The organism is Corynebacterium sp. 045007 (genome assembly GCF_040743205.1).
Lineage (GTDB): Bacteria > Actinomycetota > Actinomycetes > Mycobacteriales > Mycobacteriaceae > Corynebacterium > Corynebacterium jeikeium_D.
The window spans coordinates 1-57,671 of sequence record NZ_JBFLKW010000009.1 but is presented as its reverse complement, the minus strand read 5'-3'; the positions used below and the strand labels follow the sequence as shown (position 1 = coordinate 57,671).

Annotated in this window: 50 protein-coding genes and 1 tRNA gene (1 of these 51 running past the window's edge); 29 read left to right on the top strand and 22 right to left on the bottom strand. The window is 59.3% G+C overall.

What is annotated here, in order from left to right; translation table 11 throughout:
* The 4 genes from AB1Z34_RS06235 to AB1Z34_RS06220 all read right to left on the bottom strand — a co-directional run.
* Positions 1–865, bottom strand: the 5' portion of a protein-coding gene (locus tag AB1Z34_RS06235) for an MFS transporter (RefSeq protein WP_367158074.1). Its footprint begins 275 nt before the window's first position; only the first 865 of its 1,140 coding nucleotides appear in the window; its start codon is at positions 863–865; the stop codon falls past the left edge of the window.
* A gap of 153 nt (positions 866–1,018) precedes the next feature.
* A complete protein-coding gene (locus AB1Z34_RS06230) occupies positions 1,019–1,543 on the bottom strand; it encodes a CBS domain-containing protein (RefSeq protein ID WP_069359254.1) in 525 nt (174 codons plus the stop codon).
* Between the two features lie 296 nt (positions 1,544–1,839).
* On the bottom strand, positions 1,840–2,712 hold the full coding sequence (locus AB1Z34_RS06225; RefSeq protein ID WP_367158072.1) for a patatin family protein: 873 nt from the start codon (positions 2,710–2,712) through the stop codon (positions 1,840–1,842).
* Between the two features lie 98 nt (positions 2,713–2,810).
* Positions 2,811–4,061, bottom strand: a complete 1,251-nt coding sequence (locus AB1Z34_RS06220; RefSeq protein WP_049189376.1) for a glutaminase — start codon at positions 4,059–4,061, stop codon at positions 2,811–2,813.
* 152 nt (positions 4,062–4,213) lie between these two features.
* Here AB1Z34_RS06220 and AB1Z34_RS06215 point away from each other — a divergent pair, with 152 nt between their 5' ends.
* Positions 4,214–5,647, top strand: coding sequence for a GuaB1 family IMP dehydrogenase-related protein (locus AB1Z34_RS06215; RefSeq protein WP_005510682.1), 1,434 nt, complete (start codon positions 4,214–4,216; stop codon positions 5,645–5,647).
* Positions 5,648–5,727: 80 nt separating this feature from the next.
* Positions 5,728–6,264 carry a YchJ family metal-binding protein gene (locus AB1Z34_RS06210; protein WP_172954619.1) on the top strand — a complete coding sequence of 179 codons (537 nt, stop codon included), beginning with the start codon at positions 5,728–5,730 and terminating at the stop codon, positions 6,262–6,264.
* On the opposite strand, the gene AB1Z34_RS06205 is transcribed toward AB1Z34_RS06210, so the two are convergent.
* Positions 6,261–7,214 carry a DUF808 domain-containing protein gene (locus AB1Z34_RS06205; RefSeq protein ID WP_367158071.1) on the bottom strand — a complete coding sequence of 318 codons (954 nt, stop codon included), beginning with the start codon at positions 7,212–7,214 and terminating at the stop codon, positions 6,261–6,263. The genes AB1Z34_RS06210 and AB1Z34_RS06205 overlap by 4 nt on opposite strands.
* Before the next feature lie 171 nt (positions 7,215–7,385).
* On the opposite strand from AB1Z34_RS06205, the gene AB1Z34_RS06200 reads away from it, so the two are divergent.
* Positions 7,386–8,093 carry an isochorismatase family protein gene (locus AB1Z34_RS06200; RefSeq protein WP_016423140.1) on the top strand — a complete coding sequence of 236 codons (708 nt, stop codon included), beginning with the start codon at positions 7,386–7,388 and terminating at the stop codon, positions 8,091–8,093.
* Between the two features lie 62 nt (positions 8,094–8,155).
* Here AB1Z34_RS06200 and AB1Z34_RS06195 read toward each other — a convergent pair whose 3' ends face one another.
* Entirely contained in the window at positions 8,156–8,710 is a 555-nt protein-coding gene (locus AB1Z34_RS06195) for a gamma carbonic anhydrase family protein (protein WP_005510604.1), read from the bottom strand.
* A gap of 106 nt (positions 8,711–8,816) precedes the next feature.
* On the opposite strand from AB1Z34_RS06195, the gene AB1Z34_RS06190 reads away from it, so the two are divergent.
* The 4 genes from AB1Z34_RS06190 (at position 8,817) to AB1Z34_RS06175 (ending at position 12,451) form a co-directional block, all read left to right on the top strand.
* The gene (locus AB1Z34_RS06190; RefSeq protein WP_038629105.1) at positions 8,817–9,140 is read left to right on the top strand and encodes a putative quinol monooxygenase; all 324 of its coding nucleotides are present in this window, start codon (positions 8,817–8,819) and stop codon (positions 9,138–9,140) included.
* Positions 9,140–9,757 carry a hypothetical protein gene (locus tag AB1Z34_RS06185; protein ID WP_048732750.1) on the top strand — a complete coding sequence of 206 codons (618 nt, stop codon included), beginning with the start codon at positions 9,140–9,142 and terminating at the stop codon, positions 9,755–9,757. The genes AB1Z34_RS06190 and AB1Z34_RS06185 overlap by 1 nt, the downstream gene beginning before the upstream one ends.
* Positions 9,758–9,945: 188 nt before the next feature.
* Positions 9,946–10,812 carry a 3-hydroxybutyryl-CoA dehydrogenase gene (locus AB1Z34_RS06180; RefSeq protein ID WP_005510660.1) on the top strand — a complete coding sequence of 289 codons (867 nt, stop codon included), beginning with the start codon at positions 9,946–9,948 and terminating at the stop codon, positions 10,810–10,812.
* 280 nt (positions 10,813–11,092) lie between these two features.
* A complete protein-coding gene (locus AB1Z34_RS06175; RefSeq protein ID WP_367158070.1) occupies positions 11,093–12,451 on the top strand; it encodes a phosphatase PAP2 family protein in 1,359 nt (452 codons plus the stop codon).
* Between the two features lie 8 nt (positions 12,452–12,459).
* On the opposite strand, the gene AB1Z34_RS06170 is transcribed toward AB1Z34_RS06175, so the two are convergent.
* From AB1Z34_RS06170 to AB1Z34_RS06160, 3 genes are all read right to left on the bottom strand, one after another.
* On the bottom strand, positions 12,460–13,611 hold the full coding sequence (locus tag AB1Z34_RS06170; protein ID WP_126108122.1) for an aminotransferase class I/II-fold pyridoxal phosphate-dependent enzyme: 1,152 nt from the start codon (positions 13,609–13,611) through the stop codon (positions 12,460–12,462).
* 96 nt (positions 13,612–13,707) lie between these two features.
* Positions 13,708–15,291 (bottom strand): glycerol-3-phosphate dehydrogenase/oxidase, encoded by a 1,584-nt coding sequence (locus AB1Z34_RS06165; protein ID WP_049189384.1) that lies wholly within the window; start codon positions 15,289–15,291, stop codon positions 13,708–13,710.
* A 622-nt stretch (positions 15,292–15,913) separates the two neighbouring features.
* Positions 15,914–17,608: an FAD-binding oxidoreductase gene (locus AB1Z34_RS06160; protein WP_367158069.1), complete on the bottom strand. Its 1,695-nt coding sequence runs from the start codon at positions 17,606–17,608 to the stop codon at positions 15,914–15,916.
* A 224-nt stretch (positions 17,609–17,832) separates the two neighbouring features.
* Between AB1Z34_RS06160 and AB1Z34_RS06155 the strand changes: the two genes are divergently transcribed.
* Positions 17,833–18,792: a diacylglycerol kinase gene (locus tag AB1Z34_RS06155; RefSeq protein ID WP_367158068.1), complete on the top strand. Its 960-nt coding sequence runs from the start codon at positions 17,833–17,835 to the stop codon at positions 18,790–18,792.
* A gap of 55 nt (positions 18,793–18,847) precedes the next feature.
* Here AB1Z34_RS06155 and AB1Z34_RS06150 read toward each other — a convergent pair whose 3' ends face one another.
* The 6 genes from AB1Z34_RS06150 to AB1Z34_RS06125 form a co-directional block, all read right to left on the bottom strand.
* Positions 18,848–20,764 (bottom strand): ABC transporter ATP-binding protein, encoded by a 1,917-nt coding sequence (locus AB1Z34_RS06150; RefSeq protein ID WP_367158067.1) that lies wholly within the window; start codon positions 20,762–20,764, stop codon positions 18,848–18,850.
* 59 nt (positions 20,765–20,823) lie between these two features.
* A complete protein-coding gene (locus AB1Z34_RS06145; RefSeq protein ID WP_367158066.1) occupies positions 20,824–22,176 on the bottom strand; it encodes a hypothetical protein in 1,353 nt (450 codons plus the stop codon).
* A 32-nt stretch (positions 22,177–22,208) separates the two neighbouring features.
* Positions 22,209–24,020: a maltose alpha-D-glucosyltransferase gene (gene treS, locus AB1Z34_RS06140; RefSeq protein ID WP_367158065.1), complete on the bottom strand. Its 1,812-nt coding sequence runs from the start codon at positions 24,018–24,020 to the stop codon at positions 22,209–22,211.
* A 108-nt stretch (positions 24,021–24,128) separates the two neighbouring features.
* Complete coding sequence (locus AB1Z34_RS06135) at positions 24,129–25,448, bottom strand: PH domain-containing protein (protein WP_069359244.1); 1,320 nt, start codon at positions 25,446–25,448, stop codon at positions 24,129–24,131.
* A gap of 60 nt (positions 25,449–25,508) precedes the next feature.
* Positions 25,509–25,997: a PH domain-containing protein gene (locus AB1Z34_RS06130; RefSeq protein ID WP_048732721.1), complete on the bottom strand. Its 489-nt coding sequence runs from the start codon at positions 25,995–25,997 to the stop codon at positions 25,509–25,511.
* A 231-nt stretch (positions 25,998–26,228) separates the two neighbouring features.
* Positions 26,229–27,503, bottom strand: coding sequence for a carboxylesterase family protein (locus AB1Z34_RS06125; protein ID WP_367158064.1), 1,275 nt, complete (start codon positions 27,501–27,503; stop codon positions 26,229–26,231).
* Positions 27,504–27,611: 108 nt separating this feature from the next.
* Between AB1Z34_RS06125 and AB1Z34_RS06120 the strand changes: the two genes are divergently transcribed.
* Positions 27,612–29,666 carry a M3 family metallopeptidase gene (locus AB1Z34_RS06120; protein WP_367158063.1) on the top strand — a complete coding sequence of 685 codons (2,055 nt, stop codon included), beginning with the start codon at positions 27,612–27,614 and terminating at the stop codon, positions 29,664–29,666.
* Positions 29,667–29,741: 75 nt separating this feature from the next.
* Positions 29,742–29,957 (top strand): hypothetical protein, encoded by a 216-nt coding sequence (locus AB1Z34_RS06115; protein WP_367158062.1) that lies wholly within the window; start codon positions 29,742–29,744, stop codon positions 29,955–29,957.
* A 348-nt stretch (positions 29,958–30,305) separates the two neighbouring features.
* Here the strand turns inward: AB1Z34_RS06115 and malQ are convergent, their stop codons facing one another.
* Positions 30,306–32,537: a 4-alpha-glucanotransferase gene (gene malQ / locus AB1Z34_RS06110; RefSeq protein ID WP_367158061.1), complete on the bottom strand. Its 2,232-nt coding sequence runs from the start codon at positions 32,535–32,537 to the stop codon at positions 30,306–30,308.
* Positions 32,538–32,691: 154 nt separating this feature from the next.
* Between malQ and AB1Z34_RS06105 the strand changes: the two genes are divergently transcribed.
* The 12 genes from AB1Z34_RS06105 (at position 32,692) to AB1Z34_RS06050 (ending at position 44,946) form a co-directional block, all read left to right on the top strand.
* Positions 32,692–34,524, top strand: coding sequence for a long-chain fatty acid--CoA ligase (locus AB1Z34_RS06105; RefSeq protein WP_016423122.1), 1,833 nt, complete (start codon positions 32,692–32,694; stop codon positions 34,522–34,524).
* Between the two features lie 118 nt (positions 34,525–34,642).
* A complete protein-coding gene (locus AB1Z34_RS06100; protein ID WP_224783736.1) occupies positions 34,643–35,416 on the top strand; it encodes a hypothetical protein in 774 nt (257 codons plus the stop codon).
* Positions 35,413–36,576, top strand: a complete 1,164-nt coding sequence (gene hemW, locus AB1Z34_RS06095; RefSeq protein WP_016423120.1) for a radical SAM family heme chaperone HemW — start codon at positions 35,413–35,415, stop codon at positions 36,574–36,576. Before AB1Z34_RS06100 ends, hemW begins: the two co-directional genes overlap by 4 nt.
* A 9-nt stretch (positions 36,577–36,585) precedes the next feature.
* Complete coding sequence (gene hrcA / locus AB1Z34_RS06090; protein ID WP_016423119.1) at positions 36,586–37,623, top strand: heat-inducible transcriptional repressor HrcA; 1,038 nt, start codon at positions 36,586–36,588, stop codon at positions 37,621–37,623.
* A gap of 2 nt (positions 37,624–37,625) precedes the next feature.
* The gene (gene dnaJ / locus AB1Z34_RS06085) at positions 37,626–38,756 is read left to right on the top strand and encodes a molecular chaperone DnaJ (protein ID WP_070429161.1); all 1,131 of its coding nucleotides are present in this window, start codon (positions 37,626–37,628) and stop codon (positions 38,754–38,756) included.
* Positions 38,757–38,799: 43 nt separating this feature from the next.
* Positions 38,800–39,579 carry a 16S rRNA (uracil(1498)-N(3))-methyltransferase gene (locus AB1Z34_RS06080; protein ID WP_367158060.1) on the top strand — a complete coding sequence of 260 codons (780 nt, stop codon included), beginning with the start codon at positions 38,800–38,802 and terminating at the stop codon, positions 39,577–39,579.
* Between the two features lie 12 nt (positions 39,580–39,591).
* On the top strand, positions 39,592–40,620 hold the full coding sequence (locus tag AB1Z34_RS06075; RefSeq protein ID WP_367158059.1) for a PhoH family protein: 1,029 nt from the start codon (positions 39,592–39,594) through the stop codon (positions 40,618–40,620).
* A 16-nt stretch (positions 40,621–40,636) separates the two neighbouring features.
* Positions 40,637–41,170, top strand: a complete 534-nt coding sequence (ybeY, locus tag AB1Z34_RS06070; protein WP_005511056.1) for an rRNA maturation RNase YbeY — start codon at positions 40,637–40,639, stop codon at positions 41,168–41,170.
* The gene (locus AB1Z34_RS06065) at positions 41,167–42,495 is read left to right on the top strand and encodes a hemolysin family protein (protein ID WP_016423115.1); all 1,329 of its coding nucleotides are present in this window, start codon (positions 41,167–41,169) and stop codon (positions 42,493–42,495) included. Before ybeY ends, AB1Z34_RS06065 begins: the two co-directional genes overlap by 4 nt.
* A gap of 4 nt (positions 42,496–42,499) precedes the next feature.
* Positions 42,500–43,441 (top strand): GTPase Era, encoded by a 942-nt coding sequence (era, locus tag AB1Z34_RS06060; RefSeq protein WP_367158086.1) that lies wholly within the window; start codon positions 42,500–42,502, stop codon positions 43,439–43,441.
* A 4-nt stretch (positions 43,442–43,445) separates the two neighbouring features.
* Positions 43,446–44,195 carry a DNA repair protein RecO gene (recO, locus tag AB1Z34_RS06055; protein WP_367158058.1) on the top strand — a complete coding sequence of 250 codons (750 nt, stop codon included), beginning with the start codon at positions 43,446–43,448 and terminating at the stop codon, positions 44,193–44,195.
* A complete protein-coding gene (locus AB1Z34_RS06050) occupies positions 44,179–44,946 on the top strand; it encodes an isoprenyl transferase (protein ID WP_367158084.1) in 768 nt (255 codons plus the stop codon). Before recO ends, AB1Z34_RS06050 begins: the two co-directional genes overlap by 17 nt.
* A gap of 36 nt (positions 44,947–44,982) precedes the next feature.
* On the opposite strand, the gene AB1Z34_RS06045 is transcribed toward AB1Z34_RS06050, so the two are convergent.
* Positions 44,983–45,477, bottom strand: a complete 495-nt coding sequence (locus AB1Z34_RS06045; RefSeq protein ID WP_016423111.1) for a Fur family transcriptional regulator — start codon at positions 45,475–45,477, stop codon at positions 44,983–44,985.
* Positions 45,478–45,667: 190 nt separating this feature from the next.
* Here AB1Z34_RS06045 and AB1Z34_RS06040 point away from each other — a divergent pair, with 190 nt between their 5' ends.
* Genes AB1Z34_RS06040 through AB1Z34_RS06030 form a run of 3 tightly spaced genes read left to right on the top strand, consistent with a single transcriptional unit; the run spans position 45,668 to position 48,026 of the window.
* Positions 45,668–47,053: a glycine--tRNA ligase gene (locus tag AB1Z34_RS06040; protein ID WP_367158057.1), complete on the top strand. Its 1,386-nt coding sequence runs from the start codon at positions 45,668–45,670 to the stop codon at positions 47,051–47,053.
* The gene (locus tag AB1Z34_RS06035; protein WP_016423109.1) at positions 47,053–47,622 is read left to right on the top strand and encodes a hypothetical protein; all 570 of its coding nucleotides are present in this window, start codon (positions 47,053–47,055) and stop codon (positions 47,620–47,622) included. The genes AB1Z34_RS06040 and AB1Z34_RS06035 overlap by 1 nt, the downstream gene beginning before the upstream one ends.
* Positions 47,610–48,026 (top strand): hypothetical protein, encoded by a 417-nt coding sequence (locus AB1Z34_RS06030; protein ID WP_016423108.1) that lies wholly within the window; start codon positions 47,610–47,612, stop codon positions 48,024–48,026. Before AB1Z34_RS06035 ends, AB1Z34_RS06030 begins: the two co-directional genes overlap by 13 nt.
* Positions 48,027–48,034: 8 nt before the next feature.
* Here the strand turns inward: AB1Z34_RS06030 and AB1Z34_RS06025 are convergent, their stop codons facing one another.
* Positions 48,035–50,068 carry a TPM domain-containing protein gene (locus AB1Z34_RS06025; protein WP_367158056.1) on the bottom strand — a complete coding sequence of 678 codons (2,034 nt, stop codon included), beginning with the start codon at positions 50,066–50,068 and terminating at the stop codon, positions 48,035–48,037.
* A 28-nt stretch (positions 50,069–50,096) separates the two neighbouring features.
* Here AB1Z34_RS06025 and AB1Z34_RS06020 point away from each other — a divergent pair, with 28 nt between their 5' ends.
* A complete protein-coding gene (locus tag AB1Z34_RS06020; protein ID WP_016423106.1) occupies positions 50,097–51,389 on the top strand; it encodes a deoxyguanosinetriphosphate triphosphohydrolase in 1,293 nt (430 codons plus the stop codon).
* 15 nt (positions 51,390–51,404) lie between these two features.
* Here AB1Z34_RS06020 and AB1Z34_RS06015 read toward each other — a convergent pair whose 3' ends face one another.
* A complete protein-coding gene (locus AB1Z34_RS06015) occupies positions 51,405–51,980 on the bottom strand; it encodes a TetR/AcrR family transcriptional regulator (protein WP_048732681.1) in 576 nt (191 codons plus the stop codon).
* An 84-nt stretch (positions 51,981–52,064) separates the two neighbouring features.
* On the opposite strand from AB1Z34_RS06015, the gene AB1Z34_RS06010 reads away from it, so the two are divergent.
* Entirely contained in the window at positions 52,065–52,760 is a 696-nt protein-coding gene (locus AB1Z34_RS06010) for a GAP family protein (RefSeq protein ID WP_083327215.1), read from the top strand.
* A gap of 26 nt (positions 52,761–52,786) precedes the next feature.
* On the opposite strand, the gene AB1Z34_RS06005 is transcribed toward AB1Z34_RS06010, so the two are convergent.
* Complete coding sequence (locus AB1Z34_RS06005; protein WP_367158055.1) at positions 52,787–53,305, bottom strand: ribonuclease domain-containing protein; 519 nt, start codon at positions 53,303–53,305, stop codon at positions 52,787–52,789.
* 119 nt (positions 53,306–53,424) lie between these two features.
* Here AB1Z34_RS06005 and dnaG point away from each other — a divergent pair, with 119 nt between their 5' ends.
* On the top strand, positions 53,425–55,356 hold the full coding sequence (dnaG, locus tag AB1Z34_RS06000) for a DNA primase (RefSeq protein ID WP_367158054.1): 1,932 nt from the start codon (positions 53,425–53,427) through the stop codon (positions 55,354–55,356).
* A 14-nt stretch (positions 55,357–55,370) separates the two neighbouring features.
* On the opposite strand, the gene AB1Z34_RS05995 is transcribed toward dnaG, so the two are convergent.
* Together AB1Z34_RS05995 and AB1Z34_RS05990 are read right to left on the bottom strand one after the other, a co-directional pair.
* Positions 55,371–56,003, bottom strand: a complete 633-nt coding sequence (locus AB1Z34_RS05995; protein WP_070642011.1) for an MBL fold metallo-hydrolase — start codon at positions 56,001–56,003, stop codon at positions 55,371–55,373.
* Positions 56,000–57,157 carry an S-(hydroxymethyl)mycothiol dehydrogenase gene (locus AB1Z34_RS05990; RefSeq protein WP_070853989.1) on the bottom strand — a complete coding sequence of 386 codons (1,158 nt, stop codon included), beginning with the start codon at positions 57,155–57,157 and terminating at the stop codon, positions 56,000–56,002. Before AB1Z34_RS05990 ends, AB1Z34_RS05995 begins: the two co-directional genes overlap by 4 nt.
* A 276-nt stretch (positions 57,158–57,433) precedes the next feature.
* Between AB1Z34_RS05990 and AB1Z34_RS05985 the strand changes: the two genes are divergently transcribed.
* Positions 57,434–57,505 (top strand) — tRNA-Asn (locus AB1Z34_RS05985).
* The last annotated feature ends 166 nt before the right edge of the window (positions 57,506–57,671 follow it).

Below are 57,671 nucleotides of genomic sequence, written 5' to 3'. Positions count from 1 at the left end.
CGGGGAAAACGCTCCACACATTCTGGGTGAGTGCGACGATAAGGCTGAGCAGCATTCCGACCGTCGTTAAGCCAAGACCGAAAATAGCTGGCGGGATAAAGCTGCTGGAACTGATGCGAGTGACCAGTGGTTGCACCAGAACACCGGTGCCCATCGTAAGGCAGGCGATGAGTCCTGCGAAGGCGATGGGGTAGCGGGATTCGGCGATTGTCGGCAGGACGACGAAGGATGTGCATGCAGCGCCGAAGACCCACGGTGCCCAAGCGGCGACTGCCCACAGGAACCTCGGGCTTAGAGTGGCGGAGGAGAAGAACCGTTGCGGAGAGTCGCTGTGCCCTGCCGCCGGTAATCCGCCGGAGGCGTTCCATGTCAGTGGTGTGATGCTAAGCAACAGTGCGAGATGAACAAGATAGGGGATGACATCAGGGCGCGGAGTGAATTCTGCGACCAACCCTGAAGCCAGGGGGCCGAGGGAGAATCCGGCGGAGAGTGCAACGGTTGCGCGCCGGGCAGAAATTTGAGGTGCGACGGGTACAATTTCTTTGATCCACGAGGCACCGGCGGCCATTACCATGCCCGTCGAAATGCCGATGATAAGACGTCCTACCAGAAGTGATGGGAAGTGGAACCAGATGCCGGTGAGTAGGACGGCTGAGCCAACGGCAGAGGTTATGAGTGCAGGCCGGATGATGGCGCGACGGCCGAGCCGGTCGGAAAGTGGGCCGCAGATGAGTAGTGCGGGGATGAGTCCTGCGACGTAGATGGCGAAGAGAAAGGTGACCTGGGACTGGTTGAGAGCATCGGTTATTCGATACGCGGGCAGGAGTGGTGCGAAGAGGTTGGCTCCAAACGCAACCGCGAACATGCCCAGGGCTACCCGAATCCAGTCTCGTATCACGGTTGCCTCCTGAGGGCTCTCATCTGTGGGGATAGAACAGTGTGGTAACAACAATAGGCCAGCTAACAAACGCTAGCTGGCCTATTGAGTCACTCGGGTTGCTTACCCAAGTTAGTCGCCCTAGTTATTGGCGGCGCCGAAAAACGCGGTAATCGGCGAGAAGAATCCCTTGGACTTCTTTGACTTCTTAGCTGCCTTAGTCCTGCCAAGAATACGCTCAGAGATGCGGTCGGTAAGAACCCCTACCAGCTTGCCGCTGCTGACGACGGGCAACTCGCTGCGACGCCCGTCGATAAGCTGGCGAGCCCTGATGGCAGCTGGATCCTCGGGCTTGACGAAGACCTTCACAGGAGCGCCGACGGTGTTCATATAGGCATCGCGGTCGGCGTATTCGCGGAGTTCCTTCAGCGTAATGTCGCTGGTCAGGTAGCCTTCATCGTCGACGAGGAAGACACAGGTATCGTCATCGAGACGAGCAAATTCAGCTGCGTAGGTGCTCAGTGCCTCACCGACAGTGATGTCCTCCGGCAGCGCAATGTAAGAATCCGTCATGTGCATGCTTACGGTGTCAGGCAGGAGGCTGTACGGGCTGATTGAAGATTTCGGCTTGAAGAAGTTGGCGATGGTGTTCTGTGTCTGTGTCATTGTGGATCCTTTTCCAGGTATCCCAGCTCCTTTGCTAGGAGGGAATTTCTGTTGATTGAAAAATTATGGCTCCTTCGCCTAAGAGTGTTGGCAATGTAATACCGTAACTAAAGGTGGCCACTTCAGATGGACCCTTGCCTCGGGAGTCGTTCGAAACTCTCGATAAAGTGGAGGGCAGCGGCCTATGTAGATATAGGAGCCTTACCTAACGAGGTTGTTCGCTACGCAAAGGTTAACACAAGGTTACGTACGCAGTAAAGAGGAATGAACGAAAAGCTTCCTAAAGGTGGCGGAAGCTACAAGCCCATGAACTCTAGAATTGCTGGCCATTCGGCATCGGCTTGCGCCCGGCCGAGCTCGTAGTTGTGTATCAGCTTCGACCGCTTCCGCTCCGCCTTTGTGATGCTCATATTATTTGCGTAGAAAACATATGCTTGGCCTTTTCGTTCAAGCTCAGCAGCCCAATCGAGGGAGGCGTTGTAGCGCTCGTGCCTGGTGATAAGTAGCTCAGCCACCACCGGGTTACTGCGGAAAATCTGCCGCAGCAGCTGTGGGCGCTTAGGGGCGGTGCGGCGGAATCCCTTCGGACGGGTCAGAACGATGAGGAACTTCTTAAAGCCGTCGGCTTCTGCGGCATCGATTGGGATACCGCCTGATGATCCCAGTGCACCGTCGACGAAGGGAACGCCATCAATATAGGGCATACGCATGACGCCCGGAATCGTCGAACTGGCGCGAGTGTACTTCATCAGCGTGGGTAGATCTGGGATATTGTCCGGCCCCCAGTTGATGGTCTCGCCCGTATCCGCTCGGACAGCAGAAATCCGGTAGGGAGTTGGATTGTTCTTAAAAGTCTCGTAATCCAGGGGCATGGCGCCGTCGGGAAGTCCCGCGTCTTCATAGATGTACTCGGCATCGAAATAGCCGCGCCCGCGCAACATTGGGCGCCAGCCACTGCTGTCCGGCTGCGCGATGAAGTCAGTGAAGCTATTTATAGAGCGCTGGATATCCCGGGAAAGGTAATTGACCACGTGAGAGGCGCCGGCGCTTACGCCACCGACCCAGCCGACATCGATGCTCTCGCGAAGTAGCCGCTCGACGAAAGGTGCCGTGTAACTATTGCGAGTCCCTCCGCCCTCGAAGACTAATGCCACATCGCTGACCTGCATTTACATCCCTCCGGTTGTTCTCGCGCTGCTGCCTTTCGGGCGTTACGATCGTTCAAGACTACCCGAACGTCACCATATTGGATTTCGGTTAGCGCAGTTTACGGCGCATCCTGGAGGATGACTGGCAGCAGCCCCTCGCCCATATCTGGGTTCGGCAGTACGCCCTCCGGGTCGTAGAACAAGATCTCCTTGCCGTCATGGCTCAGACGTCGCATCGCTTCCAGAATCAACGTGCGTCCCACCGGGTTGACAATGCCAACGCGGCTGACGTCGAAGACAACTTCGCTTTCCGACGGTGTGGAAGTCGCCAACCTGTTGAGAATGATCTCGGCCGCAGTGAAGTTGACTGGGCCCTGAATCTCGATGATCGAGCGGCCATTGCTGACGCGCGTACCGCGCAGCGCACGCGAACCAATCGCATCGGCATCCATGAGATGAAGACCCAAATCTTCGGAGAGCTTCCGGAAGATGGCAATGCTGCGGACGCTGTTGCCGTGGTCGTTCAATCGCGGCGAAAAGGCTGCAAGACCCGCCTGTCCAGGCAGCGCTCCCAGCAAGCCGCCGGCGACACCGCTCTTGGCGGGAATCCCGACCTCGGTAAACCATTCACCGGCCTCGTCATACATGCCGGCAATAGCCATCACGGACAAGACTCTGCGAACAACCGAGCGGCCGAGCACAGTCTGATTGGTGACCGGGTTAACGCCACCGTTGGCCAACACTGCGGTCATCATGGCGACATCGCGAGTGTTGACCAGCACGGAGCACTGTGCGGTGTAGCCGCGGACAGCATCGTGGGGCGTGGTTTCGATGAAACCGTAAGCTGCCAGCATATGTGCGATGGACATGTTTCGATGGGCAGTGTCCATTTCGCATTCATAGGCATCGTAGTCAACGCGGAGCTTACGGCCAGCCAAAGTTGAGAGAAGCTCCACCATGTGCTTGGTGCGAGTCTTCCAGTTGGCACCTGGCTGGCATACGAACTGGTTGATGGTCAGTGCACCGACATTAATCATCGGATTCTTTGGTCGGTGCGTGCCCTGCTCCAGCGACAGCTCGTTGAAGGCCTCACCGGAAGGTTCGGTGCCCACAATGCTGTCGATTTTGTCTGTGCCGTGCTCGGTGATGGCTGCGGCATAAGCGAAGGGCTTGGACATCGACTGAATGGTGAATTCAGTATCGGTGTCGCCCGTGGCGTAGGTGCGACCTGACACGGTGGTCATAGCAAGTGCCAGGCGGTCGGGATTAGCTTGGGCAAGGGTGGGAATATAGTCCGCTACCTCGCCAGACTCATCGGGGCGGACGGATTCGACGATTTCGGACAAGTAATCTTTGATCGGCGTTTTCATCAGATTCTGCTAAGCATCTTTCCTGGGCTGAAAAATCCCGGTTGAGTCAATGGAGTCCCGTTCGAACCTACACCAGGCGAGGCCGGTCACTGATGCTCACCTCTGTGCACTCTCACCGTGCGTGCAGGAAAAATCGGCTTATCCTGGGGTGTGTGAAATTCCTCAACAATCAGTCCGCGCCCTACGAGTTGACCTACAGCGATGTCTTCATGGTGCCGTCGAAGTCATCCGTCGGCTCTCGTATGGGCGTCGATTTGTCCACCAATGATGGCACCGGCACAACCATTCCGATTGTGGTCTCCAATATGACGGCCATTTCCGGGCGCCGGATGGCCGAAACCACAGCTCGCCGAGGCGGAATTGCCATCCTGCCGCAGGACGTCCCAGCTGACATTGCCGCTGAGACCATCCGCAAGGTCAAGTCCGCTGGGCTGGTTTTCGACACTCCGATCGTCGTCAAGCCTCACCACACCGCGGGGTATGCGCGCCATCTTCTGCCGAAGCGCGCGCACGGTGCGGCAGTGGTGGTGGAAGACAACAAACCGGTTGGGCTGATTACCGGCCGTGATCTGGCGGGCGTTGACAACTTTGCGCAGGTGGGGACGCTCATGTCCACTTCGCTATTTACGCTTCCGGCCGATATTGAGCCCCGTGACGCTTTCGACCAGCTCACTGCTTCCGGGCGCAAACTCGCTCCAGTGGTGGACGCCGATGGCGCGCTGGTGGGTATTCTCACGCGTAAGGGCGCGCTGCGTGCGACGCTTTACAAGCCCGCTGTCGACGCTGAGGGCAAGCTGCGCGTCGGTGCGGCGCTTGGCATCAACGGTGATGTTGAAGGGCGCGCGAAGACACTGCTCGACGCAGGTGCCGACGTGCTCGTTGTCGATACCGCCCACGGTCATCAGGAATCGATGCTCCGTGCTTTACGACGAGTCCGCGCGCTCAACCCACCTGTGCCAATTGCCGCTGGCAATGTCGTGACCGCCAATGGTGTTCGCGACCTAGCGGAGGCGGGAGCCGACATTATTAAGGTCGGCGTCGGTCCGGGTGCGATGTGCACAACCCGAATGCAGACCGGAGTTGGGCGTCCACAGTTTTCTGCCGTGCTCGAATGCGCTGCAGCTGCCCGTGAATGCGGCGTGCATGTCTGGGCTGATGGTGGAGTGAAGGACCCTCGCGATGTTGCGCTTGCGTTGGCTGCGGGTGCGTCCAACGTGATGATTGGTTCGTGGTTTGCCGGTACCTTCGAGTCCCCAGGTGATGTCCAAAAGGACGTCGACGGGCGCATGTTCAAGGAGTCGTTTGGCATGGCTTCACACCGTGCGGTGGAGAGCCGAAATGCACAGGTAGAGGCCTTTGAGAAGGCCCGGCGCGAGATGTTCGAAGAGGGCATCTCGACTGCGAAAATCTACCTGGAGCCAGGCCGCGAAGGCGTGGAGGACCAGATCGATCGCATTATCTCGGGCGTACGTTCTTCGTTCACATACGCGGGTTCGGCCACCATCGAGCAGTTCGCTGAGCGGGCAGTGGTGGGAATTCAATCCGCTGCGGGCTTTGCGGAAGGAATGCCGAGGGCGACGCGGTAGCCGTCGTCAAGCCTCTCGGGGCTAAGCCGACTAGCGGTGCTGCGGGCCAATTGGTAGGTATGTAAAGACGTTGTTAGGACGTGTTTAGTACCACGTGCAAGATTGGGGAGGGGCTGGCGATTATGGGTCGGCAGGTAAGAGAAAACAGTGCTGTAACGGAGTCTGGATTGGTAGCAGGAAACGGTGCTAGAGCAGGAAGCGGGAACGCATTTTTCGCCCGCGCCCGCGTTACTGATTCCGATTTGTGCCCGTGTGGTGGGGGACTCTACGGGCAGTGCTGTGGCCCGCTGCACCGCGGTGAGCGGGAGGCAGTGACCGCAGCTGAGCTGATGGCAGCGAGGTACAGCGCTTACGCTGCCCACGAGGCGGACTACATCTGGCGGACGTGGCATCCGCGCTACCGCCCGGAAGTTATCAATGTCGATGACGGTGTGGAATGGGAAGGACTCACCATCATCAACGCTGTCGATGGCGGCGAGGATGACCGCGAAGGCATCGTGGAATTTGAAGCGGCCTTTCATGACCATGACGGTGTCGGCACGATGCACGAGCGTTCCCGTTTTGTTCGTCGTGCGCGACGTTGGGTCTACGTCGACGGCGAGGTCACGTACTCCTAAGCGTCAGACTTGTTGTGCTTGCCGTGGCCGAATGGCAGCACGGCGACAATCGCCACAATGATTGCGCCCCAGATGGCGCCGAAAATCAGTGAGCCGGTGGTGTTGGCCAACCAGCCGAGGAAGCCGCCGGTAAACAGCTGCTCAAGGTTGTGGACCAGCTGGTAGGGGAGATGCCAGCCCAGCTCGTCGAGGCCGACCACCATGATGTGGCCACCGACCCACAACATGGCAAACGTGCCGATAATGCCGATTGTGTTCAGAACGATTGGCATGGCTTTGACCAGTGTCGTACCAAACTTGCTGATACCGGCTGACTTCTTGGACTGCAGGTGCAGGCCAATGTCATCAATCTTGACCAAGAAGCCCACTACGCCGTAGACCGCAAGCGTGATGATGAGTGCCACCACAATAAGAATCAGCGCGCGATTGAGTAGTGGCTGATTAGCGACCTCATTGAGAGAAATCACCATGATTTCCGCAGAGAGAATCAAGTCTGTGAAAATTGCAGACTTCACCAGGGAATCTTCATTCTGTGGTGTGCGGTTGGTCGCCGCCTCCATCCGCTCCTGCTCAGTCTGATCGGGAGAGATTCGGTGCTTAATCTTCTCCCAGACCTTTTCCATGCCCTCAAAGCACAGGTAGGAGCCACCGAGCATCAAAATCGGCGTCAGCGCCCAGGGCAGAAACTGACTTAGCAGCAATGCAATCGGCAGAATAATGACAATTTTATTGACCAAGGAGCCCTTGGCGATACGCCAAATAATCGGCAGCTCGCGTTTCGGCGAGACACCCTCGACGAATTTAGGTGTCACCGCAGCGTCGTCAACCACAACACCGGCGGCTTTAGCGCTAGCTTTGCCGGCCGCAGCCGCAATATCGTCTGTTGTTGCCGCTGCAGCGCGTGCAATCGTGGCAACGTCGTCAAGCAGCGCGACAAGTCCGCCTGCCATAAAAACCTCCCGTATTGGAGGACGCGACCAGGAGCCGTCGTCGTATCAAAGAATTACCGGAGCAATTTTAACCGCTTTCCCGGATTGACTCTGTGTTGTCGGTAGGGCGTCGATGTCCGGTCGATAGTTCACGTGCTCCTCTGAACGTGGGCACGTGGCAAGATATAGGCCATGAACGCTTCCTTCTCCGAAATCTACCGACAGGTCAATGCGGACAACTCGGATAACGCTGGCACCGAGGCAGACACCAGCAATGACGCCCACTCCGAGGAACAGCAGCGCCCGGCGCGTCCCCGCATGGCACTGGTAGTCGTCGACGCTCAGAATGATTTTTCCGCGGGTGGCGCACTTGCCGTCGACGGTGCTGAGGCAGCGTACACCGCTACATATCTGCATGTTGCGGGCACAGCTAACAAGTACTCGGTTCTTGCGACCACCCGTGACAATCACATCGACCCAGGCACGCACTTCTCTGAAACCCCGGATTTCGTCGATACCTGGCCGAAACACTGTGTTGCAGGTACCCCGGGCGCAGAGATTCACCCCGGCATGCAGCGCGCCATCGCGTTTTTTGAGCAGCTCAACCCCGCTGCTGTGCGTATCGATGTCACAAAAGGGGAGTACGCCGCCGCCTACTCCGGTTTCGAGGGAACAACGGAGGCTGGCGTTTCGCTTGCCGACGCTCTCCGCGCCTCTGACATCGAAGAAATCGATGTGGTGGGAGTTGCGACTGACCACTGCGTCCGCGCCACAGTGCTCGATGGCCTCAAGGAGGGCTTTTCCGTTCGTGTTCTGAGCAATCAGGTCGCGGCGGTGGACCCGGAGCGCGGCAAGGCTGCACTAGCGGAATTGGCCGCGGCGGGCGCGACAGTGGTGTAGTGCTGCGACGCTGACCGTCAAACAATCCGCCTAGCCGCTTAGCTAGGCGCCTCGGCAGCCGCCTAGTTAAAAGTCACCATATCCAGGTCGACCTCGCGGAGGTGGCGGTGGTTGGACGCTGTTTCCACATAACGCCCTGCATGGGCGATGAAGCCCTCTGCTTCCTCGGCGGAGAGTTCACGACGCACCTTGGCGGGAACGCCTGCAGCCAGCGACCTGGGGTCGATAATCTGATCTTCCAACACCACGGCACCTGCAGCAATGAGGCTGCCAGCGCCGATACGGGAACGCGAAAGCAGGGTGGACTTCATGCCGATGAGGCAACCATTTTCAACCGTGGTGCCGTGGACCAAGGCCATGTGTCCGACGGTGACATCATCGCCGAGAATTGTGGGCACACCTCGGTCGACATGGACTGTGGAGTTGTCCTGAATATTGGTGCGCTGGCCGATGCGGATCGGTGCGACGTCTCCTCGGAGAACAGAACCGTAGAACACGGAGCTATCCGCACCGATTTCGACATCACCGATAATGACCGCGCCGGGCGCAATCCAGGCGCTGGAATGAATGCGTGGGGTCTTATCTTGGTAGGTGAGAATGAGCGGAGTGTTCATCATACAAACCAATATAACTGTCACCTGAGGTCAGCGTAAGAAAAATTCTCAGCGAAACTCTATTCGTCGAAGGGTGCAATTCTGCTTGGACGCGCCTACAGTGGGCGACATGATTTTTATCGTTGTGAATTACCAAGTTAAGCCGGAATTTGCCGACGAATGGATGGACCACGTCGCTGAGTTCACCGCTGCCACCCGCGCAGAGGCTGGCAACAAGTGGTTTGAATGGTCCCGCAGCGTAGAAGACCCCAACCAGTACATCCTCGTCGAGGCATTCGATGATGACGCTGGTGAAGCCCACGTCAATTCCGAGCACTTCGCCAAGGGCCTGGAGGCGATGAAGCCGCTGCTCGCTGAGACCCCGAAGATTGTCTCGCAGGTACTGCCAGATAAGCAGGACTGGGATCGCATGGGCGAGCTGCAGGTCGACTAATGTCCTCAGACACCATTCGCGATAGCGCAGCCGCTTCCAGCAGTGACACCTATTCTCTGATTGGGCGTGGCCTGCGTATTGGCTCCGCTGTGCTGGCCTCTGCTCTCGTCGTTGGTCTCAGTGCTTGTGGGGATAGCGATGAGGCAGCCCTGGAGGGTAGCCAAAATCAGTCAAGCCAGGAGCAGAGTGCTGTTGCCTCCACTGCCGCCATTCGGGATAACTTGGCTCAGCTGGCGGCAGATACTGCGGCGCTGAAGAAAGCATCGCAGACACTAATTGCAAAGGAATCGGTCTCGGAAGAGACTCGAAAGATTGCGCAGCAGGCGGAGCCAATCTTTGCTGAAGAGGAAGCGCAGCTAGTCAAGACTCTCGGCGTCGATGTTGATCCGTCGGAGACCAAGCTCGACACCGCCACCATGACTCGCCTCGAGAACGAGGAGGGGCCACACGCAGATATGGCTTATCTGACGTTGATGGAAGGCAGCCTGGATAAGATGCTCGGACAGTGGGAAGAGCTGGAAAAGCATGGCGGAAACGACCTGCAAGAGTTGGCACGCTCTTCTCAGCAGCAGCTGGAAGATATTCAGCAGGCGCTGGAAAAACGTATGCAGTACTAGCCGCTGCCCAAAGCTCGTGGGGGGGGGAAATTCAAGTAAAAAGTCCTGCAAAGCGTGCCCGGGGAACCGGGGAAGTGAGTAGCGTGTAAATAAAGCCAGTGCGCTGTGATCGTCGTCAAGCGAATGCGCACTCGGATGAAGCACAATGCTGGCTAATAACCCAGAGTAGAAGGTAGGAAAACACGCCAATGGCAAATAGTATCTCGCGAGTAGGTATCGTCGGCGCCGGTCAGATGGGCTCCGGAATTATTGAGGTCTGTGCGAAGGCCGGTAGCGATGTCAAGGTCTGGGAGGCCAAGGAGGAGTTCCTTGAGTCCGGTCGCGCCCGTATTGAAAAGTCACTGGATAAGGCCGTTTCCCGTGGCAAGCTAGAGCAGTCTGCACGTGATGAGATTCTGGGACGTATTAGCTTCACCACCAAGCTGGAAGACTTCGCTGACCGTGAGCTGGTCATCGAGGCCATCGTGGAGAACCCGGAAGTAAAGGCCAGCGTCTTCTCGCAGCTCGATGAGATTGTTGAGTCGGACGATGCCATCCTGGCTTCCAACACCTCCTCGCTGCCGATTCAGTCCATTGCCGCAGCCACCAAGCGTCCGGAGCGCGTCATGGGTCTGCACTTCTTCAACCCGGTGCCCGTTCTGCCTCTGGTAGAGCATGTCGTTACTCTGACGACCGGTGATGTTCAGTCGGAGCGTGCGTACGAGTACGCTTCCGAGGCGCTGGGCAAGACCGTCATTCGCGCTAAGGATCGCTCGGGCTTCATTGTTAACGCCCTGCTGGTTCCGTACATCCTCGGCGCTATCCGCATGCTGCAGGACGGCATTGCTACCGCAGAAGACATCGATGCCGGAATGGTCAATGGCTGTGCGCACCCGATGGGTCCGCTGACTCTGGCCGACATGGTTGGTCTGGACACCATCAAGTTCATTGCCGATGCCATGTTCGATGAGTACAAGGAGCCGACTTACGCGGCACCTCCGCTGCTCAAGCGCATGGTTGAGGCGGGTCACTTCGGCCGCAAGTCCGGCCGTGGCTTCTACGACTACTCCAAGTAGTCCACGCTTTTAGCCCCGTTTGGGGCGAGTATTGAATTCTTACCGGTTGACGGGCTTTTATCCCGCCAACCGGTTTCTTTTATGCATTTATCAGTGAAAATCCGGAGTCTGAGGGGGAAAGTTCCCACGATTGGCCCTAGCATTTTGAAAACTTGTTTCTTTTCAACGCGCCGAAACCTCACAGTGCGCTTAACATAAGTGAAGATTTTGTCAGACCTTGGCTTATAGAGCACTTCACAACTGGTGCCTCCCACGCAGCAATCTGGAAAGGAATGCTTCAGTGTCTTCTTTGAAGCCGCACAAGCGCACTGCAACACGTACTCGCGTCGGCGCTGCTACCGCAGCAATGGCAGTTGTAATGGGGCTTACACCGGCAACGGCCGTGGCAGCTCCGGTCAACCCGTTGGCCGAGCTCGGCAACCGCCTGGACTCTGTTTCTGATCTTCCAGCTAATGTGGCCGCTCCAGGGGGAATCAAGCTCCCCGGCGGTGGCTTCGAGGTCCCGGATTCCATCTCGCTGCCGTCATCTTCCGGTGAAAACACCGACCCGAATGCGCCGAAGCCAACCTCGTATCGCCCGGACCAGATTGCACGCGCGTACCCGTCGGATGCCGCCACCGATAACTGGTTCTACTTCTACGTTGTGCATCCTTTCGTGGAGCTGGAGAAGAACCACCCAGAGGTTATGGACCAGAACCTCGAAACGGTCGTCCGCATTAACAACGCTGCCAAGAATGACCCGCAGGCACAGGAACTCGCTCTTGATGACGACTACCTGGACCCACTGGCCAATATTTCCACTGCTTTCGGTGCAAACCTGGGCCAGCACTTCCGTGATGCCTACGACGAGGATCGCCTGCCGAAGGTAAAGGCCCTGCTGTCCGGCAACCTTGCTCGCGGCGGCGGTCTGGTCAGCTCGACCTTCTTCGAGAAGTACGTCTACGGCTACGATCGCCCGTTTGTGGTGGCGCCGGAGCGCATCGAGCGCTACTACCGCGAAGGTCAGGACGACCCGTACTCGACCACCCCGTCCTACCCGTCGGGCCACACCAACAAGGCTGCATGGACTTCAACCATGCTGGCTATGATGCTGCCGGAGGTTGCACCGCAGATTCAGGCGCGTGCGTCCGAGGCTGGTCATTCTCGCCTTGTCATGGGCGTCCACTACCCGCTGGACGTTATGGGCGGCCGCATGATGGGCAACCAGGCCGCAGCTGATCGTTGGGCAGACCCAGAGTTCCGCCCACTCATCGAAGAAGCCATGGATGAGCTGCGTACGGAGCTCGAGTACCGCTGTGGCGACACCATCGCCAACTGCGTTGCCAAGGACACTCCGTACATGAGCACCGCAGCTGCCGTTCAGCAGTACACCGAACGCATGACCTACGACTTCAAGCAGGTTGGCCCGGCTAACGAGCCAGTTGTTGTTCCGAAGCGTTACGCAGGTTTGCTGGAGACCCGCTTCCCGCAGCTGACTGAGGAACAGCGCAGCTCCGTCCTCGCTCAGACCGCAATCCCATCCGGCTACCCGCTCGATCGCACTGACGGTGAGGGCCAGCACGTTCGCATGAACCTGGCTCGCGCTCTGGCCGCCAACGTTGTTGTCAACGCCGACGGCAGCGTCACTGTCACCAACTAAAACGTCAACTACAAGCGCAGGGCCGCGTCAAGACGGTCCAGGGCCTCACCGAGGATTTCCGGGGAGGTCGCAAAGTTAAGCCGCACATGCCCAACCCCGCCTTCGCCGAATGCGAAGCCGGGGTTGAGTGCTATTTTGGCGTTTTCAACCAGCCACGCAGCTGGGTCCTCACTGTCAACACCAGGCACGTCACCCAAGTCCAACCACGCCAAAAATGATGCTTGCGGTGGGGTAAAGCGAGCCTGTGGCGCAATAGTGGACAAACGTGTTCGCAGAGTCTCACGGTTGGTGCGCAGGACATCGACAAAATTGTCCAGCCAGGGCACGCCATCGCGGTAGGCGGCGGTGGCCGCGGCGACACCAAGAATAGAAGCGCCTTCGCGAACAATGAAGGGCAGCTCCAGCCAGGTTTTGGCATCTTCGTCGTTAAAGATGATTTGCGCACACTTGAGGCCGGCGGTATTCCAGCCCTTCGAGGTAGCAGTCACCGTGATAGTCACGGCCGCCGCGGTATCCGACACCGACGCGGTTGGAGTGTGAGTGCCATCTAGAACAACTGGGCCGTGAATCTCGTCTGAGATAACGCGCGCACCAAAGCGAGCGGCTAAATCGGTAATCTCACGCAGTTTTTCGGGGGAGTAGGTAAAGCCGAGAGGATTATTCGGGTTACACAAGATCAGGCAACCGGCACCGTCGGCGAAGGCGCGTTCGAGGGCGCCGAGATCCGGGCCGTCGGCAAGCGTGGGAATGCACACTGTCTCGCGTCCCAGCGCGGGACCTACCTGGAAAAACGGCATGTAGGCGGGAGTGGGGACGACAATTGCGGAATCGGGGCGGGTGAAGCGTTCAACCGCGAGTGTGACACCGCGGACGACGTCAGCGACGGCAAAGATATTGTCGGGGTTCGGGCGCCATCCGTAGCGTTGTGCAGAAAAGTCCGCGGTTGCGGTCGTAAGCGCGGTGATGTCCTGCGAGAGGTATCCGAATTGTTCGCGCTGACACGCCTCGTCGATTGCGGCACTGACGGCAGGGCAGGTTGTGGCATCGGATTCGGCGATCCACAGTGGCAGCACGTCCGGTGAATATGCGGTCCATTTGACTGTCCTGCGGGAGCGGAGTTCATCGAGGGAGGGGAAAGTGACAGCGTTATTTACACTCATAGTTTCCGTGTATACAGAAAAAGCGGGAAGTCCGAAGACCCCTGCTTTAACCAGTAGCTACGGCCGCATCAGAAGCAGCCGCGGCAATGGCCAGCGCTAGGCCAGCCCCAGTGCCTCCTGAGCAGCTGGCAGGGCAGCTTCGCGATCAGCCTTGACCAGCCCCAGACGTGTGCGGCGATCGAGAATATCGTCGACGCTGAGAGCTCCCTCGTGCGTCACATGCCAGGCGAACTCGGCGCGGGTGACATCGAGACCCTCCGCTACCGGGTCGAGCGGTCGGTCGAGCGGACAGGATTCGATGACCTCGAAGGATTCGGCACCGTAGCGGTTAAACAGCGGCATCGGGATACGGCCGGCAGCGGCAGCGGTGCGAGCGCGGTCGAGCTCCTCTGGCTCGGAGCCCAGCACAGGGATGGTGCGGGTGGAGCACGGAGCAAGCGAAACACCGAGCTTTTCCGCAACCTTGTCCACGGTTTGCTCCGCCATTAGACGGTACTCGGTGAGCTTGCCCCCAGTAATGGAAATCAGGCCGTTCGGGGCCTCCAACAAGGCGTGCTCGCGGGAGAGGTCAGCGGTGTGTGCCTCGCCGGCGTCGATGAGCGGACGCAGGCCGGCGAAAGCACCGATGACATCGTCACGAGTGAGCGGAACCTCGAGTGCCTGGTTGATGACATCGAGCAGAAAAACGATGTCATCCTCCGGCACTTCCGGCTCGTCCGGAATCGGGCCCGGTGCATCCTCATCGGTCAGGCCAATGTAGACGCGGTTGTGCTCTGCGGGAAGGACAAAACAGAAACGGTTGGTGTGACCAGGAACCGGTACCGTCAGAGAGCCGGTAGGGTTGCCTAGCTTCGCGGCGTCAAGAACCAGATGCGTGCCGCGAGATGGGCGAATCTTGATGTTCGTCGCTAGGTTTGCGGCCCACACACCAGTGGCATTGACCACAGCGTGAGCCGGCAGCTCGAAGGAATCGCCAGTGAGCTCGTCGCTTAGTGTGGCGCTCGTTCCAGAGGCAGTCTCGCAGCGGACCCGGGTCAAGATAGTTGCACCGTAGCTAGCGGCGGTTCGAGCGATAGCGGTGACCAAGCGTGCGTCGTCACGCAGCTGACCGTCGTAGTTGACGTAGCCGAATTTCACGTCGCGCTTACGGACGGTCGGCGAAAGCTGGCTGACTCGGCGGGAACTGACAGTGCGGGACAATGGCAGGGTAGTGGCGGAGGTACCAGCGATAATGCGCAGAAAGTCACCGGCCAAAAAGCCTAAACGCGGCAAAACCCTGGTCAACGGTGCAAAGTTATCCATCACCGGTACAACCTGCGGCAGGTTACGCACTAGGTGCGGAGCGGTGACGTCGAGCAGCGCACCACGTTCAATAGCTGAGCGGCGAGCGATACCGACATTGCCGCTGGCAAGGTAGCGCAAGCCCCCGTGGGCGAGCTTCGATGACCAACGAGAGGTGCCGAAAGCTAGGTCCTTCGATTCGACGAGAACGGTCGTCAAACCCCTCGACGCCGCATCTAAAGCGATGCCGACACCAGTAATACCGGCGCCGATGACCAGCAGATCTGGGATGTCGCCCTTAACGGTCTCTTCGCGTAGACGATTCAAGTCCGCTTGCCGACGAGCCTTGTTCAAAACCGCAGCTGAGCGATCGCGCTGAGGAGCGTGCGTGGCAGTCATAGTCTTTCTTCCTCGACTTTCCCGAAGACGGTAATAGTGATGAAACTATCTGGCGTAAGTGATGAAGTTGTGGAGTGCGTAGTGAGTGTGAACTATTTCGGGCGTACCCCATTGCAAGGCGCTTAGAAATAGACTAAGTTGTTCATTATCAACGACCGGCACGGATATTGATTCAAGAAATCTTTCTTAGTTGCGAATCATTTCCCGGGATTACAAGGAAGGAGACACCTCGATGGCTATGCACCCAGCGTCCAACCGCTCTGAGTCCATGAACCGAGCTTTCGCTGCTATTGCACCATCGCTGCAGATGTGTTGCTGCTGTCTCCAGTCCGTGCCACCCCAGACAGGTCGTAACTAGAAAAGCACGCTTAGGTATTTAAAACGCCACGCTGTTTGCGGTCGCACGGACGAAATCGCACCGATTGAGCCGACCATCCCACTATCCGGGCATCTTCGCTTGGAATCCCAGGAAGAAGCGACAGCGACAATGACCGCAGCACTTGAATCTTTTACCCTTGACGATTACGTTTCACTGTTTATTTATGACGGCCCGACGTCACCGGAAATCTACGCTAGCGAACTGGTTAGTCTAGCTCGCTAGCCGAAGCCGACAGCAACAGGGTTAAATCGTGTTGCCGTCGTAACGCTCTTCCAGGGAGCGCGGACCGGTAGCCAACTTGCCCGGGTTGAGGATGCCAGCCGGGTCGAGTTCGTCCTTAATTGCGCGCATGACCTTGGCGAACAACTCGGTGTTCTCCTCGTAGTACTGCGGGCTGTGATCCTGGCCAATGCCATGGTGGTGCGTGATGGTGCCGCCGAAGTTCATCATGGCCTCTGATGCCGCAGTCTTGATGTCCATCCACTGCTGGAGGATCTCGCCCTCGGTCTCGCGGAAGAAGTACGTGAAGTACAGCGAGCAGCCGGATTCGTACATGTGCGAGATGTGGCAGAAGACGTACACCGGGGTGCCGTGCTTCTCGCCAGCGGCTTCCATTGCGGAGGCGATTTCGCGGCGCAGTGTAGCGGCGTTATCCCAGGTGGTGGCGGTCTCCAGGGTGTCGACGCCGACGCGGCGAGTCATCATGACATCGCGCAGGTACGGCGAGGAGAAGCGGTGGTTAACCCAAGCCATGCCCGGGATGGAGCCCATGCGGACGCACTTCTTGGTCAGCAGGCGGGCGGCCAGGCGCTCACGGGTGACGCGGGCGCCGACCGGATCAGTCTGTGCGAAGCCAAAAATCACCATGCACGGAGTGTCGATGCCACGTAGCTTCAGGTACTTTGTGACCTTCTCGGACATGCTGGCAGAGCCAAGCTGAGTGAGGCCGAACAGCGTCTCCTTCTCGTCGGAGATGCGCGCTAGGTGCGGGATATTGCCGCTCTGCTCCAGCTTACGCAGCTCCTCGGCGGCTTCCTCAAAGGAGTTGAAGAAGTAGGTGTCGAAGAGCATCTCCTTTTGTGGACGCTGATTCAGGGCAATCGTCACATGCGTGATGATGCCGAGGGTGCCCTCCGAGCCCAGGAAAAGCTCACGCGGGTTCGGGCCGGATGCTGACGACGGCATGTCGCGGAATTCCATGGTGCCGGCTGGCGTGACGACGCGCATGCCAATCACGTTGCGGTCGATACGACCGTAACCAGAGGATTCCTGGCCTGCCGAGCGGCAGGAAACCCAACCGCCGACAGTGGAATACTCGAAGGACTGCGGGAAGTGACCAGCGGTGAAGCCGGCCTTGGACAGCTCCTTTTCCAGGTCGGGGCCGAAAACGCCGGTCTGGGCGGTGACAGTGCCAGCGACTTTGTCGATGTCGATGATCTTGTTAAAGGCGGTCATGGACACTGCGATGGCCTTACCCATGCCTCCGTCAACAGCCTCCACACCGCCGACGACCGAGGTGCCACCGCCAAAGGGGACGACTGCAATCTTGCGCTCAGCGCATACCTTGAACAGGTCCTCGATATGCTTTTCAGTTTTCGGTAGCACTACAGCATCTGGGGCGACATCGAGCTTGGCTGCGCGAAGGCGAACCAGGTCGGGGTAGGAGCGTCCGACCGCGTGCTTGACGCGGGTGTCGTGGTCGGTGGCGACGGCATCCGCGCCGACAACAGCGCCCAGGGCTTCGATGTCTTCGGTGCTGAGGCGACTATTGGGGATGGTGACGTCGGCGATGTTGCGCGGCGGGTTGTTTGCGTCCAGCGACATGCCGATTTCGCGCTGCAGTAGCTTCTCGCTGGCCGTGGTGATTGGCTTGTCGTTGCCGTCAACACCCCAGCCCCACCAGCGCATGCGGTACGGAATCGTGAGCTTGTTAGACATCCTGAGCTTCTCCTTGGGCATCGGTGCTGCGAGTCTGAACTGCGGAATTATATGTAACTTGCGCGGAAGCACATCTTTACATCTTTTATTATAGCGGTATTACGTTACGTTTTCTCAAAAAATGTCAATCAATCTTGGTAAGCTTTAGTTAGATGCATTAACGCACTCCCATAAAGGCCAGTATTGACCGGTCAAAAGCCCACGTAAAAGTAGGTATTTCTTCGATGAACGCTAACGACAAGGATCTCAACTACCCGCTGGGAACAACTGAGATTCGAACCCTTGCTCTGGTCACTAACCCCCACGCGGGTCATGGCGCCTCGCAGATTGCGTCCGCCCGGGCGAGCTGGGTGTTCGCGGATCGCGGCATCGATGTCATCGCTCTCCAAGGTGCTAACCCCGACGACGCCCGCAAGCTCATTCGTGAGGTCATCGCCGACGGCCGAATTGATGCCCTGGCAGTCTGTGGTGGCGACGGCATGATTAACCTCGCACTGCAGGAGCAGGCACAGACCGGCATCCCCCTCGGTATTATCCCGGCCGGCACCGGAAACGACCACGGTCGCGAATACAATCTGCCGCGTGGCAATGCTCGCGATGCCGCTCACGTTATCGCCGATGGCTTCTGGACGACCACTGACCTCGGCCGCATCACCAATGAGGCAGGGGAGCAGCGCTGGTTCGGCACTATCATGTGTGCCGGCTTCGACTCGATTGTCTCCGACCGCGTCAATCAGATGACCTGGCCGCATGGCCGTAACCGCTACAACCTGGCCATCGTCCGCGAGTTCTTGGCTTTCCACTCGCTGCCATTCCGCATCACGCTCGATGACAATCGGGTTCTCGAAGATCCAATCACGCTGGCCGCCTTCGGTAACACCCGTTCTTATGGCGGTGGTATGAAGATTTGCCCGTCCGCAGACCACTCCGACGGACTGATGGATATCACTGTCATCGGCAAGGCCGGGCGCATCAAGGCCGCCCTGGCCTTCAAGTCCGTGTTCGACGGCACCGTTGAAAAAATCGGGGAGGTCAGCACCTACCGCGCCAAGAAGGCTTACGTGGAATACATCGGCCCGCCACGCCAGATGAACGCCTACGCTGACGGCGACCTCATGTTCCCGATGCCGGTCACCGTCGAAATTGTTCCGGGCGCTGGCCGCTACATCGTTCCCCGTCCGTAAAAGGGCGCAGGAGTGCCCGTCGTCAAGCGTTTCCTGCATGCTTGACGACGGCGCGTTACCCCTTGATGCCGTATTTCTTCAGGCGCAGACGATCCGCCGCCGAGGCCGAAGCCGTCAGGCGTAGCAACTCGGCGTAGATACCGTCAGTCTGCGCCAATTCTGCGGGTGCGCCCACCTCGTCGACGTGACCGTCACGCAGCGTCACGAGGGTGTCCACATCGGAAATTGTGGACAGGCGGTGGGCGATGATAACCGTTGTGCGTCCCTCCATCAGCTTGTCCAAGCCTCGCTGAACTTCGCGTTCGGCCTTGGTGTCTAGCGCCGAAGTGGCTTCGTCCAGGATGAGCAGGGGAGCGTCCTTCAAAATAGCGCGCGCGATGGCGATGCGCTGCTTCTGGCCACCCGAGAGCTTCAGACCTCGCTCGCCGATAGTGGTGTCGTAGCCTTCGGCGAAGCTGCGGATGAAGTCGTCGGCGTTGGCCTTCTTCGCGGCGGCAATGATTTCTTCGTCGGTGGCGTTGGGTTTGCCGTAGGCGATGTTTTCCCGAATCGTGCCGGAGAATAGTGACGAGTCCTGGAACACGACGGCAGAGCCAGCACGCAGAGTGGAACCGGAAACCTCGGAGACATCCGACCCCAGCACGCTCAAGCGGCCTGCGGTCGGGGCGTAGAAGCCGAGCAGCAAGTTGACGATGGTGGACTTGCCGCCACCCGACTCGCCGACCAGGGCGATTTTCTGGCCCGAGTACGCCTGGAAGCTGACATTGGAGAGCACCGTCTTGTCCTCTTCGTAGGCAAAATCCACTGCGTCGAAGTCGACAATGGGAGCGCCAATTGCCTCCTGTTCGGCTGCGCGTTCCAGGGAGGAACGGTGGGCGCTGTCGACGGACTCTGCGTCTGCGGTGGAACCAACGGACGCGGAGTCGAAGTCGCCGTTATTCGCGGTCGCTGCACTGAGCAGCTCCGGCTGCGTGCGGGTCTCTGGAGTAAGCTCCATGACCTTGAAGTAATCGCGCGAACCGGCGACTGCGCGCTGGGCAGCGTCGACCAGGAAGCTCATCATGGTCACTGGTTGGCGCGCCATGTTAATCAGCTGAATGAGCATGACCATGGTGCCGATGGAGAATTCTCCCGACAGCGTACGCAGGAAAAGCAGCAGGTAGATGCCTGCGAAGATGATGTTCAAAATGCCCCCGCGAAGGGCATCCATGCGGTGCCACCACGTTGACTGATCGCGGGTCAGGGAGATGGTGCGGCGGAAGCGGGAACCAAAGAAAGCGATTTCGCGCAGTTCCGCAGTGAAGGAGCGGACAACCTTGACTTGGCCGATGACCTCAGCAAAACGGCCACCGGCGATATCGATTTGTTCGTTCTTTTTCGCTTCAATCTTCTGCCAGCGCTTCGAGGTCAGCGCGGTCAGCAGGGTGTAGACCGGGAAAACGATAATCAACAGCACTGCCAGTGGCCAGTAGTGCCAGGCGGTGATGCCCAGTACCGCGCCGACGGTCAACAGCATCGGGAAGAAGTTGTTGGAAAACGCCTGGAGGAACTGCGTGATATTGGTAATCGAGCGTTCCAGGCGGGCGATAATTGTGCCGGTGACCTGACTGTCGAAGTACCGCTGCGGTAGCGACAGCAGCTTGGCGTAGTAGCGGGTCGACAGAATCTCGCGCATGCGCGCAGTCATCACATCGCCCAGGTAACCACCGATGTTATGCACGATGGTCTGCGTCAAATCAGCGATCAACAGCCCTATGACCAGCCAGATTACGGTGCGAGTGGTGTCGGACATCGCCGCTTGGCTCAGGCCTTCATCGCTGGATACCGCGCCGACGATGGCGTCGGTGGCATCGCGGATGAGGAAGGGGCTAATCAACGACGCGGCGGCGGTGGCCAGCGAACAGATGATGACCCCGATATAGAAAGGCCAGAGCACTCGTGTAGTGGACAGGATTCTGCTGAGCAGACGCACGAAAGACCTCTATCTTGCGGGAGGATCACTCCCGCTATGAAATTACTGCGACAAAAGCCCTATCCTAACAGCGAGTGCACAGCACCAAGCGGAAGCGGCAGCCAGTTGGGGCGGTTCTGCGCTTCGTAAAGGCACTCGTAGATGGCCTTATCCAGTACAAAGGCCTCCAGTAGCGTCGGGTCACTGGCATCGCCATAACCCTCCAAGAACGCATCGATATTGCGGCGAGCCCACTGCTCAACACGCTCGGTAGCCGCCTCGGTGTCTTCACGTCCGGTCAGCAGCGGGTAGTGAGCGGCGTAATCGAAGGAGCGAATCATGCCGGCGACATCGCGTAGGCGGTGATCCGGCAGACGACGCTCCTCCCACGGGCGCGACGGCTCGCCCTCGAAGTCAATCAAGCGCCAAGAGCTCGGCGTGCGCAATACCTGCCCCAAGTGCAGATCACCGTGGATTCGCTGGACGACGGCACCACCTTCCGGAACCGCAGCCTCTGCGCGATCGAAGATAGCCTGCGCCTTATCCTTGACCTCAGCAATTTGTGGCACCACGCCAGCGACGAAGTCCAGGCGAGCTCGCAGTGGGGCTACCAGCTCCGCACCGGTCAGACGCTCCTTTACCGCGACAGCGGCAGCGAGGCTACTGTGTACCGAGGCCACTGCTTCGCCGAGCGCACGCGCTTCGGATGTAAAGTCGGTGCCCAAATCTTCCAGCGGGGTCTGACTGTCGCGGATGGCATCGCGCACTGCGCCAAGAGCCAGCTCCCAGCCATCCACCGAGTTCGGTGCGAATTCCTGCAGCATGGCGGTGGTGTAGGTGTCTTCGCCAATGGTGGTCTCTACCCAGGAGTAGAGCTCGGGGACGAACTTGCAATCCGCCTGGGCCAGTGCGGCCAGCAGCTCCACATCGGCATTAGTACCGGGGTAGAGGCGACGGAAGAACTTGCACATCACGCGGTCGTCGAAAATGACCGAGGTGTTCGACTGCTCGACTCCCATGGGGCGGCCGGATTCCGGTCGGAGCTGCTCAGAGCCCGGCACACGTCGCAGTTCCATGCTGCCGAGCTTGCCTTCGTCGGAAAGCTTCTGGCCGAGTGCTGTGATGGCATCCGAATCGATCAGAGCGTCGTAGCCGACGATGCCCTCGGCGCGAACCAACAGGGACTGCTCGTGGCCATCGGGGACGTCCTCCGCCCAAGCGATGGGCAGCTGATAGGTCGGTGCGGAATGTGCGGTGTGCACCCTCACCAATGCGATATCGACATCGGGACTGTCGGGATTGTCGCGCAGTACGGGGTCAAGCGCGAGGATCTCGACGTGGTCGATGTCAGAGACCTTGTCAGCGAAAAAGCGCATCTTGACCAGTGTGTCTGCCAGCTCTTCGGCAATGAATTCGGCGGTGGGAATAGTCATTTTAGTTCTTTCGCCTTTCGGGACTTAAAAGATCACTCTTTATTATCGGCGTTTGTGACGGCATCGGCTGCGGCATCGGCGGCGGTGCCTGAGTGCTCGCGTGATGACGTCACCGGCGCGTCCGATATCGCCTGCGCAACCGGGATTGTCGGTGCCGACATGGGGGCGCTCGATTCGAGGTTTGTCTCAGGTGGAAGCTGGATTTCGAACCAGTAGAAACCGTGGCCAGGAAGCGTGATCTGGTAGGAATCGGTGCCAATTGTGGGGAAGGGAACCGAACCCGTGAGCTCTACCGGGGTGGCACCGGCGAACTCGGACAGATCCAGTGAGACGGCCGCGGGGTAAGAGGACAGGTTGTTGACGCACAGCAGCACTTCGTCGCCGTATGTGCGCAGATAGGTCAGAACAGAGGCGGTGTCGCTATTCAGCTCGCGGAAGTCACCGAGGCCAAAAGCCTCATAGCGCTTGCGGACCTGAATCAGTCGACGCACCCAATTCAACAGGGAGTTGGAGTAGCTCGCTTGGTTTTCGACATTGACCGCCTGGTAGCCATAGGTCGCATCCTGAATGGTCGGCAGATAGAGCCGACCGGGGTCGGCCTTGGAGAACCCTGCGTTGCGGTCGGGCGACCACTGCATCGGTGTGCGCACGCCATCGCGGTCGCCGAGCCAAATGTTGTCGCCCATACCAATTTCGTCCCCGTAGTAGAGCACCGGCGAACCTGGCAGGGAGAGTAGCAGGGCATTGAAAAGCTCGAGCTGTGTGCGGTCATTTTGCAGCAGTGGCGCTAGACGACGGCGAATGCCGATGTTGGCCTTCATCCGCGGATCGTGCGCATACTCGGCGTACATGTAGTCGCGCTCGGCATCGGTGACCATTTCCAGCGTCAGCTCATCGTGGTTGCGCAGGAAAATGCCCCACTGAGCCGAAGACGGAATCTCCGGCGTGGACTCCAGGATCTCCGAGATGGGGAAGCGGGACTGCTTGCGCACCGCCATGAAAATGCGTGGCATGAGTGGGAAGTGGAAAGCCATGTGGCATTCGTCGCCACCGACCTCCGGGTCGCCGAAGTATTCCACCACATCGGAGGGCCACTGGTTGGCCTCCGCCAGCAGGACGCGACCCGGGTATTCCTCATCCATGACCTTGCGGCAGCGCTTCAGAAAAGCGTGGGTCTCGGGCAGATTCTCGCAGTTAGTACCTTCGCGTTCGAAGAGGTAGGGAACAGCGTCGAGGCGGAAGCCATCGATGCCGAGATCGGACCAGAAGCGCAGCACATCGAGCATCGCTTCCTGCACCGCCGGATTGTCATAGTTCAAATCCGGCTGGTGGGAGAAGAAGCGGTGCCAGTAGTACTGGCCACGCACCGGGTCATAGGTCCAGTTGGAATCCTCGGTATCGACAAAGATAATGCGTGCGCCCGAGTAAGTGTCCGGGTCATCAGTCCAGACATAAAAGCCGCCGTAGGGGCCATCGGGGTCAGTGCGCGACTGCTGAAACCACTCATGGGTATCGGAGGTGTGGTTCATCACCAGGTCAGTAATAACGCGGATACCGCGCGCATGGGCCTCGTCGAGAAGCACCTTAAAATCCTCGACCGTGCCAAACTCGTCGAGCACGGCGCGGAAGTCGCGGATATCGTAACCGCCGTCGCGCAGCGGGGAGTCGTAGAAAGGCGGCAGCCAGAGGCAGTCAACGCCCAGCCATTGCAGATAATCGAGCTTCTCCGTCAGCCCTTTGAGGTCGCCGGAGCCGTTGTTGTCGGAGTCGAAGAAGGCCCGGACGAGCACCTCATAGAACACCGCGCTGCGGTACCACTCGTAATCTTCCTTGGCGATAGTCATGCATCCCAGCGTAATGACTATGCCACTAGCCTGCAGAGAGAGTTTTCCTGCGAGATCCCACAAGACCGCGCGAGATGGCCGTCCTGGGAGACCTCATTAAACAGCATTCTAAACAGCCTTGTGTTCCTGAATTAACGCAGCGAGCTGGTACGCATCATCCAACTTCAACTCCGTTGCCACCGGAGTGACCGCTCCCGGCACCATGTCGATCCGCACGTTCGCCACTCCCGCCGCTTTCTTCAGCGGAGAAATGGTTAGTGTATGCCCCTGGATGCGCTGCCAGGGGACCATGAACCGCGTATGCCAGAACCGACCCTTGGTCACTAACAGCCCCCGCTTCGTGGCCTGCACCTTTTGAAATTTCCAGTCAATTGGGCTGAGCCACCATGCCGTGCGTGGAGTCTGCCAGGAGCCCAGCAGGTCATCGGTAGAGGCCGGTCCCGCAATCTCAGTCATCAGGTAATCGACAATCGTGTCCGTCTCCGGTGTCGGCGCCACTGGCACCAGTGTGTTGTTCGACTGTGCACTGTCCAGGCCATAGCCCGCCACGGAGACATCCGCACGGGACCACCTCCACGGACGCCACCAGAGCGGTTGCACCACTTTAAAGCCATGAATGCGATCGATCGGAATGGTCTGAGCGCGCGTCGACAACAGTCCGGCGGTAATCGCCAGACGCCTGCTTTCCGACGACACCTTCAGCGTGAAATCCCACGACTGATTTAGTACTCCGAAAAGGCCGAGCGCGAAACTGCCAATCACAATCAGAGTAGTGATGGTTACTCCGCTGAGGATTTCCACGATGAAGTCGGTGAACAGCGCAGAGACAACGGCGAGGAGGATAAGAGCTATGCCGACGAAAAGACCGGGTCCAATGGCCACGGATGCAATCAGCCGTCCGACATTGACCGGGCCAAAGATGGTCTTCGCGTCGGACATGCGGGAGGACATGTGGGCGCTGGAGTCTTGAGCAGCGGCGGGGCTGTCGCCGTCGTAAAGCGAATGTGCCAGTTCGGTGTCCAGCTTTTCTACCTCACCCAACACGTCGGCGCGGAACTGTTCGCACTGCGGGGGAGTGAGGTATTTGATTGTGAAGTGCGAATCGGAGCCGCCGGCTGTTTCAATGACAATTTCGGCGAGCCCGAAAATGCGCGCCAACAATGGTTGGTTGATATCCACCGCCTGCACGCGGTCGAGCCGTGCCGCGCGTCGAGAACGCAGTAGCCATCCGGAGCCGTAGCGAACCTCATCGTCGGTGAGTTCGTAGAACGTATACCGCCAGGATAGCCACGAGAAAAATGCAATCAGACCAATAATTATGGCGACCGCACCGGTACCGACAAGGAGACCGAGCCATGCCCAGTCGTAGAGCTGAGTCACGACCGCAACGGCCAACTGCCACTGATTCGCGACTGCGAATGCAGTCACCGCAGCGATTGTGGCAAAGCTTTTGAGCAGCGGAGATAGGGGATGAACTCTATGCCTCATTTAGAGACCCGCCATCCGGTCGTGGGCGCGCTGAGATAGACGAGCGCGCAGGGCGAGCGCTTCTTCACGTGGCAAACCGTGGACGGCTGCATCCGAGCTCGCCGATGCTGTGTTGAGCTTCAACGTTGCCAGTCCGAATAGTCGAAGGAGAGGTCCTTCATCGATGTCGATGAACTGGATTCGTCCGTAAGGGACGACAGTGACCGAGCGCCACCAGCGTCCAGACGCAACAATGAAGTCGTTGTCCTCTTCGAGGTATCGGTGGGCACGAACTCGTCGACCGATGAGCCAGTAGATATATGCGAAGTAGAGCACGCAGGCGAGGGTGCTCAACCACATCCACGGAGTCCACATCACAGCGGCGACGACGGCTGCAATCGTGATAACTAGCAGGGGAGCGGCGTGCGCGATTCGCTTCACCTTAGCTAGCGCGGGGTCGACTGGCTGTAGCGCGGAATTCTCGGGGACTAGTAAATCAAGTGGCTCCATCGTTGACAGTTAAACACAGAGGGTAAAGCTTGCGTCTGGCCTGGTGCTTCGGTAAGAACGGTGGCTATGGATCGCAGGAAACTCATAGCAGTACTTATCACGCTGATCACCATTTTGGTCTGCGTCGAGATTTATCGGTACATGCAGACTTTGCCAGCTTAAGTCGCTGGGCTCAGTTGTTGAGCACAACAGCACAGCGCTAACCAGCGCAAGCCTCACCCGCCTTATTCCCTATGCACCAAAGAGCTGGCGCGGAGCCGCCCACGCATCGATAGCAATGCCCTCGACTGCCTGGGCGTCAGCGCCGGCAAAGGTAGTCACCTTGCGGTCGTCGTTGTAGCGGGGCATGTGTGAGGTGCCTTCGCGGATGAACTCGACCGCCACTTGGTGGAATGGATGGTTGGGTTCTTTCATACCGAAGAAGCGTGCAATGTCGATGCAGTGCGGAGCACCACTGGTGCGGCCAGCAGGTGCATAGCCCAACCCTTCTCCCGGTTCGAACTGTGCCGCCCACACATCCAGCTCAGCCGCCACGGACCGTTCGGCGACTTTAACAGCGTATGAGCGAATCGCTGAGTCAGAAATGACATTCCCCATCGGACGCTCGGCATAGGCGGTGGCCGGAAATTCGCCGTGGCCGCGATGCCCCTTGGCGTAGCGCCGAGCCATCCACTCTCGCATGGGCAACTTGTCCATCGCCACAACCGGCGGTTCTGAGAAGAACTCTTCGCTGGTGGCGGTCACCATCGTCGGCAGTGTGGGAGCAAAGCTGTCGAAGCGAGGCCCAATTGCCGGATCCGAAGGCGAGGATGCCGACACCAATTTCTGGGCCCGAGCGACCCTGCGTTCGTCGGCACGCGAAAAGACGTCGGTGGACGGCACACGTCCCACGCCGATGTCGGCCAACGTGCGGCGGAGGCGCGAGCCCGACAGCAGCGAGAAGGCCGGCGACATGGCAATGGTGCGTTGGATCTGGCCGCGCGTGTGATCGTCGGCAGCCAGAGTGAGCGCCAGCGCCGCACCCGCCGATTGCCCCGAGATAGTGATGTTGTCGATATCGCCGCCGAAGGCAGGCGCGTTACGACGAGCCCACTGCAGCCCCAGATACAGGTCATCAATGGCCCGGTAGGTCTCTGTTTCACTGTCACGCCAGAAGCCCTCGAGGCCCTTGCGGTATCCAAGCGAAACGGTGACGATGCCCGCCTGTGCGAAGGCCGTCGCGTCCGTCCAGGGTTCGGAGGGATGCCCAAACTCGTAGCTACCACCGTGAATCCACAGCAATACCGGATAGGAGGCGTCCGCGGGCTCAGCCGGTGCGGTGACGGTGAGAACTAATTCGCGCTCGGGTTCACAGCGCCGAGTGCCCGACTGTGGGCCGTCTGCCACCGGTGCCGACGCGGCGAACGGAGCAGCATCTGCGTAATCGATATTGAAAACTTGTATTGCGCCATCGTGAATACGGCCGGTTAGCCTCCCGCAGGGAGCGGAAATAGTCGTCTCTGTCATGGCGGAAAACGCCTCCTCGTCACGGTTGGTCCTGCCAGAAGGGCGGGGAGTCTGTTTCAGACGGTAGGCGCACTCTGGTTTTTCGAGCACGCTACAGTTGAATTCACTATGACCAATGATGCACGAAATCCACTGTTGACACCGTCGGAATTGTTCTGCGAATTGCCAGATTTTGCGGCAATCGATGACAGCCACGTCCGCGAGGCTTTTAGCGAAGCAATGCGCAGCCATGCGCGCGAGATTGACGCCATCGCCACGTCGTCGGAGGCTCCGACCTTCGTTAACACCATCGAGGCAATGGAGAAGGCGGGCCAAGATCTGGACCGCGTCGCTGCTTATTTCTTCAACGTTGCCGGGACGGACGCCACCGACGTCCGCATGGAAATTGAAGCCGAGATCGCCCCGCAGCTCACAGCACACCTGGATCAGATTCGCATGCGCAGTGACCTGTGGCAGCGCATCAATGCCATTGACAGCGTTGACGATGCCGCCACCCCGGAAGAGGCGAAGCTGCTGCTGAAGAAAGTCCGCGAAGACTTCCAGCGCGCCGGTGCGGACCTCAGCGACGAGGACAAAGCCGAGCTCAGCCGCATCAATTCCCGCCTCTCTGAGCTTTCCACGGCTTTCGGCGAAAACCTGCTGAAGGACACCGTTGCGCGCGCCGTGGAAATCTACGACCGCGAGGAGCTCGCCGGGCTTTCCGACGACGCCATTGCGTCCTTCGCCGCCTACGCGAAAAAGGCCGACACCGATGCGCCGTGGCTGATTCCGCTGGACCTACCGTCAACTCCGGCACAGCTGGCTGACCTGGATAATCCGGCTACTCGCGCCAAGCTCTACGAAGCCTCACTGGGGCGTGCGGGTGCTGCCTCCGGCAAGTTCGACAACTCCGACATTGTGCTGGAAATGGCACGCCTGCGTGCCCGCCGTGCCAAGCTGCTCGGCTACGACACGCATGCGGATTACGTCATTGCCAAGGAGACGGCAACCACCGCAGAAGCTGCTCGGAAGCTCATTGCAGACCTGGCGCCAGCTGCCATTGCGAATGCTGAAGGCGAGTACAAGCGGGTCGCTGATCTGGCTGGCGATGAGACGGTCACGGGCGCTGACTGGCCATACTGGGAGCGCCGTCGTAAAGCGGAAGAATTCGCAGTCGACACGGAGGAACTCAAGAACTACTTCGAGCTCCACCGTGTTATCGAAGACGGCGTGTTCTACGCTGCCCGCAAGCTCTATGGCATCGAGGTAGTCAAGCGCGAGGACCTGCAGGGATACGCGCCGGGCACGACCGTGTGGGAGGTACGCCAGGGCGGAGGCGAGACCATCGGCCTGATTATTACGGACTACTTCTCGCGTCCGACCAAGCGCGGTGGTGCGTGGATGAGCTCGTTTAGGGACCAGTCCCGTCTGCTGGGGCGCCTGCCAGTCGTGGTCAACGTGATGAACATCGCCGAAACCGAACCGGGCACCCCGGTGCTACGGACGCTCGACGAGGTCACCACTGCTTTCCACGAGTTCGGGCACGCCCTCCACGGTCTGCTTTCCGACGTCACATACCCGACCTTCTCGGGCACTAACGTCCCGCGCGACTTCGTGGAATTCCCCTCCCAGATCAACGAGAACTGGGCGCTTGAACCGTCCATTCTGGCCAATTACGCCGTCCACGTTCGTACCGGTGAGCCGATCCCGGCCGAGCTAGTCGAGTCGGTGAAGAAGGCCCGCACCGCTGGTGAGGGATTCGCCACGGTTGAGTACCTCGCCGCGTGCGCCATCGATCTGGCCTGGCACAGCCTCACCGAGGAGGAAGCAGCTCAGGTCACTGATGTTGATGCCTTCGAAGCGGAAGCACTTGCCGAACTCGGCCTCGACGTTCCCCACCTGGCTCCGCGTTACCGCTCCCGCTACTTCAACCACATCTTCGCCGGTGGTTACTCGGCGGGCTATTACTCCTACCTGTGGGCAGAGGTTCTCGACGCGGACGGTTTCGGTTGGTTCACCGACAACGGCGGTGCCACAATCAGCGGCGGCAGCCACTTCCGCGAGGAGATTCTCTCCCGTGGTGGCGCCATCGACTTCATGGCCGCCTACCGTGCCTTCCGAGGTCGCGATAAGGACATCCAGCCGCTCCTCGAACGCCGCGGGCTGTCGGGCACTGATGCCTAGCTTCACGCTTTACGACGAGCGCCGCGACCGCCGCCCACTGGTTATTCCGGTCACCGGCAGGGTAGGTTGACACTCATGGCAGAAGTATTCGACAGAGTAGGGCAGTGGCTTATCCAATTGCCACTGCTTGCGCAGGTCAGCGTGCTATGCGTGGTTCTGCTGGTAGTCGGAGGGTTTGTTGCTTTCGTTCTCGTTGGCGCAATCGATGTTGTCAGCGGTCGTCTGTGGCAGAGGTCGGTGCATCGGCGGGAGCGTTCGCAGGAGCGTCGAGGAGCGGGCAGCGAGAGCTAGCCGAAGAGGTAGTGGCCTTGCGGATAGCTCACCGGGAGTCCCGATGAATTGAGCTGGGACAATCCCCCTTTAAGTGTTGGGTCGCTATCGCTGCCCTAAGGTATGTCTTAAAGTATTAGGAAATTTGCCCAACAGGCTAGAGTTGGGTAGTTCGCAAATATTTCGCAGTAGGGAGCTGAGTTAGCATGCATCGGTCGAGGCACTCGAAGGTCCTACTTGCCCTAATCGTTTTGCTTCTTCTCATCCTCATCGCTGGTGCAGTCACCGATTTCCAGTTTTAGCCTCGGTTTTAGTGCCGGGCATATAACCTGAAAGATCGGTGAACAGCAAAAATGAGGGATTAGTCGCTCACGAACCAATTAACGCTTGAATCCGGGGGAAGCGAGGCAGGTCCTCGACAAGCACGGCCTTGCCCTCGGCATCGGTTAGCGGAATGCACCAGTTCGGGTACTGGTCGTGGCTCGTGCCCGGCTGGTTCTGAGTACGACGATCGCCGACCATGTCCACCAAGGCCTCACACTTCAGCGCGGATGGCGTCTGGTCGAGGAAGCGGTGCAGCCCCGTGACCAGTGCGTCAATTGGTGGCAGATTATCGCGGGTAAGGGAATGAACATCCATGTCCGCCGCAGCCGTGTCACCAAAGCAGCCGGCTTCCTTGGCCGCACCCAAAACCTTTCGAATCCACTCGAAGTCCCGGCGGTCTTCCTCCGCGACGTCGGAAAGCAATAGTCCCAGGCGTTCCCGTAGCTTGATGTGCTCGCCTGCGAGGTAGCCTGCCGTCGGCGGCAGATCGTGCGTGGTGACGGAGGACAGGCACAGGCTGCGGTAAGCGCTTGGTGGTTTCGGCTGGTCGCCCTCGGATTCAAACCACACGATCGAGGTGCCCATGATGCCCCGCGAGGCCAGGTAGTCCTGCACCCACGGCTCGAAAGTGCCCAGGTCTTCGCCTACGACGACGGCCCCAGCGAGCTCGGCCTCAAGTGCGAGAATGCCGACCATTGCCTCGTGGTCGAAGTACAGGTAGGTGCCATTGACGGGGGACTCCATCCGCGGCATGACCCAGAGGCGGAACATACCCAGCACGTGGTCAACACGAATGCCACCTGCGTGGCGAAGGATTGTGCGCAGCATGTCGCGCCAGGGGCGGTAGCCGGCCTCGGCTAGCTTGTGCGGGTTCCACGGCGGCTGCGACCAGTCTTGGCCGCGCTGGTTAAAACCGTCTGGCGGTGCGCCAACAGAGATAGCAGGAGCGAGCCAATCCGCAAGGTTCTCGGCATCCGCGCCGCCAGGGTGCACGCCGACGGCAAGGTCGGCCATGATGCCGATGCGCATACCCGCATCCAGGGCTGCCTCTTGTGCCTGGCCGAGCTGCTGATCGAGAATCCACTGCACCCAGAGGTGGAACTGGAAGATTTCCTCCCGCAGAGATTCGACACTGGCGTGGTTACCCAACGGTGGAACCAACTCGATATCGTTCTCGGTTACGGCACCAGAATCGGAAGTGGCAGCGCGTGCAGTATCGCGGGCAGCAGCGCGATCCGCGAGCTCGCGCTCGGTGCACCACGACGCGTAGTCGTATATGCCACGGCCCTCGGCCTCCAGCCAACGGTCAAATTCCGCCTGGCGTGCGCTGGACAGGGGGATCTTGTGAATTGCCCGCAATACCTTGAGCTTTGCAGCGTAGATGGGGTTGCGGTCAATCTCATCAGGGCTGTGATTGAGCTGGTGGAAAGAGTTCGCTAGCGCACGGGCTTCATCGGCCTCGTCCTTGTCCAGGTACCCGAACTCGTCGATAAGCTCTGGGCGCGCGTACAGCGGATTGACATAGCGGCGCGTGGTGGGCAGGTACGGCGAGTCTTCTACCGGAGGCAGTGGCTCTGCGGCGTGCAACGGATTGATGAGGACGAAATCAGAGCCCGCGTGCTCTGCACTGACCTGTGCCAAGTCGCCGAGGGTAGCGAAATCGCCAATACCCCAGCTGCGGCTGGAGCGTACCGAGTACAGCTGTGCCATGACACCATGCGCAGGATTCTGCACGTACTTGTCGGCAGTGGCGAGACGGTTGGGGGTTACGGCCACATCGCACTCAGCGACGTTGTCATCGTTGACTGCGCGCAAGCGATGCCAACCAAGTGGCAGATCCTCTGGAATTGCGAAGGCGGCTTCACCCATCAACACATCGCCGACCTGGCGTGGCGGTACCAAGTGGTGCACCTGAGCGCAGGGCCATTCTGCGCCGTCCTCCAGTTTCACAGTCACGCTGACATTGCTGCCGTGCGGTACGTGAACCAGAACTCGGTGGAAGATGCCCTGGCGGGTAACTACCACGGGCGGGAGAAGGCGAGACCACTGCGTGTCTGCCCACTCACGACGGGCGTCGTTGATGTCGGCATCGCTGGGATCTGGGCCCAGATCGATGTCGAGAGCAGCGAGAGTTTTTAGCACTGTCTCACGAGAGACGTGCACGAGTTGGCCCTCGGTGGAGTAGTAGGAAACCCCAACTCCGACATCTTTAGCGAGGTCGGCGAGTGGAGAGGAAAGGGGAGGATTGGAAGCTGCCTGTGTCACCCTTTCCATCATGCCAGTTTAGAAAAACTTTGCCAGTAGTAAGGTAAATCACTTCGTTATCGAAATATTTACTGAAATCACAACGGCGCAGGGTTTGATGTTCTAAGTTGATTCCTAACGAAACCAACGACGGACAGAACTACCGAAAGTAGGGGTTTGTAACTCGATGCGTGAATATACTACCGAGGCGAAATACGTCATCGGCGAGGACGAAACGATTATTACCTCGCTGCAGGAGCTGGTGCAGAAGCGCCCGAAGCTGGTGCTTTTCACTCGCCCCAAGAACTTTGAGTGGGTAAATGTCACTGCTCAGGAGTTCTATGACGAGGCAAAGGGCGTCGCTAAGGGGCTAATTGCCAACGGTGTTCAGCCGGGCGACCGCGTAGCGCTGCTCAGTGAGACTCGCTACGAGTGGAACCTGATCAATACCGCTATCTGGATGGCAGGCGCTGCTGTTGTCCCGATTTACGGCTCTTCTTCGTCTGGCCAGATTCGTTGGATTATTGAAAACTCCGGTGCTGTTTTCGCATTTACCGAGTCGCGTGAGCACACCGACCGCATGAAGCCTCTGCTGGTCGAAAAGGGCACCGAGAACCCGGAGGGCGAGTCTCAGCTGCGTCGTGTACTGGAGATTAACGCTTCCGCTACTGACACCATTAGCTACGAAGGCCGTGACATTGACGGCGACGAGGTCGAGCGCCGCATCAAGGACACCAAGGCCGACGACCTGGCAACCGTGATCTATACCTCCGGTACCACTGGTCGTCCGAAGGGCTGCGTGCTCCTGCACAGCAACTGGCTGGCGGAGGCCCGCGCCATCCTCACCAACGAGATTGGCCTGATTGCCCGTCCGGGGAACCGCATTCTGACCTTCCTGCCGTTGGCGCACGTGTTGGCTCACGCAGTGTCCCTGGCTTCGATGATTTCCGGTGCTACCCAGTCTCACTGGGCTGATACCAAGACCGTCACCCTGGAGTTCCAGCGTTCCCGTCCGCACATGATTCTCGGTGTGCCGCGCGTGTTCGAGAAGGTTCGTGACTCCGCCTACGCCTCCGCTAAGGAGAAGGGCGCATTCGGTCTGGCCATGTTCGAGCGTGCTGAGGCCACCGCCATCGAGTACTCCAAGGCGCTGGATACTCCGGCAGGTCCGTCGCGTGTCTTGAAGCTGCGTCGCCAGCTCTACGATCGCCTGCTGTTCTCGAAAATTCGCGCAGCTATGGGTGAGGCCGTGCAGTACACCATTTCCGGTGGTTCGGCTCTGTCCTCTGACCTCGGGCACTTCTTCCGTGGTCTCGGTGTGCCTGTCTACGAAGGCTACGGTCTGACTGAGTCCACGGCTGCCGTCACCGTGAACAACCCGAGCGAGCAAATCATTGGTACCGTCGGTCGTCCGGTCGGTGGCTGTTCCGCCGCTATCGCTGATGACGGCGAAGTTCTGCTGCGTGGTCCGGTTGTGTTCGACCGCTACTGGAAGAACGAAGAGGCTACCAAGGAAGCCTTCATCGACGGCGAATGGTTTAAGACTGGTGACCTCGGTGAGCTGACCGAAGAAGGCCACCTGAAGATCACCGGCCGCAAGAAGGACCTCATTGTCACCGCAGGTGGTAAGAATGTCGCGCCGGGTCCGATGGAAGACCGCATGCGTGCGCACCCGCTGGTGTCCCAGGCAGTCGTCATCGGCGATGGTCGTCCGTTCGTCTCCGTGTTGGTCACTCTCGATGAGGAGGCACTGGAGAAGTGGAAGATTGAGCACTCCGTCCCCGAGCACACCTCGATCCGTGAACTCGCTGCCTCCAGCGCAGTTTTGCGCGCCGAGATTCAGGACGCCGTCAACTCCGCTAACGAGCTGGTTTCTCACGCAGAGGCTATTAAGAAGTTTCATATTCTGGACAGTGACTTCACCGAGGAAAGCGGCGAGCTGACCCCGACCATGAAGGTCAAGCGCAACATTGTCATGGACAACTACTCGCGTGACATTGAGGCTCTCTACCAGCGTTAATTCACGTTCTGTCAGCCGTCGATAGAAAACGGCAGCGTGTTGTTACCGCGCTAGCGCCCCTCACCCCATTAAGGTGAGGGGCGCTAGAAATTTTTAAGGAGTTTTCAGTTTTCGAAAGTTGGCATTCGTCAATGTTCGTCGGTACTCGGAAGCAGAAAACTGCAATGATGTCACCGACACCGAAGATGTCGTGGGAGGGCGGGCAATGATTAACCACTTCGATGCTCGGCTACGCCTGCGCGAAGTGACCCAAGAGCTCTACGACATTGGTGACGAAGTTGCCGAACACATCGAGCACCTCGCTCAGGCGGTTGCTGATGTAGATCGTGAGCTGGTGGACGAATGTGTTCTCGAGCTCGCTGACATCGTCGACGAGGCCGTTGAGGACTGCCGCCCTCTGATTGGTGAACTTGATGGTCTACGCCAAGCGTTTACCTCCGGCATTCGCTCGGGGCGCATCGGTACTCTTTCCTCCGCTTCGACACCGCGTCGACACCCGCATCCGGCACCGAAGTCTCCGGATGTGCAGTCACTGTCGCTCATTCCGGCTCCTTTGAAGCATCCGGTTGCAGTCCCTACGGTCACGCAGGCAATGATTGCTCGCTCCGATGCCGTGGCTTCTTACCTGGAGGAACTCGCCGACTGGGTTTCCGCCGAAAACATCCGAGGCGTGGAGAAGCTCGGTAGTGTGGTGCTTCCGCAGCTTTACGCGCAGTCTGGCCGCCGAGCACTGTCCGCTGCCGCCGCTTGGTGTGTTGCTGTTCCCGAGACTCATCCGGCAGTTGCCAATGCGCTGCGCGGCCGTAGGCCTCCGGAGTTCCTGATGGAACGTGCCCGCATCGATGAAATTGTCCGCCGCGTCAAGCAACGTCGAGCCAAGGAGCATGCGTGAGCGAAGCCTCCGCACACACCGATTCCTTCGGTGTCTACTTACACGTCCCATTCTGTGCCACCCGTTGTGGCTACTGTGATTTCAACACGTACACGCCAGGTCAGCTGGGCAGTGGCGCAACGCAGGGAGACTACCTCGATGCCATCGTGGCTGAGCTCGAGATGGCCGTCGTAAAGCACCCCGAACTAGCGCGTGGCGCCGATACCGTATTCGTCGGCGGGGGTACGCCGTCGATGTTGGGGGCGAGTGGTCTTCGTCGTCTGCTCGACGGTGTGCGCAACAGCTTTGGGCTTGCTGACGACGCTGAGGTCACCACCGAGTCGAATCCCGAGTCGACCTCCCCGGAGTTTTTCGAAGGCCTGGCCGAGGCAGGGTTTACCCGGGTGAGTCTGGGCATGCAGTCGGCTGTGCCGCATGTGCTGGCCACTCTGGATCGTACGCACACGCCGGGGCGTCCTGCGGCGGCAGTGGCGGAGGCACGCGCTGCCGGTTTTGAGCACATCAACCTCGACGTTATCTATGGCACGCCAGGGGAGTCGATGGCGGATCTCGATACGACGTTGGAGGCGGTCCTGGCCACGGAGGTCGATCATGTTTCGGCGTACTCGCTGATCGTCGAACCGGGTACCGCGATGGCGCGTAAGGTTCGTCGCGGTGAGCTGCCGATGCCTGACGACGACGATCTCGCCGACCGCTACGAGCGCATCGATGCCGCACTGAGTCAAGCCGGTTTCTCCTGGTACGAGGTGTCCAACTGGGCGAAACCGGGCGGCCAATGTCGTCACAATATGCTCTACTGGCGCGATGGAAATTGGTGGGGTGCGGGCCCCGGTGCCCATTCGCATCTGGATGGCACGAGGTTTTACAACGTCAAGCATCCGGCTCGCTACGCGGCGACCATTTCCGGCGGAGAGTTGCCGATTAAGGATTCAGAAGGGCTAACGGCCGAGAATCGGCACACTGAGAAGATTATGCTGGGCCTCCGCTTGGCCGAGGGTATCGATGCCAATCTGCTCGGAGAGGATGAGCTGGGCAAGGCACGTCGGCAAGCGGAAGCGGGCATGGTGGAGTTTGTTTCCGTCGATTGTGGCCAGCGGATTCAGCTGACCAATCGCGGTCGTTTGCTGGCCGACGCAATAATTGTTGACATCCTTAGTTAAACTATCCGCATGTCATCTCAGACGGATAAGCGCAGGCAGGAAGTTCTTCGGGCAATTGTCTCGGATTACGTAGCTTCCCAGGAGCCAGTCGGCTCGAAGGCTCTGGTGGAGCGCCACAATCTGGGTGTGTCCTCGGCGACCATTAGAAATGACATGGCGGTGCTGGAGGCCGAGGGCTATATCCAGCAGGAACATGCATCGTCCGGGCGTATCCCGACTGAGAAGGGCTACCGCCTTTTTGTGGACAATCTTTCGCAGATTAAGCCGCTGTCCCGGGCTGAGCGCCGAGCTATCCTCGAGTTCCTCGAAGGCGGCGTCGATTTGGAGGACGTTCTGCGTCGCAGTGTGCAGCTGCTGGCCCAGCTAACCCGTCAGGTCGCAGTGGTGCAGGTACCGACGCTGGAGGTCTCCCGCGTCCGGCACTGCGAGGTTGTCCAGCTCGCCGACGCGCGATTGTTGCTGGTAGTCATCACTGACACCGGGCGCGTGGAGCAGCGCAATGTTGAGCTGCCAGCACCGATGGATCCCGATCTCGTGCCGCTCTTGCGTGAGCATTTCAACCGTGCAATGTCGGGGCACACGCTTGCCGACGCGTCGATTGCGATTTCCGATCTTGCGGCTAACGCCCCGCGTGATTTGCGGGATGTGCTTATTCGCTGCTCGACGGTGCTGGTGGAGTCGTTGATTGAGAAGCCGAATGACAGACTCATCCTGGCCGGGGCATCGAATTTGACCCGTGGTAATATGGCCGGTCGCTTACCTTCTACGTTGCCCATGGTTCTTGAAGCTCTCGAAGAACAGGTGGTCGTGCTGAAACTGCTGTCGGCCGCGCAGGATTTGCACCACGTTCGCGTTTCCATCGGTGAGGAAAACGAGGACGAGGAGCTGCGCGCTACCTCAGTTGTTTCAACTGGCTATGGCACCGGCACCGAAATTTTGGGTGGCATGGGCGTAGTTGGCCCCACATTTATGGATTATCCGGGAACAATTTCCTCGGTTGCTGCTGTTGCACAGTACGTTGGCCGGGTATTGAAAGGAAGTAGCTAAAGTTGGCACGCGACTATTACGGCATCCTCGGAGTGGAGAAGGACGCTACGGACGCTGAGATTAAGAAGGCGTACCGAAAGCTGGCGCTCAAGTACCACCCAGACCGTAATCCGGGTGATGAAGAAGCTGCGGAGAAGTTCCGTGAGGCATCTGAGGCGAACGAGGTCCTGCTGGATCCTGAAAAGCGCCGGATTGTGGATATGGGAGGAGATCCTCTCAATCCGCAGGGCGGTATGCCAGGCGGAGGTTTCGGCGGTTTCGGTGGCGGCGGAGTCGGCGATATCTTCGAAGCATTCTTCGGCGGTGCCGGCGGTACCCGCCAGCGCCGCTCGCGTGTACAGCCAGGTGCAGATGCGCTGCTGCGTATTTCGCTGGGCCTCGATGAGGCATTCACCGGTGTCCGCAAGCCCATCACGGTGGACACCGCGGTGCTGTGTGAGCAGTGCGAGGGAACTGGCTCGAAGTCCAAATCCAAGCCGAAGATGTGTACCAGCTGTGATGGCACTGGCGAGATTCAGCAGGTCCAGCGTTCCTTCCTGGGCAATGTGATGACCTCGCGGCCGTGCCCGACTTGTGAGGGCACCGGCGAGATCATCCCCGATCCGTGTAACAACTGCGGTGGCGATGGCCGCGTCCGTGCTCGCCGTGATCTGACGGTCAACGTTCCGGCAGGTATCTCTGATGGCATGCGTATTCGCATGGCAGGGCAGGGCGAGGTCGGTCCGGGCGGTGGCCCGGCGGGTGACCTCTACGTGGAAGTTGCCATGGACCCGCACCCTGTATTCGAGCGTGAGGGCGATGATCTGCACTTTAACGTGCAGGTGCCCATGGCTGATGCCGCACTTGGTACCGAGTTTGAGGTCGACGACCTGCTCGGCGAACCAATGACCATCAAGGTTGATTCGGGCACCCAGCCGGCAGAGCAGATTCGTCTGTCGGGTAAGGGCATGCCGCATCTGCGCGGCGAGGGCAACGGCGACGTGGTCGCACACGTCGATGTCACGGTGCCGACGAAGCTGGACCGCAAGTCCCGCGAGCTGCTGGAGAAGCTACGCGAGCACCGCGATGATGATGCCAAGGTGTCAGACTCGAGTGAGCGCAACGGTTTCTTCTCCCGTTTCCGTCGCCGTTAAAACAGCCACCCCAAAGCCCCCCTCCAGTGAGTGTGAAACACGCATGAGTTTGCCCGTATTCCTCGGTGAGTTCACCGAGCTGCCGCGCCCGGAAGAAATCATTCGAATCCTCGGGTCGGAGGCAAAACACATCAGCGTTCGCAGGCTGAAGGAGGGCTCGGAGCTTCTTCTTGCCAATGGTGCGGACAAGGTGGTGCGGGCACAGCTCATGCACGTAGATCCGCGTGAGGTTCACGTTCGTGTGGTTGCCGCTGAGGAACGTCCACGTCCGCGCCCGCACGTCACTGTGGTGCAGGCGCTGCCGAAGTCGGATCGTGCTGAGCTTGCGGTCGATTTGATGACCGAGGCCGGGGTCGATGAGATTATCCCCTGGGCGGCCGTGAATTGTGTGGCCCGATGGCAGGGTACCGCGAAGGTCACGAAAGCCCGCGCCAAGTGGCAGTCGGCTGCGCGCGAGGCAGCCAAGCAGGCTCGTCGTGCATGGATTCCGCCGGTCGCTGACCTGCATAGCTCCGCTGATATTGAGCAACTCATCCGGGAAACCACGTCAGCAGGTGGTGTGGCAGCAGTTTTACACGAGGAGGAAACAGCTCCGTTCGTGGACTTTGCCGCGCAGGCAGCAAATGCTGACAAGGTTCTTTTCATCGTCGGCCCAGAAGGGGGAGTCAGCCCTGGGGAACTCGAGGCCTTCCGTGCCGCAGGTGCGAGCTCGGTAGTACTCGGCCCGACAGTTCTCCGCAGCGCCCTCGCGGGAGCTGCTGCTCTTTGCGCACTGGGCCCGTTGACAAAGCGCTGGGGCGGCGCACCCACGCCTGGTCAGTAGGATAGACGCATAATGACAAAGTATTCAGTAACTGCTCGTACCACTGCTGTCGTCGAGCTCGATGACAATCTCGCGCCGATCGTGGTCGGTCATGCAGACCAGAACCTACGTCTGCTGGAATCTCTGCTGGCAGCGGATATTCATGTCCGCGGCGGAATTGTGACAATCAAGGGTGCTCCGGCGGATGTTTCGTTGGCTGTCCGCGCTTTCAAGGAGCTAGAGGCAATGGCCCGTCGTGGGCATGAGCTCTCCCCGGAGTCGGTGCGGCACGCGGTGGGCATTGTGGATCGCGGTGAGAAGTCCGCCAGCGAGGTGCTCGGTGGCGGCATCGTGACGCATCGTGGCAAGACCGTGCGTCCCAAGACCGAGGGGCAAAAGAACTACGTCGATGCCATCGACCGCTATAACGTTGTTTTCGGTATCGGCCCCGCCGGTACGGGCAAGACCTTCTTGGCCATGGCCAAGGCGGTTGCTGCACTGAAGAATAAGCAGGTAGAACGCATTATTCTGACTCGCCCCGCAGTGGAGGCGGGTGAGAACCTGGGCTTCCTGCCGGGTACTCTGCACGAGAAGATTGACCCCTACCTGCGCCCATTGCACGATGCGATGCGCGAAATGCTTGAGCCAGAGCTGATTCCAAAGCTGATGGAAACTGGGGTAGTGGAGGTCGCACCGCTGGCGTACATGCGCGGTCGTACCTTGAACAATGCGTTCATCATTCTCGACGAAGCACAGAACACTACTCCGGCGCAGATGAAAATGTTCCTCACCCGCCTGGGCTTCGGTTCGAAGATGGTCATCACCGGTGACGCCAGCCAGGTCGACCTGCCTCGGGGGCAGAAGTCCGGTCTAGCTGTCGCCCGTGAGGTGCTCCGCGGTGTGCCGGGAATCGCTTTTCCGGCGCTGGCGGCTGCGGATGTGGTGCGCAACCCGCTGGTAACCGCAATTGTCGAGGCCTACGATGACTACGATGCCTATAACGAAGGTATTGAACAGGGCGCCGAGTCCCCACAAAAGCGACAGTCCGCCACAAAGCGATAAAGGACGCTGAAATTACATGAGCATTGAAGTTTTCAACGAGTCCGGTCAGGGCGTCAATGAAGAGTCGCTTATCGACGTTGCCCGTTATGCGCTGGGCCGCCTGGACGTGCATCCGGCAGCCGAGCTGAGCATTCACATTGTCGACTTGAAGACAATCGAAGACCTCCATGTGCGCTGGCTGGATCTGCCGGGTCCGACAGATGTGATGAGCTTCCCGATGGATGAGCTCACTCCTGGCTCTGGCCGACCAGATGCAGCTAGCCCAGGGCCTGCAATGCTGGGCGACATTGTGTTGTGCCCGGAGTTTGCCGCGGGGCAGGCGGAGCGTGCAGGTCATCCGCTGAGCCACGAGTTGGTTCTGCTCACCGTGCACGGCGTACTGCACCTGTTGGGTTATGACCATGTCACGGCGGAGGAAGAGCGCCAGATGTTCTCCCTGCAGAATGGCCTGTTGGCGGATTGGTACGACGACATCGATCGTCGTGGCGTGAGCTTTTCCGAAAAACCAATTAACCCCAATGCGTTCCCGGAGCGTTCTAACGAGCGATGATCACTTTGATAATTGTCGCCGTTGTGGCGATGATCTGCGCTGGCGGACTTAACACAGTCGAAACTGCGGTCGCAGGCATTTCCCGTGCACGCGTGGCAGAACTGCAGCGCGACGAGGTCGCAGGTGCTAATGCTCTTCTCAAGGTCGTAGAAAATCGCGCCCGGCACGTCAATGTGCTGGTGATCTTGCGTACGCTGTGCGAGTCAATTGGTGCAGTGACGCTTGCGGCGGTCTGTCTTAAGCTTTTCGAGCCGGAACGCTGGGCCATTGTGGCTGCAGTGGTGTTGCTCGCTCTGTTCACCTTCCTGGTCCTCGGGGTGTTTTCCCGCACGATGGGTCGGAAGAACCCGTACTCGATTTCCCTTGCTACCGCGGTCGTTCTGAGTTTTATGGCCAAGGTGTTGGGGCCACTGGAAAAATTGCTGATTTGGTTCGGCAACATCATCACCCCTGGTGGTGGCTTCCGCGATGGCCCGTTCGCCACCGAAGTCGAGTTGCGCGAGATGGTCGATATCGCCCAGGAGCGCGGCATTGTGGAGCACGATGAGCGCCGCATGATTCAGTCTGTGTTTGATCTCGCGGAAACGTCGGCACGCGTAGTTATGGTTCCGCGCCCAGAGATGGTGTGGATCGAGGCGGATAAGCACTGTGGTCAGGCAGTGGCCCTATGCGTGAAGTCGGGTCACTCGCGACTGCCGGTGATTGGCGAGAGCGTTGAGGACATCGTCGGCGTCATTTACTTGAAGGACATTGTCCAGCAGACGTACTCGCGTACTGATGGTGGCCGCGGTGTTCGCGTCTCCGAAGTCATGCGCGACTGCGTTTTTGTTCCCGACTCCAAGCCACTGGATGATCTGCTCGATGAAATGCAGCGCACCCGCAATCACATCGCCATTCTCATCGACGAATACGGATCGGTCGCCGGTCTTATCTCTATTGAGGACATCCTCGAGGAGATTGTCGGTGAGATTGCCGACGAATACGACGAGGCCGAGCAGGCCCCCATCGAACCACTGGGGGATGCCTCCTACCGCGTGCAGGCGCGCCTCAGCTTGGGCGAGCTCATAGAGCTTTACGACGAAGCCCACGGGCGCCAACTCGTCTTCGATGACGAGGTCACCGATGAGGTGGATACGGTCTCCGGTCTGTTGGCATATGAGCTTGGACGTGTGCCACTGCCCGGTTCGTACGTAGAATATGCAGGACTGAAGTTTACCGCCGAGGGCTCGCGTGACCGTCGTGGTCGTATGCGGGTACGCACTGTGGTGGTGGAGCCGACTGCGGAGTTTTACTCCGAGGAAGAAGATACTGATGGGCAATCTTGATGACATGCTGGCCAATGCTGGACTTGGCGGAGATGCTGATGATTACAGTGCGCCGGAGGGCTTTCGCTCTGGGTTCGTTTCCATTGTGGGGCGTCCGAATACCGGTAAGTCCACGCTGACCAATTCCCTGGTGGGCGAGAAGATCGCTATTACCGCTAACCAGCCGGAAACCACGCGTCATCCAGTCCGAGGTGTAGTCCACCGCGAGAACTGTCAGATTGTTGTCGTGGATACGCCAGGTCTGCACAAGCCACGCACGCTGCTCGGTGAGCGTCTGAATGACATGGTTCAGGAGACCTACTCCGATGTGGACTTGGTCGCGATGGTCGTGCCTGCCGACGAGAAAATTGGCCCCGGTGACCGCTGGATTTACGAGAACGTCTCCAAAGGTTGCAGGAACATCATGGGCATTGTGTCCAAGGTGGATAAGGTCTCGCGCGACACCATTATTGAGCGCCTTATCGAGCTGCAGGAGTTGCTCGGTCCGGATGCCGAGCTTGTGCCACTGTCGTCGAAGTCCGGCGAGAACATCAACACGCTGATTGATGTCATGGCTTCCCAGTTGCCGGAGGGACCGCGCCTGTACCCGAAGGGGCACATCACCGATGAGGATCTGCACACCCGGATGGCAGAGCTCATCCGCGAGGCGGCCCTCGGCGGTCTGCGCGATGAGTTGCCGCATTCCGTGGCAGTCCAGATCGATGAGGTGCTGCCAAACCAGGACCGCGAAGGCGTCCTGGATGTCCACGCCGTTATCTATGTCGAGCGTTCGGGGCAGAAGTCCATCCTCATGGGACGCGACGGTCGACGCATGGGCACCACCATTCATAAGGCTCGTAAGGAACTCATTGCGCTGCTCGGTCAGAATGTTTACCTCGACCTGCGCGTGAAGGTGCTGAAGGACTGGCAGTCGGACCCGAAGCAGCTGGGCAAGTTGGGATTCTAAAAAATTGGTCGAGCCGTATCGCGACCGTGCGCTGGTCGTACGCCGCTACGACCTCGGAGAAGCCGACCGCATCATCGTCCTTTTCACCCGCGACCACGGCCTAGTCCGCGGTGTCGCCAAAGGCGTGCGGCGCGCGAAGAGCCGCTTCGGCTCCCGCCTGTCACCATTCGTCGACGTGGATGTCAACATCTACCGACGCCGAGGACTGTCCACTATCGCAGGCGCAGATACCGTGCGCACGTGGGCAGCACCGCTTGTCGACGACTATGCGCGCTACACCTGTGCGTGTGCAGTCCTGGACGTCGCCGAACGCATTGTCGGCGAGGAGCAAGTGCCGGCTCCCGAATTGTGGGATCTCACCACCCAATCGCTCGACGACGTTGCGGCCGGTCGCCATCGCCCCGATTTGTTGCTGACCTCCTACATCCTGCGAGCAATGGCGCAGGCAGGTTGGCAGCCAAGCCTCTTTGAATGCGCAGGCTGCGGCAAAGCCGGCCCGCACCACGCGTTTTCTCCCGCACTGGGCGGAGCAGTGTGCACTAACTGCCGGCCACCGGGTGCAGATACTCCGCCGACCGAGGTTCTGCATCTAATGTGGCAGCTTGCTCATGAGCAATGGGCGGGCATCGATACGTCGTCAAGCGAATTCGAGGGACGGATGGCGACGGCGCGTACCCTAACGGCGAAGTACCTGCAGTACTACCTGGGCCGCCGGGTGCCGGCGCTGGAACATGTGGATGCTTTTTGGCAGTAAACGTCAGCGGTGGGGCACAATAGGAAGCGTGTTGAATCCTCCTGTACCGCAGCAATTCGTGCCCAATCACATCGCGCTCGTGATGGACGGCAATGGTAGATGGGCCGAACAGCGTGGGCTCAAACGCACCGAGGGGCACAAGCGTGGTGAGGCCGTGCTGATGGAGTGCGTCGATGCTTGTTTGGAGATGGGCGTCAAGCACCTGTCGGCTTACGCATTTTCCACTGAGAATTGGCGCCGTTCGGTCGATGAGGTCCGATTCCTTATGGGCTTTAATCGCGATGTGCTGTGCCGACGTCGTGATGAGTTGGATTCGAAGAACGTTCGCGTGCGTTGGGCAGGGCGTCGCCCGCGACTGTGGCGCTCGGTTATTAAGGAACTTGAGATTGCCGAGGAGCAGACGAAGGACAATGACGCGCTAACTCTGTATATGTGCGTCAACTACGGTGGTCGCGCTGAAATTGTTGATGCTGCTAGAGAGATTGCTCGTCAGGCAGCAGCGGGGGAGCTCAGCGAATATGACTTGACCGAGAAGTCTTTCGCACAGTTCCTGGATGAGCCGACTATGCCGGATGTTGATCTGTTCCTGCGTCCATCGGGCGAGCAGCGCACGTCCAACTTCTTAATCTGGCAGTCCGCCTATGCGGAGATGGTCTATCAGGACAAGCTTTTCCCGGATTTCGGTCGGGATGACATGCGCGCCGCAGTGGTGGAGTACGCCAAGCGCGACCGTAGGTTCGGCAAGGCCTAGAGCCGATATTTTTTAGGGGGGGGGAGGGAGCCCGGGCTACTTCTTCTGGCAGTCCCTGCACAGGCCGAAGACCTCAGCAGTGTGCCCGGTCAGATTAAAACCGTGCTCCTCCGCAAGGCTGTGAGCCCACTGCTCGACAGGGCCGCCGGCGACTTCAACGGTGCTGCCGCAATCGGTGCAGACCAGGTGATGATGGTGGTGGTCACCGCACAGCCGGTAGAGAGCCTCTCCGGAGGCATTGTGCAGAACATCGACAATGTCCATTTCTGCAAGGGACTGGAGCGTCCGATAGACCGTCGTCAAGCCGACCTTGTCCCCACGTTCCGTCAGCGACTTATGAATGTCAGCAGCGGAGCGAAAATTAGGGGCCTCACTCATAATCGACACGACGGCGCGGCGTTGGCGAGTACTGCGCTGGCCGATGCGGGTTGCGGCCGGCCGCGCGGAGGCGTGTGCCCCGGTGCTAGCGGGGGAGCCCGTACCACGTGGGTTTTCGCCAGAACTAACTTCGTGCATATCTTCGCCAGCCATGTAACCGACACTACCCGGTATCGGTTGGACAAGATGCGCTAGAGTATAGGGGAACTTTTAACTGGCCTGTTGGGGTCAGTACATTTTGCTTTTCATTATGTCGTTCGCCGCACGGAACGGGCTGAATTGTGTGCCCGGAAAAGGCGTGTGGTGTGCGATGCGAAGCCATTTATAAGGAGTGGTCTAGACCGTGGCACCTAAGTCAGTTGTCGATACCGTCGCCAACCTGTGTAAGCGCAGGGGGTTCGTTTACCCGTGTGGTGAAATTTACGGCGGTACCCGCTCGGCATGGGATTACGGTCCCCTGGGTGTGGAGCTGAAGGAAAACATCAAGCGCCAGTGGTGGAAGACCTTCGTCACCGGCCGTAAGGATGTCGTCGGCCTGGATTCCTCCATTATCCTGCCGCGCCAGGTCTGGGAAGCTTCCGGCCACGTCGCTACCTTCACCGACCCGCTGGTGGAGTCCCTGCACACCCACAAGCGCTACCGCGCTGACCACCTGCTGGAGGCCTACGAGGCCAAGCACGGTCACCTGCCGGCCAATGGTTTGGCAGACGTTCCGGACCCGGAGACCGGTCAGCCGGGCAACTGGACCGAGCCGCAGATGTTCTCCGGTCTGATGAAGACCTTCCTCGGCCCGGTCGACAATGAGCAGGGCCTGCACTACATGCGCCCGGAGACCGCTCAGGGTATCTTCGTCAACTTCAAGAACGTTATGACCACGGCTCGCCTGAAGCCACCGTTCGGTATCGGCCAGACCGGTAAGGCATTCCGCAACGAGATCACCCCGGGTAACTTCATCTTCCGTACCCGCGAGTTCGAACAGATGGAGATCGAGTACTTCGTCGCACCGGACCAGGCGGAAGAGAAGTTCGATGAGTGGGTCGACGCCTGCTGGAACTGGTTCATTGACCTGGGCGTTAACCCGGAGAACATGCGTCAGTTCGACGTTCCGAAGGACGAGCGCGCTCACTACTCTGCACGCACGATTGACTTCGAGTACCGCTTCCACTTCCAGGGCAACGAGTGGGGCGAGCTGATGGGTGTCGCCAACCGTACGGACTACGACCTCGGCTGCCACATCGAGCACTCCAAGGAAGACCTGCGTTACCACGACCAGGTCACCGGCGAAAAGTACGTTCCGTACGTCATTGAGCCGTCCTTCGGTCTGACCCGCGCCTTGATGGCCTTCCTGTGTGATGCCTACACCGAGGAAGAGGTGCCGAACGCAAAGGGCGGCACCGACACCCGTACCGTGCTGAAGCTAGACCCGCGTCTGTCGCCGGTTAAGGTTGCTGTTCTGCCGCTGTCGAAGAAGGACACCCTGACTCCGACCGCTGAGGCTGTCGCGGACAAGCTGCGCCAGTACTGGGCCGTCGATTACGACACCTCCGGTGCTATCGGCCGTCGTTACCGTCGCCAGGATGAGATCGGTACTCCGTTCTGTGTCACCGTTGACTTCGATACTCTCGAGGACAACGCTGTGACCGTCCGTGACCGCGACACCATGGAGCAGGAGCGCGTCAAGATTGACGAGCTGGAAGGCTACCTCGCAGCTCGCCTGGTGGGCTGCTAATGGCCGAAGAAGTTTTTTGGGAATCCTATAGTCTCGGCGACGGCTCTCGGGAAAAATCCGAGCAAACCTGGCCGATTCTGAAGGAAAGCACCGAAGTCGGCACGTACATCCGTGATGAGCAGGGCGATCGCCTCAACACCCCGGAAGGGGAGTGGGTCATTGATGCCTCTGCTAATCACCGTGTTTCCGCCACGCTTCCCAACGGCCGCGTGTTCTCGACCGTTGCTGCTGACCGTGACAAGATTTCGCGAGCCAAGCAGCTTTCAGTGACCTTTGGGCCGGATCGTCCTGAAGGCAAGCTGGTGTGCGAGGGATCGACGAACTACGTCATCGAGAATGCGAAGACCGGCGAGAAGTGGGGTCAGTTTACCGGTGCGTCCCGTGGCGTGCGCCACGCAGAGGTGCAGTTCGACACCGATGAGGGCCGTGCGCTGCCGGAAGAGGAGAAGATCTTCCTGGTCTACAGTGCTCGTCGAGTGCTGGAGTCCCGCATGGTTTCCTCTACCTGGATTCTCACTGTCTGCTTGCTCTTGCTGATTGCCTATATGATTTGGGTGTGGATCGTGTAGCAACTATTGCAGACGGCGTCGTTTACGACGAGAACCAAAAGGCCCTGTCCGACGGCTGGAGCTGTCAGGACGGGGTCTTTAGTGCTTTCTGGATCACCTCGTCACAAGGGCGTGGCTGGCAGGTGAAAGCCCGCTTTTTTAGCACGAACGCGCTAGTGATGACGAATCCGGATGAGGGGGATTCTTTCGTCCTAAACAGAGAAGGACGGGGAATTCGCACGGTCTTCGACATCGAGCGGCCAGGCTATGAGCTCGCCCGAATCGTCAGAGAGGACAGTCTAGGCCGAGGGGTATTTGGTGTCTATGCCCAGAAAGGAGACTTCCGGGGGAGTTTCGAAGACTGGCTGATTGCCGCCGCTCTGGCGACGTGGTCTGTGGATGGACCACGCCAGATGCGAATTTAGGCGGGAATCTAGAAGCCCATTGTGCTGCCGGAGCCGCCTGGTCGGCTCGAACCTCCGCCGAAACCGCCGAAGCCACCGATGCTGCCACCAAAGCCGCTGTTGTTGCTGAGCATGCTTCCCAGCACCATGCCGGCGACCATCGATCCGTTGCTGCCGCCACCGCGGCGCTGATCCTGGTAGCGGCGGATGTCACGGCGGGCCAAGTCAGCGGCCTCAGCCGCGAGCTTGCGCGCACGACGTGCGTAGGCCAACGCCTTTCGCGGATCGTCGTTGGCCAAGCCCTGAGCAGAGCCGTAAGCACGCTGCGCCTCCGCGAGGCGAGTGCGAGCCTCAGCGCCAACCACACGGCGGCGGGTAGCAATTAAGTCAGCCGCGGCGCGAATGTGATTGTCGGCATCCTGCATGCTGTGCTGCAAAGTAGCGGTAGCGCGGGCGAACGACGCGGCCTTGTCTCGAGCGGAGTCGAGGGCTTCGTCGAGTAGCTCATCGGCATCGGTCAGTGCGGTCCAGGAACTCAGTGGATCCACTTCGGACTTATTGGCTGCCACACCGAGTGCTTCACGGCCTGCTTCGATGGCCGCATTGAGACGCTCGCGGTTGATGTTGGCGCCTTGCGGTGCCGACATCAGGTGCGAGGCCTCATCGATTTCACCGCGGACCTCGGCGATAAGGGAAGCCAGTCCAGCGACTGCAGCGTGAATATCGCTATCGGCGTGTTCAATGGCCTCCAGAAGACTCTCTGCCTGTGTGAGCGCAAAGTCGGTGGCCGACAGCGCATCAATCAGACCACCTTGCTCACCGGCAGGTAGGTCCGCGATGCGGCGGGCCTCAGACATTGACTGGTCAGCCTGATTCAGGTGCTCCGTGGCCATGTCGATATTGTCGGTCACAGAGCTGAGCATCTGCTCTTCGTAACGTGCGCGCAGACCATCGAGAATTTCGCCGGCACGCGGCATACGTGAACGCAGCTCGACACTTCGCTGAGTGAGCTTCGAAATCGTCGCTTCAGCATTCATCAACTCCTGGCGGAGTTTCTGGAAGTTTGCGGCCTCGCCGTCGAGCTGGTCATCCGCAACACCACAGGTGGAGATAATCTCCAGCAGGACACTGCGGCGCTCGATTTCGTCGGACACGGAGCCGTCGTCAAGCTGTTGGCGAAGTGCAAACGCACGCTCGAGCGTGGACTGAGAGTGCTTCAGTGCGTTGTCGAAGCTGCGGATGCGTTCGGTGCCGAACTCAGCGCGGGCGAGGTCGAGCTCGGTGCGGGCTTTGCGAATGGACTCATCGGTACTGACAATCTCATCGTGCGCAAGAACATCGAGCGAGCTGGTGCTCAGCGAGTCCAGCGAAGAGACATCCTTGGGGTCGATGTTGCGGCCACGAGCGATCTCCTCCTCATCGCGCTTCTTCTTATTGCGGCGGCTCACGGCCCAGGTGGCGCCACCGACAACGGCGGCACCACCGAGGCCGGCGCCGAGTGCCCACCCACCGGCGGAGCCGCTGCCACCGCCTGCCTCGGCGATGGCAGCTTCACCCGCAGCTGCCCAGTTGTCATCCTCTAACAACTGCCCTTGAGCTGCTCTGTTGATGGCCTCCGCGTTGCGGGGGAAGGAGTCTCCGACGAAAGCGCCGAGGTTTCGGTCTTCCACGGCGACGACCAGGACACCGCGGTTGTCGGCAGCTCCGAGGTGCTCCCAGGCCTGCTGCGCCCACTGTTCGCCCTGAATGCCGTCGAAGCTCTTGATGTAAAACACCGAGAACAGGAGTCGCTTGTCGGTCTTGAGTTGCTGAATCTGCTCCTTCAGACGAGCTTCATCGCCGCTGCTCAGCACACCTGCGAGATCAGCCACCTCGCCCGACACATCTGTCGGTGCCTCGGCGTGCGACAGTGGTGCTGACGGTGCGAGTGCCAGCAGCGAAGCAGGTGCGTGAACCGGTGGCTGTGCCGGTAGCGCGGCAGTAATTAGCGGCAAGCTCAGGCCGAGAAAAGCACCCGATGCGGCAAGGTAAAGGGGGCGAAACACGCGATTCCTGTCAGACATATCTACAAGGATACGTAACAATAATTACGTGGCCGGTAAATTTTCGTATTCATCTTTTGAACTCGCTCGTATTGTCGAGGAGTCTCCGAAGCAGTCATTGCTGCCCGGGGTGCAGTCCTTAGAATCTCACCGGGCGGCGTTTGCGCGAGATCGCGCCCGCGTCCTGCACTCCGCAGCGCTGCGCAGGCTGGCTGACAAAACCCAGGTTGTGGGGCCAGGGGAGGGCGATACTCCGCGCACACGCCTGACTCACTCGCTGGAGGTCGCGCAGATTTCCCGCGGAATCGCCAGCGAGTTGGGTGCAGATGAGGATCTCGCAGAGCTGGCCGGCCTGACGCATGACATCGGGCATCCGCCGTATGGTCACAACGGCGAGCGCGCCCTCAACGAGATTGCTGCTGGGTGCGGCGGGTTTGAGGGCAACGCGCAGACGCTGCGTATTCTCACTCGCCTCGAGCCGAAGGTGCTCGATGGTACAGGTGAGCCCTGCGGACTCAATCTCACTCGGGCGGCGCTCGATGCGGCTTGTAAGTACCCGTGGACACCGATCGGTCCCGATGGTCAGCTCCGCCACAAGTACGGGGCTTACCAGGAAGATGCTGCGATTCTGCAGTGGATTCGCCAGGGCGTTCCGCACGGCAAGCAGTGTCTTGAGGCGCAGATTATGGACTGGTCTGACGATGTCGCCTATTCCGTCCACGATGTCGAGGATGGCATCGTCTCTGGCCGCGTTGACCTGGGTGTTCTGTGGGACACGGTGGAACTGGCCGCGCTCGCGGACAAGGGCGCTGCCGCATTTGGTGGCGATCCAGCGGAGCTCGTCGAGGCTGCCGGGCGTCTTGCCAGCTTGCCGGTGGTATCAGCTGCGGCGTCCTATGATGGTTCGCTGCGCTCGCTGGTCGCGCTGAAACGGATGACCTCGGAGCTGGTCGGCCGTTTCGTCACGGCTTCCGTCGCGGGTACGCGTGCTGCCTCCGGGTCGACGCTTCCGCTCGGGCGTTACGACGCGGACCTCGCCGTGCCCAGCTCGATTCTGGCGGAGGTCACCATGCTGAAGACCATCGCCGTGCTGTATGTGATGGATCTTCCGCGTCATATTCGCCGTCAGGAGCGTGAACGCGATCGTCTTTTCCGGGTGGCCGAGTATCTGCAGGAAGGTGCTCCAGGGACGCTTGATCCGATGTTCCAGTGGCTCTATTCCCGGGCGGAGAGTGACCAAGCGCGGCTGCGGGTTATCGTTGATCAGCTAGCGTCGATGACGGAATCGCGTGTAGAGCGGCTTGATCGCCAGATTGCTGGTGTGGCTGCGGCGTGGGGGTAGTGCTGTCAGCGATTACTATTTTTGAAGTATCCGCTGAAGGCTACTACTGAGGTCATCGGAAAGCGCCTTCGTAGTCTCTGCGTCGGGCTTCGCATGCATGTAATCGAGGGCTAGTCCATTTACGATAGCTGTGATGAGCCGGGCCGTCTGAGCTATATCTCCAGGGACGTCTGCGGCGGACAGTGCTGAAATGAGATGGTCCTGGAATCTACTGAGTTCGTTCTGGTACTCCTGGGCCAGGACTTTGCGTGTTGATGCAGCGGCACCGAGGATAACCCACAGTGCTGCGTCTTCGCGCTGTATTGGGCCGATGGGGAGTAGTTCGAGCAGGGAGCGGTGGAGCTGTTCTAGCGGCGAGGTATTCGATTGAAAGCGTAACGACGAGACTCTTTCATGCTGTCGTGCTGCCGAGCGCAGAAGTGCCCTGCTGAGTAGTTCGTCTTTCGTGCCCATAAAATACTGCACTGTTCCAGGGGCTACGCCCGCCTGTTGAGCCACTTTTCGAACGCTGACAACGTCGAACCCCTGGTTAACAATTACTTTGATTGCTGCATCGGAAATGGCTTTTTCTTGAGGTGACATCATGCTCATATCCTAAAACTCCTTTGGGGTTTCATTCGCGCCACTTCCCGTACGACTGTATGATAGTTTACTATACGAATGTACGAGGGAGTGATGGAGATGGACTATCTTGTTCTTGTGGGGCTTGCGCTTCTTGACAGTCTCAGTGCTGGAACCCTGCTGATTCCAGTAGTGCTGCTCATCGTCTGGCGGAGGATGAGGGGTGCCGAATACGTTACTTATTTAGGGACAATTGTCTTGTCCTACTTTGCGGTTGGCATCGCGCTCTTTTTCGGCCTGCGTCAGGCTTTAGACGCAGTCTCGGGCATTGCATCCAACACTTTGTTCAGTTGGGTGATGATGGTGTTGGGTATTTTGTTAGCTGCTTACGGAATCCTGGCACCGAATCCCAAGAAACGGACCGTCGAAGAGGTAATTGAATCTCGGTCGGAGGACACTAAGAAAGGTTCTGCCGGTCTCCCTGCGATGGTGGGTTTAGCCTTAGCTGCAGCAGTTGTCGAGGTCGGTACGATGTTGCCGTACTTGGCGGCAATCGGAATTATTGAATCGATGGCAGTGCCTTTCGCAGTGCAACTGCTTATCCTCGCGCTCTACTGTGTAGTGATGATTTCGCCCGCAGTCATTGTTGGAGTGCTCTTCGCAGCCTTTGGAGATAAGGTCTACAACCGGGTAGTGAGCGTTATCCCCCGGTTGGAATATGAAACAAAGGTCACTGTTTTGTGGGTGGCAGCAATAATTGGCATCGTTCTTGTTGCCCGGAGCGCAAATCAACTCGGTTTTATCGGGTAGCGCTAATTCCGCAGTGATACTTTGGCTCACTCCTCCGCGTCAGGAATTTCGCAGAAGCTCTCGTAGTGGTCGTCGGTGTAGTACCAGACATCCGGGTCATTTTCGGAACCGCCGCCGACAACGATGCGGCGTGCACCGCGGCTGGAATTGCCCGGGGTGGTCACGGTGTATTCGCGGTAGTAGTCACCGCGCTCCTTCGGCAGGCGTCCCTCGTAGTTGCCGAAGTGCTTGCCGTCGTGCTGCGAATAGATGTGGTCCTGGTCGGTCAGGATGCGGTCGATGACATCGTCGGCCTCCTGCGGCAGGGTATCTACTGCGCAGGTGGCACCCTTGGTGCCAGCCTTGTTGCTGCCCGAGTTGGGGCCAGGTTTAGGGCCTGGTTTCGCGCTGGGCGCAGCGGAAGTCTGCGTTTCGGTATTCTGCGACCCCTGTGAGTTCTCGGATGCCGTAGAGTTCTGGTCTCCGCCATCGAGTCCCAGGTAACTACCAGCCAGCACCAGGGCGGCAGCGCCTACGCCGCTCGCAATCTTCTTCCACTCAGCCATGGCTAGTATCTTTCCATATCGGTCGCCGCCGGCACGTTATGGGCTGGGCGCGGGCGGCTCGTCGGTAAGCGAAACCTCTACGGCGGAGTCGATTGGACGGGTTGGGTAAGGTTATTTTCATGGCTAGGGGAAGAATTCCGGACTCCGATATCGCGGCAATCCGCGAACGGACTCCGATTGAGGAGATCGTTGCAGAATACGTGAACCTCAAACCGGCTGGCGCGGATTCTCTGAAAGGGCTTTCGCCTTTTAAAGACGAGCGCACGCCGTCGTTCCACGTACGCCCCAATCATGGCTACTACCACTGCTTTTCCACCGGCAAGGGCGGTGATGTATTCAGCTTCCTCATGGAGATGGAACACCTGTCGTTCCCGGAGGCTGTCGAAGCCTGCGCGGAGAAAATTGGCTTCCACATTAACTATGAGGGCGGCGGCACGGGCCGTCGCGAGGAACCGGGAACTCGCCAGCGTCTCATCGCCGCAAACCGCGAGGCACAGAAGTTCTACTGCGAACAGTTCTCCACTCCAGCGGCAGCGCCCGCGCGCGAGTTTCTGGAAAACCGCGGCTTCACTGCTGAGCACGCGGCCCAGTTCGGCTGTGGCTACTCGCCGGCCGGCTGGGACACTCTAACCAAGCACCTGCAGCGCCTGGGCTTTAGCTTCGAGGAGTTGGACAAGGCGGGTCTTTCCAAGATGGGGCGTATGGGGCCGATCGATCGTTTTCACCGTCGTCTCATGTGGCCGATTCGCAATATGTCCGGCGATGTCATCGGCTTTGGTGCCCGCAAGCTTTTTGACGATGACAATCTGGGCAAGTACATGAACACGCCCGAGACCATGCTGTACAAGAAGTCCAAGGTGCTCTTCGGCTTGGATCTGGCAAAGAAGGATATTGCCGCTGGTCATCAGGCTGTAATCGTGGAGGGCTACACCGACGTCATGGCCATGCACGCCTCGGGCGTGACCACAGCCGTCGCGTCCTGTGGCACCGCTTTCGGCGAGGAGCACCTCCAGCTGCTGCGTCGTCTCATGCTCGACGACAACTTCTTCCGCGGCGAACTCATCTACACCTTCGACGGCGACGAGGCAGGGCAAAAGGCCGCCATGCGCGCCTTCGAGGGGGAGCAGAACTTCACCGGCCAGTCCTACGTCGCGGTCGCGCCGGACGGCATGGATCCGTGTGATCTGCGCCAGAAGAAGGGCGAGGCCGCAGTCCGCGATCTCGTTGCTTCACGACGGCCATTGATCGAATTTGTCCTCCGCACACTTCTGGCCGACTATGACCTGACCACCGCTAATGGCAGGGTCTCCGGGCTGCGCCGAGTGGTGCCTGTCCTGGCCCAGCTCAAGGACGCGGCGTTGCGCGATGAGTATGCCCGCGAAGTTGCCGGCTGGATTGGCTGGAATGATGAAGCCGAGCTGGTGCAGCGCGTCCGCGAGGAGGCCAGTCGGCCACAGAATGAAAAGCGCACTCCCTACCAGCGTCGCCAAGAAGAGGCCCGTGCCCGCGAAGAGGCAGAGGAAGCGCGGCGCCGGCGCAACCCGGCACTGCCGTATCCAAACCCGCGGGACCCTGTGCTCTATGCGCAGCGTGAGGCTCTCAAGTTGGCAATTCAAGAGCCCGCCACCACCGGCCCGGTATTCGATGCGCTCGCACCCGAGACCTTTGGGCATCCGACCTACCGGGCGGTATTCGATGCCATCATGGCTGCAGGTGGTGCCTGCGGGGAAGCGGCCACACAGCCACATAGTTGGGCGACCGCAATTATGGATCAGGCGCGGGAGGACGTCGTCAAGCATCTCGTGACTGAGCTGGGCGTGGAGCAAATCGCCGTCGATGCAGAGACGCTGCGCCCGTATGCGCAGGCGATTCTGGCGCGGTTGCAGGAGGTGTGGGTCGGTGACCAAATTGCACAGCTGAAGGCGATGCTCTCACGAATGCGCCCCTCAGACGACGAAACCGCCTACAACTCGCTGTTCGCGGACTTGCTCGCGATGGAGCAGTACCGCCGCGAACTGCAAGCAGAGGCGGTCAAGGTCGTGTTTGAGTAGCTAGTGGCTAGCGACTAGTAGCCGCGGCGAATCCACTCTTCCAAGTGCGGAGCCTCGCGGCCAATCGTCGTGTGGTCGCCATGACCCGTGCGGACAGTCGTTTCCGCAGGCAGAGTCAGCAGGTTGTCGCGGATGGAGTTAATAATCGTGTCGAAATCCGAGTAGGACCGACCGGTCGCCCCCGGACCGCCGGAAAACAGCGTGTCACCAGAGAACAACTCCGCGGCCTCCGGCACGTACAGGCAGCACGAGCCAGGGGAGTGACCCGGAGTGTTAATAATGACAACCTCCGTGCCTGCAATCTCCAGGCGCTGACCATGCGCGAGATCCTCGTGCGCCAGGTCCGGCCAGGACTGATCCCACAGCATCTGGTCGCCCGGGTGGACGAGCAGGGGAGCGTCGAGCTTCTCCTGCAGTTCAGGGGCCACAGTGATGTGGTCGTTGTGCGCGTGGGTGCATACAATCGCCTTTACCTTGCGACCGTCCACCGCATCAATAATCGGCTGCGCCTCATGCGCCGCATCGATGACAATGACCTCACGGTCATCGCCGAGCACCCATACGTTGTTGTCTACGTCCCACGTGCCACCATCGAGCGAGAACGTGCCCGACGTGAGAACGTGGTCAACCCTCAAATCCTTGTTCACAGCGCCACCACCGATCGCAGTACCTTACCGGCCTTCATAGTTTCGAAGGCCTCGTCAACATCCTCAATGCCAATGCGTTCCGTCACGAAGCCCTCTAGTGGCAGACGGTTCTGCAACGACAGATCCACCAGCATCGGGAAGTCGCGCTCCGGCAGGCAGTCGCCGTACCAGGACGACTTCAACGCACCACCGCGACTAAACACATCCGCCAGCGGGATGTCCAGCTCCATTGTCGGCGCCGGAACGCCGACCAGAACAACGCGTCCAGCCAGGTCACGGGCGTAGAACGCCTGCTTGTAGGTTTCCGGACGGCCGACCGCATCAATCACGACGTCAGCACCGAAACCGTCGGTCAGCTCACGCACTCGCTTAACGACGGGATCCTCTTCCCCGGTGCCCTCATCGCTCTTAGCCAGCTCCGCAGAGTTAATGGTCTCGGTCGCGCCGAATTCGCGGGCGGTATCCAGCTTCTCGTCCGAGATGTCGATGGCAATAATCTTGCTAGCGCCGGCCAGCTTGGCACCGGCGATAGCTGCGGTACCAACGCCGCCGCAGCCGATGACGGCTACCGATTCACCGCGCTTAACCTCGCCGGTGTTAATAGCCGCACCGATGCCGGCCATGACACCGCAGCCAAGCAAGCCCGCAACGGCCGGATCGGCTGCCGAATCGACCTTGGTGCACTGGCCCTCGTGGACGAGGGTGGCATCCGCAAAAGCGCCGATTCCAAGTGCTGGGGTGAGGACGGTGCCGTCGGCAAGCGTCATGGGCTTGGAGGCGTTGAAAGTGCTAAAGCAGTACTGTGGCTCACCGCGCTTGCAGGCGCGGCACTCGCCACAGACGGCGCGCCAATTGAGGACGACGAAATCGCCGACGGCAACATGCGTGACCTCTTCGCCAATCTCGGAGACCACGCCTGCGGCCTCGTGGCCGAGGAAGAACGGGTACTCGTCGGTGATATCGCCGTCGCGGTAAGCCAGGTCTGTATGGCAGACGCCGCAGGCCTGGATGTCAACAATGACATCGTTCGGGCCCGGGGACGGGATGCAGATATCAGTAAGTTCTACAGGTGCGCCTTTTTCGCGGGCGATAACGCCGCGCACAACGCGTGCGGTTTGCTCGGTGTTTTCGGTTCCGTTGGTTTGTTCAGACATAAGCCCCATCGTATGAACGCGGTATGAAAAGTGCATGATGGAAAGCGTTTTCAGTACTGGTAGGAGCTTTGTGGGCGCTGTGTGAGGTTGCGTGGATTGCGTGGATTGCGTGGCTCTGAGAACTCACAACGGTGTCATGACGTGTGGGAAAAGAAGGTATAAATTGACCTTTGACCTGGCGATTTGTGAGTTTCAAGGGGTCTGGGTAAAGTATCTATCCGTCGCAAGGAACGGCATGGCCGAAGTTCGGTTTAGCCGGTTCTGTGCGGTGGATATTCCTCCATAGCTCAATGGCAGAGCATTCGACTGTTAATCGAAGGGTTGCTGGTTCGAGTCCAGCTGGAGGAGCAATTAAGCCAGGTAGGACGATGTTTCCTACCTGGCTTTCTTGATTTCTAGGGCGAAGTAGGGTTAAGGGTGGGTTAAGGGTCAAAATGTGTGTCTGGCTCGGCGTGTCGCGGGGGTTAGATTTGGCCTTTTTGAATGCCGATTGAGTGGGTGTAGTCGGTGTCGA

Excerpts from the sequence above, each read along its gene's own strand:
- AB1Z34_RS06230 (WP_069359254.1), bottom strand. The coding sequence starts at position 1,543 with ATGACACAGACACAGAACACCATCGCCAACTTCTTCAAGCCGAAATCT.
- AB1Z34_RS06225 (WP_367158072.1), bottom strand. The coding sequence starts at position 2,712 with ATGCAGGTCAGCGATGTGGCATTAGTCTTCGAGGGCGGAGGGACTCGC.
- AB1Z34_RS06220 (WP_049189376.1), bottom strand. The coding sequence starts at position 4,061 with ATGAAAACGCCGATCAAAGATTACTTGTCCGAAATCGTCGAATCCGTC.
- AB1Z34_RS06205 (WP_367158071.1), bottom strand. The coding sequence starts at position 7,214 with ATGGCAGGCGGACTTGTCGCGCTGCTTGACGACGTTGCCACGATTGCA.
- AB1Z34_RS06200 (WP_016423140.1), top strand. The coding sequence starts at position 7,386 with ATGAACGCTTCCTTCTCCGAAATCTACCGACAGGTCAATGCGGACAAC.
- AB1Z34_RS06195 (WP_005510604.1), bottom strand. The coding sequence starts at position 8,710 with ATGATGAACACTCCGCTCATTCTCACCTACCAAGATAAGACCCCACGC.
- AB1Z34_RS06190 (WP_038629105.1), top strand. The coding sequence starts at position 8,817 with ATGATTTTTATCGTTGTGAATTACCAAGTTAAGCCGGAATTTGCCGAC.
- AB1Z34_RS06185 (WP_048732750.1), top strand. The coding sequence starts at position 9,140 with ATGTCCTCAGACACCATTCGCGATAGCGCAGCCGCTTCCAGCAGTGAC.
- AB1Z34_RS06180 (WP_005510660.1), top strand. The coding sequence starts at position 9,946 with ATGGCAAATAGTATCTCGCGAGTAGGTATCGTCGGCGCCGGTCAGATG.
- AB1Z34_RS06170 (WP_126108122.1), bottom strand. The coding sequence starts at position 13,611 with ATGAGTGTAAATAACGCTGTCACTTTCCCCTCCCTCGATGAACTCCGC.
- AB1Z34_RS06165 (WP_049189384.1), bottom strand. The coding sequence starts at position 15,291 with ATGACTGCCACGCACGCTCCTCAGCGCGATCGCTCAGCTGCGGTTTTG.
- AB1Z34_RS06160 (WP_367158069.1), bottom strand. The coding sequence starts at position 17,608 with ATGTCTAACAAGCTCACGATTCCGTACCGCATGCGCTGGTGGGGCTGG.
- AB1Z34_RS06155 (WP_367158068.1), top strand. The coding sequence starts at position 17,833 with ATGAACGCTAACGACAAGGATCTCAACTACCCGCTGGGAACAACTGAG.
- AB1Z34_RS06145 (WP_367158066.1), bottom strand. The coding sequence starts at position 22,176 with ATGACTATTCCCACCGCCGAATTCATTGCCGAAGAGCTGGCAGACACA.
- treS (WP_367158065.1), bottom strand. The coding sequence starts at position 24,020 with ATGACTATCGCCAAGGAAGATTACGAGTGGTACCGCAGCGCGGTGTTC.
- AB1Z34_RS06130 (WP_048732721.1), bottom strand. The coding sequence starts at position 25,997 with ATGGAGCCACTTGATTTACTAGTCCCCGAGAATTCCGCGCTACAGCCA.
- AB1Z34_RS06125 (WP_367158064.1), bottom strand. The coding sequence starts at position 27,503 with ATGACAGAGACGACTATTTCCGCTCCCTGCGGGAGGCTAACCGGCCGT.
- AB1Z34_RS06120 (WP_367158063.1), top strand. The coding sequence starts at position 27,612 with ATGACCAATGATGCACGAAATCCACTGTTGACACCGTCGGAATTGTTC.
- AB1Z34_RS06115 (WP_367158062.1), top strand. The coding sequence starts at position 29,742 with ATGGCAGAAGTATTCGACAGAGTAGGGCAGTGGCTTATCCAATTGCCA.
- malQ (WP_367158061.1), bottom strand. The coding sequence starts at position 32,537 with ATGATGGAAAGGGTGACACAGGCAGCTTCCAATCCTCCCCTTTCCTCT.
- AB1Z34_RS06105 (WP_016423122.1), top strand. The coding sequence starts at position 32,692 with ATGCGTGAATATACTACCGAGGCGAAATACGTCATCGGCGAGGACGAA.
- hrcA (WP_016423119.1), top strand. The coding sequence starts at position 36,586 with ATGTCATCTCAGACGGATAAGCGCAGGCAGGAAGTTCTTCGGGCAATT.
- AB1Z34_RS06080 (WP_367158060.1), top strand. The coding sequence starts at position 38,800 with ATGAGTTTGCCCGTATTCCTCGGTGAGTTCACCGAGCTGCCGCGCCCG.
- AB1Z34_RS06075 (WP_367158059.1), top strand. The coding sequence starts at position 39,592 with ATGACAAAGTATTCAGTAACTGCTCGTACCACTGCTGTCGTCGAGCTC.
- ybeY (WP_005511056.1), top strand. The coding sequence starts at position 40,637 with ATGAGCATTGAAGTTTTCAACGAGTCCGGTCAGGGCGTCAATGAAGAG.
- AB1Z34_RS06065 (WP_016423115.1), top strand. The coding sequence starts at position 41,167 with ATGATCACTTTGATAATTGTCGCCGTTGTGGCGATGATCTGCGCTGGC.
- era (WP_367158086.1), top strand. The coding sequence starts at position 42,500 with ATGCTGGCCAATGCTGGACTTGGCGGAGATGCTGATGATTACAGTGCG.
- AB1Z34_RS06050 (WP_367158084.1), top strand. The coding sequence starts at position 44,179 with ATGCTTTTTGGCAGTAAACGTCAGCGGTGGGGCACAATAGGAAGCGTG.
- AB1Z34_RS06045 (WP_016423111.1), bottom strand. The coding sequence starts at position 45,477 with ATGGCTGGCGAAGATATGCACGAAGTTAGTTCTGGCGAAAACCCACGT.
- AB1Z34_RS06035 (WP_016423109.1), top strand. The coding sequence starts at position 47,053 with ATGGCCGAAGAAGTTTTTTGGGAATCCTATAGTCTCGGCGACGGCTCT.
- AB1Z34_RS06025 (WP_367158056.1), bottom strand. The coding sequence starts at position 50,068 with ATGTCTGACAGGAATCGCGTGTTTCGCCCCCTTTACCTTGCCGCATCG.
- AB1Z34_RS06015 (WP_048732681.1), bottom strand. The coding sequence starts at position 51,980 with ATGAGCATGATGTCACCTCAAGAAAAAGCCATTTCCGATGCAGCAATC.
- AB1Z34_RS06010 (WP_083327215.1), top strand. The coding sequence starts at position 52,065 with ATGGAGATGGACTATCTTGTTCTTGTGGGGCTTGCGCTTCTTGACAGT.
- AB1Z34_RS06005 (WP_367158055.1), bottom strand. The coding sequence starts at position 53,305 with ATGGCTGAGTGGAAGAAGATTGCGAGCGGCGTAGGCGCTGCCGCCCTG.
- dnaG (WP_367158054.1), top strand. The coding sequence starts at position 53,425 with ATGGCTAGGGGAAGAATTCCGGACTCCGATATCGCGGCAATCCGCGAA.
- AB1Z34_RS05990 (WP_070853989.1), bottom strand. The coding sequence starts at position 57,157 with ATGTCTGAACAAACCAACGGAACCGAAAACACCGAGCAAACCGCACGC.